Annotated in this window: 45 protein-coding genes and 4 pseudogenes; 6 read left to right on the top strand and 43 right to left on the bottom strand. The window is 41.1% G+C overall.

Annotated features, from left to right (window positions below; all coding sequences use genetic code 11):
• Positions 1-19: 19 nt before the first annotated feature.
• On the bottom strand, positions 20-760 hold the full coding sequence (locus QM911_RS02670; protein WP_414313034.1) for a MerR family transcriptional regulator: 741 nt from the start codon (positions 758-760) through the stop codon (positions 20-22).
• A 230-nt stretch (positions 761-990) separates the two neighbouring features.
• Here QM911_RS02670 and QM911_RS02665 point away from each other — a divergent pair, with 230 nt between their 5' ends.
• Positions 991-2,331 carry a sodium-dependent transporter gene (locus QM911_RS02665; RefSeq protein WP_414313033.1) on the top strand — a complete coding sequence of 447 codons (1,341 nt, stop codon included), beginning with the start codon at positions 991-993 and terminating at the stop codon, positions 2,329-2,331.
• Positions 2,332-2,373: 42 nt separating this feature from the next.
• Here the strand turns inward: QM911_RS02665 and manA are convergent, their stop codons facing one another.
• The 8 genes from manA to QM911_RS02625 all read right to left on the bottom strand — a co-directional run bounded on the left by manA (position 2,374) and on the right by QM911_RS02625 (position 11,335).
• Positions 2,374-3,318 (bottom strand): mannose-6-phosphate isomerase, class I, encoded by a 945-nt coding sequence (gene manA / locus QM911_RS02660; protein WP_414313032.1) that lies wholly within the window; start codon positions 3,316-3,318, stop codon positions 2,374-2,376.
• Between the two features lie 120 nt (positions 3,319-3,438).
• Complete coding sequence (locus QM911_RS02655; RefSeq protein ID WP_414313031.1) at positions 3,439-4,878, bottom strand: 6-phospho-beta-glucosidase; 1,440 nt, start codon at positions 4,876-4,878, stop codon at positions 3,439-3,441.
• 166 nt (positions 4,879-5,044) lie between these two features.
• The gene (locus QM911_RS02650) at positions 5,045-5,725 is read right to left on the bottom strand and encodes a DUF3592 domain-containing protein (protein ID WP_414313030.1); all 681 of its coding nucleotides are present in this window, start codon (positions 5,723-5,725) and stop codon (positions 5,045-5,047) included.
• Positions 5,726-5,769: 44 nt separating this feature from the next.
• Entirely contained in the window at positions 5,770-6,117 is a 348-nt protein-coding gene (locus tag QM911_RS02645; RefSeq protein WP_414313029.1) for a VOC family protein, read from the bottom strand.
• 109 nt (positions 6,118-6,226) lie between these two features.
• Complete coding sequence (gene spxB, locus QM911_RS02640; RefSeq protein ID WP_414313028.1) at positions 6,227-8,002, bottom strand: pyruvate oxidase; 1,776 nt, start codon at positions 8,000-8,002, stop codon at positions 6,227-6,229.
• 323 nt (positions 8,003-8,325) lie between these two features.
• Complete coding sequence (locus QM911_RS02635; protein ID WP_414313027.1) at positions 8,326-10,548, bottom strand: heavy metal translocating P-type ATPase; 2,223 nt, start codon at positions 10,546-10,548, stop codon at positions 8,326-8,328.
• 9 nt (positions 10,549-10,557) lie between these two features.
• Positions 10,558-10,929, bottom strand: coding sequence for a cupredoxin domain-containing protein (locus QM911_RS02630; protein ID WP_000933322.1), 372 nt, complete (start codon positions 10,927-10,929; stop codon positions 10,558-10,560).
• Positions 10,930-10,939: 10 nt separating this feature from the next.
• Positions 10,940-11,335 (bottom strand): CopY/TcrY family copper transport repressor, encoded by a 396-nt coding sequence (locus QM911_RS02625; RefSeq protein ID WP_045763230.1) that lies wholly within the window; start codon positions 11,333-11,335, stop codon positions 10,940-10,942.
• 206 nt (positions 11,336-11,541) lie between these two features.
• Between QM911_RS02625 and QM911_RS02620 the strand changes: the two genes are divergently transcribed.
• The 4 genes from QM911_RS02620 to QM911_RS02605 are packed head-to-tail and all read left to right on the top strand — an operon-like array spanning position 11,542 to position 14,503.
• Complete coding sequence (locus tag QM911_RS02620; RefSeq protein WP_414313026.1) at positions 11,542-12,222, top strand: amino acid ABC transporter permease; 681 nt, start codon at positions 11,542-11,544, stop codon at positions 12,220-12,222.
• Entirely contained in the window at positions 12,182-12,859 is a 678-nt protein-coding gene (locus QM911_RS02615; protein WP_045763229.1) for an amino acid ABC transporter permease, read from the top strand. The genes QM911_RS02620 and QM911_RS02615 overlap by 41 nt, the downstream gene beginning before the upstream one ends.
• Complete coding sequence (locus tag QM911_RS02610; RefSeq protein WP_414313025.1) at positions 12,860-13,618, top strand: amino acid ABC transporter ATP-binding protein; 759 nt, start codon at positions 12,860-12,862, stop codon at positions 13,616-13,618.
• Positions 13,619-13,636: 18 nt separating this feature from the next.
• The gene (locus QM911_RS02605; RefSeq protein ID WP_414313024.1) at positions 13,637-14,503 is read left to right on the top strand and encodes a cysteine ABC transporter substrate-binding protein; all 867 of its coding nucleotides are present in this window, start codon (positions 13,637-13,639) and stop codon (positions 14,501-14,503) included.
• Positions 14,504-14,566: 63 nt separating this feature from the next.
• Here the strand turns inward: QM911_RS02605 and pyrE are convergent, their stop codons facing one another.
• The 28 genes and pseudogenes from pyrE to miaA form a co-directional block, all read right to left on the bottom strand.
• Entirely contained in the window at positions 14,567-15,199 is a 633-nt protein-coding gene (gene pyrE / locus QM911_RS02600) for an orotate phosphoribosyltransferase (protein WP_045763222.1), read from the bottom strand.
• A 39-nt stretch (positions 15,200-15,238) separates the two neighbouring features.
• Positions 15,239-15,934 (bottom strand): orotidine-5'-phosphate decarboxylase, encoded by a 696-nt coding sequence (pyrF, locus tag QM911_RS02595; RefSeq protein WP_414313023.1) that lies wholly within the window; start codon positions 15,932-15,934, stop codon positions 15,239-15,241.
• A 240-nt stretch (positions 15,935-16,174) separates the two neighbouring features.
• The gene (locus tag QM911_RS02590; protein ID WP_414313022.1) at positions 16,175-17,473 is read right to left on the bottom strand and encodes an FtsQ-type POTRA domain-containing protein; all 1,299 of its coding nucleotides are present in this window, start codon (positions 17,471-17,473) and stop codon (positions 16,175-16,177) included.
• A 9-nt stretch (positions 17,474-17,482) separates the two neighbouring features.
• Complete coding sequence (locus tag QM911_RS02585; protein WP_414313021.1) at positions 17,483-18,541, bottom strand: UDP-N-acetylglucosamine--N-acetylmuramyl-(pentapeptide) pyrophosphoryl-undecaprenol N-acetylglucosamine transferase; 1,059 nt, start codon at positions 18,539-18,541, stop codon at positions 17,483-17,485.
• A 1-nt stretch (position 18,542) separates the two neighbouring features.
• Complete coding sequence (murD, locus tag QM911_RS02580; protein WP_414313020.1) at positions 18,543-19,895, bottom strand: UDP-N-acetylmuramoyl-L-alanine--D-glutamate ligase; 1,353 nt, start codon at positions 19,893-19,895, stop codon at positions 18,543-18,545.
• Between the two features lie 95 nt (positions 19,896-19,990).
• On the bottom strand, positions 19,991-22,696 hold the full coding sequence (locus QM911_RS02575) for an FtsX-like permease family protein (protein ID WP_414313019.1): 2,706 nt from the start codon (positions 22,694-22,696) through the stop codon (positions 19,991-19,993).
• 1 nt (position 22,697) lies between these two features.
• Positions 22,698-23,399: an ABC transporter ATP-binding protein gene (locus QM911_RS02570; RefSeq protein WP_414313018.1), complete on the bottom strand. Its 702-nt coding sequence runs from the start codon at positions 23,397-23,399 to the stop codon at positions 22,698-22,700.
• Positions 23,400-23,606: 207 nt separating this feature from the next.
• Positions 23,607-24,791: a hypothetical protein gene (locus QM911_RS02565; RefSeq protein ID WP_414313017.1), complete on the bottom strand. Its 1,185-nt coding sequence runs from the start codon at positions 24,789-24,791 to the stop codon at positions 23,607-23,609.
• A 3-nt stretch (positions 24,792-24,794) separates the two neighbouring features.
• Positions 24,795-25,382 (bottom strand): ATP-binding cassette domain-containing protein, encoded by a 588-nt coding sequence (locus QM911_RS02560; protein ID WP_414313016.1) that lies wholly within the window; start codon positions 25,380-25,382, stop codon positions 24,795-24,797.
• A 32-nt stretch (positions 25,383-25,414) separates the two neighbouring features.
• A pseudogene (locus QM911_RS02555) lies at positions 25,415-25,636 on the bottom strand (hypothetical protein).
• A 720-nt stretch (positions 25,637-26,356) separates the two neighbouring features.
• Positions 26,357-26,980: pseudogene (locus QM911_RS02550) on the bottom strand (SIALI-17 repeat-containing surface protein); the annotation flags it as partial.
• 32 nt (positions 26,981-27,012) lie between these two features.
• Positions 27,013-33,130, bottom strand: a pseudogene (bgaA, locus tag QM911_RS02545) (LPXTG-anchored adhesin/beta-galactosidase BgaA); the annotation flags it as partial.
• A 207-nt stretch (positions 33,131-33,337) separates the two neighbouring features.
• Positions 33,338-33,505 (bottom strand): annotated as a pseudogene (locus QM911_RS02540) (YSIRK-type signal peptide-containing protein); the annotation flags it as partial.
• Between the two features lie 513 nt (positions 33,506-34,018).
• On the bottom strand, positions 34,019-34,576 hold the full coding sequence (locus QM911_RS02535) for an SMI1/KNR4 family protein (RefSeq protein WP_414313015.1): 558 nt from the start codon (positions 34,574-34,576) through the stop codon (positions 34,019-34,021).
• Between the two features lie 14 nt (positions 34,577-34,590).
• A complete protein-coding gene (locus QM911_RS02530) occupies positions 34,591-36,339 on the bottom strand; it encodes a glycoside hydrolase family 13 protein (RefSeq protein WP_414313014.1) in 1,749 nt (582 codons plus the stop codon).
• Between the two features lie 240 nt (positions 36,340-36,579).
• Positions 36,580-36,774 (bottom strand): helix-turn-helix transcriptional regulator, encoded by a 195-nt coding sequence (locus QM911_RS02525; protein WP_033584559.1) that lies wholly within the window; start codon positions 36,772-36,774, stop codon positions 36,580-36,582.
• A 6-nt stretch (positions 36,775-36,780) separates the two neighbouring features.
• The gene (locus tag QM911_RS02520) at positions 36,781-37,110 is read right to left on the bottom strand and encodes a hypothetical protein (RefSeq protein WP_373093926.1); all 330 of its coding nucleotides are present in this window, start codon (positions 37,108-37,110) and stop codon (positions 36,781-36,783) included.
• 151 nt (positions 37,111-37,261) lie between these two features.
• Positions 37,262-38,143, bottom strand: coding sequence for a hypothetical protein (locus QM911_RS02515; RefSeq protein WP_414313013.1), 882 nt, complete (start codon positions 38,141-38,143; stop codon positions 37,262-37,264).
• Positions 38,144-38,236: 93 nt separating this feature from the next.
• Positions 38,237-38,986 (bottom strand): hypothetical protein, encoded by a 750-nt coding sequence (locus tag QM911_RS02510; RefSeq protein ID WP_414313012.1) that lies wholly within the window; start codon positions 38,984-38,986, stop codon positions 38,237-38,239.
• Positions 38,983-39,570 (bottom strand): SMI1/KNR4 family protein, encoded by a 588-nt coding sequence (locus QM911_RS02505; protein WP_414313011.1) that lies wholly within the window; start codon positions 39,568-39,570, stop codon positions 38,983-38,985. The genes QM911_RS02510 and QM911_RS02505 overlap by 4 nt, the downstream gene beginning before the upstream one ends.
• A 44-nt stretch (positions 39,571-39,614) precedes the next feature.
• Positions 39,615-40,679 carry an ankyrin repeat domain-containing protein gene (locus tag QM911_RS02500; RefSeq protein WP_414313010.1) on the bottom strand — a complete coding sequence of 355 codons (1,065 nt, stop codon included), beginning with the start codon at positions 40,677-40,679 and terminating at the stop codon, positions 39,615-39,617.
• A gap of 113 nt (positions 40,680-40,792) precedes the next feature.
• Entirely contained in the window at positions 40,793-41,119 is a 327-nt protein-coding gene (locus tag QM911_RS02495) for a hypothetical protein (protein ID WP_414313009.1), read from the bottom strand.
• 18 nt (positions 41,120-41,137) lie between these two features.
• Positions 41,138-41,707 (bottom strand): SMI1/KNR4 family protein, encoded by a 570-nt coding sequence (locus QM911_RS02490; protein WP_414313008.1) that lies wholly within the window; start codon positions 41,705-41,707, stop codon positions 41,138-41,140.
• Between the two features lie 308 nt (positions 41,708-42,015).
• Positions 42,016-42,771, bottom strand: a complete 756-nt coding sequence (locus QM911_RS02485) for an SDR family NAD(P)-dependent oxidoreductase (RefSeq protein ID WP_414313007.1) — start codon at positions 42,769-42,771, stop codon at positions 42,016-42,018.
• Between the two features lie 20 nt (positions 42,772-42,791).
• A complete protein-coding gene (gene rnz, locus QM911_RS02480) occupies positions 42,792-43,721 on the bottom strand; it encodes a ribonuclease Z (protein WP_414313006.1) in 930 nt (309 codons plus the stop codon).
• 14 nt (positions 43,722-43,735) lie between these two features.
• Entirely contained in the window at positions 43,736-44,359 is a 624-nt protein-coding gene (locus QM911_RS02475; RefSeq protein ID WP_414313005.1) for a cystathionine beta-lyase, read from the bottom strand.
• Positions 44,352-45,590, bottom strand: a complete 1,239-nt coding sequence (gene hflX / locus QM911_RS02470) for a GTPase HflX (protein ID WP_414313004.1) — start codon at positions 45,588-45,590, stop codon at positions 44,352-44,354. Before hflX ends, QM911_RS02475 begins: the two co-directional genes overlap by 8 nt.
• Positions 45,583-46,467: a tRNA (adenosine(37)-N6)-dimethylallyltransferase MiaA gene (miaA, locus tag QM911_RS02465; RefSeq protein WP_414313003.1), complete on the bottom strand. Its 885-nt coding sequence runs from the start codon at positions 46,465-46,467 to the stop codon at positions 45,583-45,585. Before miaA ends, hflX begins: the two co-directional genes overlap by 8 nt.
• A gap of 120 nt (positions 46,468-46,587) precedes the next feature.
• Here miaA and QM911_RS02460 point away from each other — a divergent pair, with 120 nt between their 5' ends.
• Entirely contained in the window at positions 46,588-46,758 is a 171-nt protein-coding gene (locus QM911_RS02460; RefSeq protein ID WP_001051776.1) for a DUF3042 family protein, read from the top strand.
• A gap of 111 nt (positions 46,759-46,869) precedes the next feature.
• Here QM911_RS02460 and QM911_RS02455 read toward each other — a convergent pair whose 3' ends face one another.
• The 6 genes from QM911_RS02455 to QM911_RS02430 all read right to left on the bottom strand — a co-directional run bounded on the left by QM911_RS02455 (position 46,870) and on the right by QM911_RS02430 (position 57,404).
• A complete protein-coding gene (locus QM911_RS02455; protein WP_414313002.1) occupies positions 46,870-47,709 on the bottom strand; it encodes a thymidylate synthase in 840 nt (279 codons plus the stop codon).
• Between the two features lie 101 nt (positions 47,710-47,810).
• Positions 47,811-48,770, bottom strand: a complete 960-nt coding sequence (locus QM911_RS02450; RefSeq protein ID WP_000078556.1) for an ROK family glucokinase — start codon at positions 48,768-48,770, stop codon at positions 47,811-47,813.
• Between the two features lie 103 nt (positions 48,771-48,873).
• On the bottom strand, positions 48,874-49,719 hold the full coding sequence (locus QM911_RS02445) for an excalibur calcium-binding domain-containing protein (RefSeq protein WP_414313001.1): 846 nt from the start codon (positions 49,717-49,719) through the stop codon (positions 48,874-48,876).
• A 43-nt stretch (positions 49,720-49,762) separates the two neighbouring features.
• Positions 49,763-50,386 (bottom strand): alpha/beta fold hydrolase, encoded by a 624-nt coding sequence (locus QM911_RS02440; protein ID WP_414313000.1) that lies wholly within the window; start codon positions 50,384-50,386, stop codon positions 49,763-49,765.
• Positions 50,387-52,108: an aminodeoxychorismate synthase component I gene (gene pabB / locus QM911_RS02435; protein WP_414312999.1), complete on the bottom strand. Its 1,722-nt coding sequence runs from the start codon at positions 52,106-52,108 to the stop codon at positions 50,387-50,389.
• 133 nt (positions 52,109-52,241) lie between these two features.
• Positions 52,242-57,404, bottom strand: a complete 5,163-nt coding sequence (locus tag QM911_RS02430; protein WP_414312998.1) for an SIALI-17 repeat-containing surface protein — start codon at positions 57,402-57,404, stop codon at positions 52,242-52,244.
• Positions 57,405-57,671: the final 267 nt, after the last annotated feature.

The raw sequence follows: 57,671 nt of genomic DNA, 5'->3' as shown, positions 1-57,671 counted from the left end.
CCAGCTTAGTCTTTGAGTTTTATCGAGTTTGTGTGCTTACATAGTGGGCAATGACATCTGATGTGTACTGGGCTGTTCCATGTCCAAACTTGTCAATGTTTTCCTTAAACTCTGGATTATAGACATAGCCTTTGCCGATATGAGCAAATACTTCAATAGAACAATCAAATCCATAAGTACGGATGGCTTGTAAGAGCTTGATTGCTTGCTCTTGGTTTTCAGTTGCTGTTGCAGGTAAACCAGTTTGAAGATTTTGTGCCAAGGTTCGAAAAACTTTGTTGAAGGCAGCCGTAGCTTCGTCTTCGTGACCTTTTTGGCGCTCGAGCGCTTGGTCCATCACTTCTTGTCCATATTTATCTACCGCCTCTTGGTGGTATTTTTGATGGTCTTGATAGCTAAATCCAGTGAATTTTTCCTCAATAGTCATTTTTATTTCTCCTTTTTGTTCTTGGATAGTTTTTTGTAAGGTTGAAATCAAAGTATCCAAATGTTGTCTTTCTCTAGTCAAATACTCCAACTGTCTAGTCAAGTGGGGCAATAAATCTATCCTTTCTTCCTTTAACAGCTCTGCTATTTTTTCTAAAGAAAAGCCTAGATATTTGTAATAGAGGATAACCTGTAGTCGTTCTAAATCCTCTTGACTGTAGGTTCGATAGCCATTTTCTGACTTTAATGGAACCAAAAGTCCAATCTTGTCATAATGGTAGAGGGTCTTGACGGAGACACCTGAAAGTTGCGCAGCTTCTTTGATATGGTACATGATTTCCTCCTCACATAAATAGTATATACCCTCCCCTTTGAGGAGAGTCAAGTATTTTATCGCATTTTTTATGAAAACATGAAAATCGCTTTCTTGACAGACTTGAAAAATCATGATAGGATAATCAAGTCTATCAATCAAATAAAAGCTCATAAAGAGCAATTGAGAGAAGGCTATTTGACAACTCAAGTAGCCTTTTCTTATTTAGAAAACTAGATTGGAGTTTAACAATGTCTGAAAAATCGCAATGGGGCTCAAAACTTGGCTTTATTCTAGCATCTGCTGGCTCAGCCATCGGGCTTGGTGCCGTTTGGAAGTTTCCCTACATGACTGCTGCCAACGGTGGGGGAGGCTTTTTACTGGTCTTTCTCATTTCTACCATTTTAATCGGTTTTCCGCTCCTGCTTGCTGAGTTTGCCCTTGGTCGTAGTGCTGGCGTTTCTGCTATCAAAACCTTTGGAAAACTTGGCAACAATAGCAAATACAATTTTATCGGTTGGATCGGTGCCTTTGCTCTTTTCATCCTCTTATCCTTTTACAGTGTTATTGGAGGATGGATTTTAGTTTATCTAGGCATTGAGTTTGGAAAATTGTTCCAACTTAGCGGAACAGGTGATTATGCTCAGTTATTTACTTCAATTATTTCAAATCCAGTCATTGCCCTAGGAGCTCAAGCAGCCTTTATCATATTGAATATCTTTATTGTATCACGTGGGGTTCAAAAAGGAATTGAAAGAGCTTCCAAGGTTATGATGCCTCTTCTCTTTATCATTTTTGTCGTCATCATCGGGCGCTCTCTCAGCTTGCCAAATGCCATGGAAGGTGTCGTTTACTTCCTCAAACCTGACTTTTCAAAATTGACAAGTACTGGGCTCCTCTACGCTCTAGGACAGTCATTCTTTGCCCTCTCACTAGGGGTTACAGCCATGCTGACCTATGCTTCTTACTTGGACAAGAAAACCAATCTGGTCCAGTCAGGGATTTCCATTGTAGCCATGAATATCTCAGTATCCATCATGGCAGGTCTAGCCATTTTCCCAGCCATGTCAGCATTTAATATCCAGTCTGAAGGGGGACCGAGCTTACTCTTTATCGTCTTGCCTCAACTCTTTGACAAGATGCCTTTTGGAACCATTTTCTACATCCTCTTCCTCTTGCTCTTCCTCTTTGCGACGGTCACTTCTTCTGTCGTGATGCTGGAAATCAATGTCGGCAATATCACTAATCAGGATAACAGCAAACGTGCCAAATGGAGTGTGATTTTAGGAATCTTGACCTTTGGCTTTGGCATTCCTTCAGCCCTGTCTTATGGTGTCATGGCAGATGTTCACATTTTTGGGAAGACCTTCTTTGACGCTATGGACTTCTTAGTTTCCAATCTTCTCATGCCATTTGGGGCTCTCTGTCTTTCTCTTTTTACAGGCTACATCTTCAAAAAAGCTCTTGCCATGGAGGAACTACACCTTGATGAAACACCGTGGAAACAAGGACTTTTCCAAGTCTGGTTCTTCCTTCTTCGTTTTATCATCCCAATTATTATCATCGTGGTCTTTATCGCCCAGTTTATGTAACTATAAAAATGGACTTGAGTAATGAACTCAGGTCCTTTCTTTTTACGGATGGCTAACAATCAATTCCAAATCTTGTCCTTCAAGTGTCCAAGATTCAACATCGCTTGGAAGGATAAAGTGGCTACCTTTTTGAATTGGATAATCTTTACTGTCCACAGTTAGTTTCCCTTGACCAGCTAAGACACTCATCAAGCTATAGTCAGCTGTTTTTTCAAAGTCAACTTTTCCAGTGATTTCCCACTTGTAAACTGCGAAGAATTCATTGGATACAAGGAGAGTTGAACGCAAATCGTCTGCTTTGACAGTTACAGGACAGCTGTTAGCAGGCTCACCAATATTTAGAACATCGATGGATTTTTCAAGATGAAGCTCGCGCAAGTTACCATTATCATCCTTGCGGTCAAAGTCATATACACGGTAGGTTGTATCACTAGACTGTTGCGTTTCAAGGATCAAGATACCTGCACCGATAGCGTGCATAGTTCCACTTGGAACATAGAAGAAATCCCCAGCTTTTACAGGAACTTTTGTCAACAAGGCATCCCAGTTTTTATCTTCGATCTGCTGGCGGAGTTCTTCTTTTGACTTAGCATTATGGCCATAGATAATCTCTGAACCTTCATCTGCAGCGATGATATACCAGCACTCTGTTTTTCCGAGTTCGCCTTCATGCTCTAATCCATAAGCATCATCTGGATGGACTTGAACACTGAGCCAGTCATTGGCATCGAGGATTTTAGTCAAGAGCGGAAATACTGGCTCTGGACGATTGCCAAATAACTCACGGTGTTCTGCATACAAAGTAGCGAGGTCAGTTCCCTCAAAGCGACCATTGGCTACCTTGGAAACACCATTTGGGTGAGCTGAGATTGCCCAATATTCACCAATCTTTTCGCTCGGGATGTCATAGCCAAACTCATCACGAAGTTTAGTCCCACCCCAAATTTTTTCTTGCATAACGGAATTTAAAAATAATGGTTCTGACATGTTTCATCTCCTGTCTGATTTTTCACCCTCATTATAGCAAAAAAAGAGTCCTAATTGAACTCTTTTTTCTATCTTATAAAGAAGGGAGAAGATTTTATAAAAATAGTGAATAAATGAGTTCTACTCAATGCTTGCACCATTACTAGCAATGACATCCTTATACCAGTAGAAGGATTTCTTCCTGCTACGTTTGAGACTTCCATGACCTTCATTATCACGATCCACATAGATAAAGCCATAGCGCTTGTTCATTTCGCCTGTTCCAGCTGAAACCAGATCGATACAGCCCCAAGTTGTATAACCTAGCAAGTCTACTCCATCTTGGTAAATGGCATCTCGCATAGCCTTGATGTGGGCCTCTAGATAAGCAATTCTATAGTCATCTGCTACATAACCATTCTCATCTGGTGTATCCATAGCACCGAGGCCATTTTCTACGATGAACATGGGCTTTTGGTAACGATCCCAGATGGCATTGAGGGTGATTCGAAGCCCAAGTGGGTCAATCTGCCATCCCCATTCTGAAGATTCAAGATAAGGATTTTTGAGAGAGGCAAAAACATTTCCAGCTGTTAATTCTTTAACATCTGGATCACCTGAGGCCACTCGACTTGCATAGTAAGAGAAGGAAACAAAGTCAACAGTGTAATTCTTCAACAAGTCCAAATCCTCTGCTGTCATTTCAATCTCAATTCCCTCACGTTCCCACTGCTTCTTGGCATAGTTTGGGTATTCCCCACGCGCTTGAACATCGATGAAGAAGTAACTCTTGCGGTCTTCCTCCATAGCAGCCCAGTAGTCTCTCGGATGGGCAGTGTTGGGATAGTATTGCCCTGCTGCCAACATACATCCCACCTTGTTTTCTGGATCAATTTCGTGGGCAAGCTTAGTCGCTAGAGCTGAAGCCACCAACTCATGGTGAGCTGCTTGGTATTTGACTTGTTCTTGATTTTCTCCTTCTTCAAAACAAATTCCTGCTCCTAAAAAGGGGGCATGCAGAATCATATTGATTTCGTTGAAGGTTAGCCAGTATTTGACCAAGCCCTTGTAACGGGTAAAAAGTGTACGACAGAGATTCTCATAGAAGTCCAACATACGACGATTGCGCCAACCACCATACTCAGTAATTAAGTGCATGGGGCAGTCAAAATGCGTGATGGTTACCAGAGGTTGGATCCCATACTTGTGGCACTCCTTAAACAAGTCTTCATAAAAGGCTAGACCAGCTTCATTTGGCTCTGCTTCATCTCCTTTGGGGAATATTCTTGTCCAAGCAATGGAAAGTCGATAAGTCTTAAAGCCCATTTCCGCAAAAAGGGCAATATCTTCCTTGTAATGATGGTACATATCAATGGCTTCTTTTGCTGGGTAAAAATAGCCCTCCTCAAACGAGAACATCTTTTTCTGACCTGTGATTATGGCTTCACGGTCAGGTCCAATCGGTACCACATCGACATTAGCCAGACCTCGACCATCTAGATTATAAGCTCCCTCACATTGATTAGCTGCCGTAGCACCACCCCAGAGGAAACCCTCTGGAAATTGTAGTATTTCTGTCATCACTTTACCTCACATGATTTAGTACTACTATTATACTATCAAACATTTAAAGAAAGCTGAAATAGCTCCAAAAAATGTTTTAAGAAAAGCATTTTCTTTACAAAAAAGCTTCTACGATGAACATAGAAGCCAAATAGGGTAGTTGAAATTTGTATACAAAACTGCTTTATTTCATAAGATTTGGAAGAATGAACATGATAAAGAAAGCTAGAGCAACCATAATAAAAACATTAAGATAGATAAAACATTTTGCCAACCATGCATATCGCCCAGGTCTTAGTGGTCTTTCTACATAGGAATGTTTTGGTTTTTTAGGATCATAATAAACAGCAACTTTTCCACCAATTGGAAAGCGTTCCTTAAGAGGAGATTTTGTAAAAGACAAAAAACTATTCCCCTTAACTTTGTATCTTAAAACTTGTGGAATTTCACCATTTTCAAAATTATCCGTTTTTACATCAGATACAATTGAACCTAAGGGAGTACTGATTGTATTTGAAATAGCAGATAGAAATTTAGGCCCTACGACCTTGTATAGGTTTCCGTCAACAGTGTACTCAACCACTGGAAGGCTAATCCCGTTATAAAGAGCATAGGAATATCGGATAATAACTCCTTCCGTTCTTTCGGTACATCTCTTGGCATTACTATAATTACTAAATATAAAATAGGAAAACATAAAATAGGTGAAGGCAGCAAAGCCTAACATCATTAAGCCAAATAATGGAAAGAAAGTTGTTGGCATCTTTTTCTCCTTAAAATATCCTAATGAATCTATTTTAACAGAAAAGATATAAAAGAAAAAGACCGGATTGCTCCGATCTTTCAATAGTTCATATTCGCACATTTTTTTTAAGAATCATTATGGTTAACTTCAAATGACTAAGCGTCCTATTTCATACGATAAAAATCAATCACTAGACCAGCAGGGCCACTTACTAGCAGGGATTCGGTTCCCCAATCAGTTACAACTGGCCCATGTAAAATCTCAATCCCTAATTCTTTCACACGCTTTTGATTCTGTTCCAAATCTTCAACTTCAATGTGTAGAATGATTCCTGACTGAAAATTTTCCAAAGGTATCAAATGATTTTGGGATAACATGAGGCAGTGACTGCCAATCGTGAACTGAGCAAAACTGTTATCAACATAGTCCGCTTTTTTATCCAAAATACGCTCCAAGCTAGCACAGACTTGGGGAACATCTGAAACGATAATATCTAGTTGATTTAAATTCATTTACTATCCTCCACAAAAAGACCGGATTGCTCCGATCTTTTAAGTTTCTCTCTAAGAAAATCAATGCATAAAATCTACAATGTTTACTTTTGATTTTCGACGAGAGGAATTATTTAATTGCGCGTGATTGCAATCCTTCTTCTTCCAAGAAGAGGCGGAATGGTACAAGCTCTTCAGCTTCGTATTTTTCCTTGAAGGCTTTAATAGCTTCTTCTGAGTGTTGTTTTGGATCCAACTCAAGTACTTCTACTGGAAGTGGACGATGTGGAGTGATGCGAGCATCGATCACGACTGTCTTACCTTCTTTGTTCAATTTAACAGCTTCTGCAACGACTGCGTCGATGTCTTCGATACGGTCAACTGTAAATCCAATAGCTCCTTGAGCTTCAGCGATTTTCGCATAGTCAGCATTAGGGAAGTCACAACCAAACAAGTGTTTGTTTGTGTCTTCGTATTTGTCCTTGATGAAGGCATATTTACCATTTGAGAAGACAACGTTGATAACTGGAAGGTCGTATTGAACGTTTGTGATAACGTCTGGGTAGCACATGTTGAATGCACCGTCACCCATGATGTTCCATACTTGGCGATCTGGATTGTCTTTCTTAGCAGCGATACCACCAGGAAGGGCAATACCCATTGTCGCAAAGAGTGGAGATGTACGCCACATGTTCTTAGGTGTCATGTGAAGGTGACGAGTAGATGTTTGAGTAGTGTCACCTACGTCGATTGAATAGATCGCATCTTGATCAGCATGTTTGTTGATTGCATTGTAAACTTGATACAATTGCAATTCACCCTCAGTTTTACCTTCGAGTTTGTTCATGTAATCACGCCAGTTTTGGTTGTTCTTCACGTTTGCACGCCACCATGGAGTAGATTCAACTGGATTCACTTTGTCAAGGATTGCTTTGGCTGCTTGACCTGCATCCCCAAGGATTGAAGCGTCTAGGGCATGACGTTTCCCAAGTTTGTAAGGGTCGATATCGACTTGGATGAATTTTTCAGTATTCTTGAATGCTTCGTAAACTTCAGCAAATGGGAAGTTTGAACCAAGGAAAAGAACAGTGTCTGCTTCAAAGACTACTTCATTGGCTGGTTTCCAACCAACACGGTAAGCAGAACCTGTCAAACCTTCGTAGTTCCATTCAAAAGCTTCAAAGTTTTTACCAGTTGTGATGATTGGTGCTTTGATTTTACGTGACAATTCAGTAATCACTTCACCTGCTTTAACACCACCGTAACCAGCATAGATAACTGGACGTTCAGCATTGTTCAAGATTTCAACTGCTTTGTCAATTTCAACTTCGTTCAAAGCAGGAGCGATGAATGAACGTTCGTATGAACCTGAACCGTAGTATGAGTTTTCGTCGATTTCTTGGAAACCAAAGTTTACTGGAATTTCAACAACGGCTGGACCTTTTTTAGAAACGGCAGCACGGCAAGCTTCGTCGATTACTTTTGGTAATTGCTCTGCGTAAGCTACACGTTTGTTGTAAACAGCGATACCGTTGTACATTGGGTTTTGGTTCAATTCTTGGAAGGCATCCATGTTTAATTCGTTAACTGGACGTGATCCAAGGATAGCAAGGAATGGAGTGTTATCCATAGCTGCATCGTAAACACCGTTGATCAAGTGAGTCGCACCTGGACCACCTGAACCAACTGCAACACCAATAGATCCGCCAAATTTAGCCTGCATAACCGCTGCAAGAGCACCTGTTTCCTCGTGGCGAACTTGCAAGAAACGGATATCTTTGTCTTCAGCCAAAGCGTCCATTAGTGAGCTAAGTGTTCCTGATGGGATACCGTAGATTGTGTCTACGCCCCATGTTTTCAATACGTTAAGCATTGCTGCAGATGCAGTAATTTTCCCTTGAGTCATAATGATAACTCTCCTTAAAAGTTAATTTGATGAATAATAAAAGCGCTTTTATATGTTTTTTGAAAACGATTCAGTAAATTTACACTCCTAATTTATCACATTTACTTATAGTTTCATAAGAATGTGCTCAGAAAACTTCATTCTCTATTACAGTACAGATTGAAAACGTTTTGAAAATCTGTTTTAGAATAGCAAAAAAGCGGTTAAAACCGCCTTTTTATACTCAATGAAAATCAAAGAGCAAACTAGGAAGCTAGCCACAGGCTGTACTTGAGTACGGCAAGGTGAAGCTGACGTGGTTTGAATTTGATTTTCGAAGAGTATTAATCGACTTTAGTAAAATTAAGCATAAGAGAGCTGATTAAAACAGAGACTGAACTAAAGGCCATGGCCAATCCTGCAAGTTCTGGATTGAGCACCAAACCAAGACTTGAAAAGACTCCTGCTGCAATCGGAATACCAATGAGGTTATAGATAGAAGCCCAGAAAAGATTGAGTAGAATACGATTAAAGGTCTTCTTACTCATATCAAAAGCACGTGCCAATCCTAGTAAATTGTTGGTTGTGAGGACAAGATCTGCTGATTCAATGGCAATATCTGTCCCAGAGCCCATAGCAATTCCGACATCCGCTACACTGAGGGCTGGCGCATCATTGATACCATCTCCAACAAAGGCCAATTTGCCATTCTTTTGAAGCTTGTGAATTTCATGTGCCTTTTCCTCTGGCAAGACATTTGCGATTACTTCTTCGATTCCAATTTGCTCTGCAATCGCATGGGCTACTCCAGCATTATCTCCAGTAAGCATGACCGTTCTAAGGCCACGTTTTTTCAATTTAGCAATAGCTTCTCGAGCATTTTCCTTAGGGACATCCTGCAAGGCAATTAAGCCTTTTAACTGACCATCCACGGATAGGAAGACAACTGTTTTTGCTTCTTTCTCAAGCAAATCAAATCGTTCTTGATAATCATGTGGAATAGCAAGATCATCTAAAAGTTTAGCATTCCCAAGCAAGACTTGTTTACCATTAATAATCCCAGTCACACCTTTTCCATGCAAGGCTTGGAAGTTTTCCACTGGGTAAAGGCTAATTCCTAGTTCAGATGCACGATTAACAATAGCTTGAGCTAGCGGGTGTTGAGATACATCTTCCAATGAAGCTGCCAAACTTAGCACTTCTCTTTCATCACCAATAACATCTGTCACTACTGGCTTCCCTTCGGTCAAGGTTCCTGTCTTATCAAAAACAACCGTTTGGACTTTTTGGATTTCCTGTAAAACTGTACCATTTTTGAGAAGAATTCCCATCTTGGCACTTCGTCCTGTTCCAACCATGAGTGCTGTTGGTGTCGCAAGTCCCAGAGCACAAGGACAGGCAATTATCAAAACAGCAACTCCGTAGAGAAGTGACGTCACAAAGCTTTCTCCTAGGAAAACAAACCAGATCCAAAAAGTAAGAAGTCCTAAAATGACAACTGCTGGTACAAAAATCCCAGAAATCTTGTCTGTCAAATCTTGAATAGGAGCACGACTCGTTTGAGCTTTCTTCACAAAATCCACAATCTGAGCCAGCATAGTCTCAGAACCAACTTTTTCAGCTCTAAAGATGATCGTACCACTATTATTGATGGTTGAACCAATGACAGCATCTCCAACTGATTTATCGACTGGAATACTTTCCCCAGTCACCATTGACTCATCAATACTCGTTTCACCTTCTAACACAGTCCCATCAACGGCAATTTTTTCACCTGGTCGAACGCGAATGAGATTCCCAACTTTGACTTGTTCTAGAGGGATTTGAACATAAACATCATCACGTAAAACTTCTGCAGTTTTAGCTTGCAAATCTAGTAATTTCTCTACAGCTTGGGAAGTATTTTTTCGCATTTTTTCCTCAAAAACTGCTCCCAAAAGAATGAAGAAGAGGATAAATGCAGCACTTTCAAAGTAAACGGGCAGACCAGTGAAGAGGGCAACTAAGCTATAGAAATAGGCCACTAGGGTTCCCAGAGCAACCAAGGTATCCATGTTGGAATTGTGCTTTTTAAAACTAGCCCAGGCGCTTCTGATATATGGAACTCCAGCTACCAGCATAATGGGTGTTGTGGCTAAAAAGGTGCCCCAACGCATGACTTGGTGACTAATTCCTCCTGTAGACATCCCAATCATGAGAATCACAAGAGGCACAGTAAAGATACTAGTAATCCAAAAACGCTGTAAAAGGCTTAGAGATTTTTTAGTTTTTTCAACAACGGTATAGGTTCCCTTTTGCATCTTCATGCCACAAGAAAACTCGTGCTCACCCAGGTCTTGAGGAGTAAAACGAATGAGTTTTTCCTCATCTTGAGCGATTGGTTCTAGAATCCCTTCTTCTTCGAAGAGAATCTCTTTATAACAGTTTGAAGGTGTCACACGATGAAAGGTAATCTCAGCAGGAATCCCTTTTTGCAGTTTAATGTGGGCTGGATGGTAGCCTTTGTCTGCCGTGATACGAATTTTTTGCACACCATTTTCAAGGCTTGCTTTTACAATTTCAGTCATATTCTTCTCCTATTCTACAATCATCTTACCGTGCATCATATTCATGCCACAAGAGAAACCATACTCACCTGCTTCTTCAGGAGTGATTTCAACCACATATTGGTCTCCCATAGGCAGATCTGCATGCACTCCAAAGTCTGGAAAAACGATTTGATCCAAGCAAGGTGAAGGATCTTTTCGATCAAAAATAATGCGAGCAGGTTGCGATTTTTTGAGGATAATGGTTTCTGGAGTATATCCTCCCATGACCTCCACTCGAATCTCCTGATAGCCATTTTTTTGCTGGGCTCTCTTGGCATCTTCTTGCGGTTTTTTGAAAAACCAAAAGAGGATAAAAGCAATCATTCCTAAAACAACAATAGATACAAATAGATTTAACATAGCGTCTCCTTTACATACAATTACATCTTACTTCTGTTACAGCACTTGCTTTTTTCTTTGAAATCACTTCTTCCAAACCTTCCAAGTCAGCTAGGGTAAAGTCACATTCTTCAATCAAATCAGCTAGCAAGAGCTTTATTCTTCGAGAACAAAGCTTGTCTTTGATATCCTGAACCATTAAGCCCCTACTATCATCTAGCGTTAAAAGGGCCGAATAGACAAAGGACTTGCCCTGTTTTTCCCGAGTCAAACATTCTTTCTCCACCAAACGGGCCAAGAGTGTCTGGATCGTGGATTTGGACCAACTGAACCTTTTCTCTAATACTTTTATGAGATCAGTACTAGTCTGTTCTCCCTGCATCCAGATAATCTTCATGACCTGCCATTCTGCATCCGAAATCTGCATTGTTATTCCTCCTAAATCTACATTTGTCAATTACAATTATTACTATACACCTATAATCTACATTTGTCAACCAAAGAAATCACATTTTTAAATTTTATCGCCGCTATAAATATTTTTTATCACCACAATAAAAAATACATATTATCCAAAGCTCTCTTTTAATGCTACAATAACTGTATCATTTTCCTAGATGGGAGGTTCTACTTTTGGATTGGTCCATTGTTGAACAATATCTACCACTCTATCAAAAGGCATTCTTTCTGACCTTGCATATTGCAGTTTGGGGAATTCTAGGTTCTTTTTTGCTGGGACTCATCGTCAGCGTCATCCGGCATTACCGCCTTCCTGTTTTCTCACAGTTAGCAACAGCCTATATAGAATTGTCACGAAATACACCCCTTTTGATACAACTTTTCTTTCTCTACTTCGGTCTACCGCGAATAGGGATTGTTCTTTCTTCAGAAGTCTGTGCAACAGTCGGGCTCATCTTCTTAGGTGGTTCCTACATGGCAGAATCCTTCCGAAGCGGGCTAGAAGCTGTCAGTCAAACCCAGCATGAAATTGGTTTAGCCATTGGCCTCACACCATTTCAGGTCTTTCTCTACGTGGTTCTTCCACAAGCGACAGCGGTTGCGCTACCATCCTTTAGTGCCAATGTTATTTTCCTCATCAAGGAAACTTCTGTCTTTTCAGCAGTTGCCCTTGCTGACCTTATGTACGTTGCTAAGGACTTGATTGGCCTCTACTATGAAACAGATATCGCACTAGCCATGTTGGTAGTTTCTTACCTTATCATGCTTCTACCTATTTCACTAGTCTTTAGCTGGATAGAAAGGAGGCTCCGTCATGCAGGATTCGGGAATGCAAGTACTCTTTCAGGGAAATAATCTCCTAAGGATCTTACAGGGATTGGGCGTCACGATTGGGATTTCTATCCTGTCTGTCCTCTTATCCATGATTTTTGGAACAGTTATGGGAATTATCATGACCTCTCATTCTAGAGTGATTCGCTTCTTAACACGCTTCTATCTAGAATTTATCCGGATCATGCCTCAGCTGGTGCTCCTTTTCATCGTTTACTTTGGTTTAGCTCGAAACTTTAATATCAATATTTCTGGTGAGACTTCTGCTATTATCGTTTTCACCCTCTGGGGAACAGCTGAGATGGGTGACTTAGTTCGTGGAGCTATCACTTCCCTGCCTAAACATCAATTTGAGAGTGGACAAGCACTTGGCTTAACTAAATTTCAACTCTACTACTACATCATCATCCCTCAGGTCTTAAGAAGATTGCTCCCACAAGCCATCAACCTTGTCACTCGGATGATTAAAACGACTTCCTTGGTTGTTTTGATTGGGGTTGTTGAAGTTACCAAAGTTGGACAACAAATTATAGATAGCAATCGTTTGACTATCCCAACCGCTTCCTTTTGGATTTATGGAACCATCCTAGTCTTGTATTTCGCGGTTTGCTTCCCTATTTCCAAACTATCTACTCACTTAGAAAAACATTGGAGGAACTAAATGTCTGAAACTATTTTAGAAATCAAGGAACTAAAAAAATCCTTCGGAGACAATCCTATCCTCCAAGGACTTTCCCTAGATGTTAAAAAGGGGGAAGTGGTCGTCATCCTAGGGCCGTCTGGTTGTGGGAAAAGTACCCTACTTCGTTGCCTCAATGGTTTAGAAAGTATTCAAGGAGGAGATATCCTGCTGGATGGCCAGTCCATCGTTGAAAATAAAAAAGATTTTCACTTGGTTCGCCAAAAAATCGGTATGGTCTTTCAAAGTTATGAACTCTTTCCTCATCTAGATGTCCTTCAAAACCTCATCCTAGGTCCTATCAAGGCTCAAGGGAGAGATAAAAAAGAAGTCACTGAAGAAGCTCTGCAACTACTAGAACGTGTCGGACTTCTAGATAAACAACACAGCTTTGCTCGCCAATTATCTGGTGGACAAAAGCAACGGGTAGCCATCGTTCGTGCCCTTCTCATGCATCCAGAAATTATCCTCTTTGACGAGGTAACGGCTTCACTGGACCCAGAAATGGTGCGTGAGGTCCTCGAACTTATCAATGACTTGGCTCAAGAAGGGCGTACCATGATTCTGGTAACCCATGAAATGCAGTTTGCCCAAGCCATTGCGGACCGCATCATCTTCCTTGACCAAGGGAAGATTGCTGAAGAAGGAACTGCTCAAGAATTCTTCACAAATCCAAAAACGAAACGAGCACAAGAATTTTTAAACGTCTTTGACTTTAGCCAGTTTGGCTCATATCTATAATCAATAAAGGAGATTATTATGAAACTACTTAAACCAATTCTAACTGTTTTTGCGCTAGCATTTGCGCTTATCTTCGTCACAGCTTGTAGTTCAGGCGGAAGCTCTGATGCTTCATCTACTAAGGCAACTGCCAAAGCTCGTACCATTGATGAAATTAAGAAAAGTGGCGAACTTCGAATCGCGGTATTTGGAGATAAAAAACCATTTGGTTATGTTGACAACGACGGTTCTTACCAAGGTTACGATATCGAACTGGGTAACCAATTAGCACAAGACCTTGGTGTGAAGGTTAAATACGTTTCTGTTGATGCTGCCAACCGTACTGAATACTTGATTTCAAACAAGGTTGATATCACCCTTGCCAACTTCACAGTTACTGACGAACGTAAAAAACAAGTTGACTTTGCCCTTCCTTACATGAAAGTTTCTCTCGGTGTTGTGTCACCAAAAGATAAAGTTATCAAAGACGTTAAAGAACTTGAAGGCAAAACCTTGATCGTTACAAAAGGAACTACTGCTGAAACTTACTTTGAGAAAAATCACCCAGAAGTGAAACTTCAAAAATATGACCAATATAGCGATGCCTACCAAGCCCTTCTTGATGGACGTGGAGATGCCTTCTCTACTGATAATACTGAAGTTCTAGCTTGGGCCCTTGAAAACAAAGGATATGAGGTAGGAATTTCTTCTCTAGGCGATCCAGATACTATTGCGCCAGCAGTCCAAAAAGGAAACCAAGAACTACTCGACTACATCAACCAAGAAATCGAAAAATTAGGTAAAGAAAACTTCTTCCACAAGGCCTATGAAAAAACACTTCACCCAACTTACGGTGACGCTGCTAAAGCAGATGACCTAGTTGTTGAAGGTGGAAAAGTAGACTAATACTCAATGAAATCACAAAAAAGAAATCAGGTAATCCTAGTGACTACCTGATTTTTATATATCTTAAGCATTTTGCCAATTTTCTTGGTCTTCTTTAAAACGTTTTAGGAGGTCAAGTCCTTCTGGTGTGATGTAGCCTTCTTCTTGAGCCAAATGAATCAGTTCGCTGTAGTTTGAAAGGGTTACTAGTTTGACACCAGCATCCGCAAAGTTCTTATCTGCTTTTGGCAATTGATAGCTGAAGATAGCCACAACTCCAAGAACATCAGCTCCTTCACGTTTGGCTGCTGCAACGGCTTCGAGAACAGAACCACCTGTTGAAATAAGGTCTTCGACAACGACCATCTTTTGCCCCTGAGCCACACGGCCTTCGATTTGGTTTCCTGCACCATGGTCTTTTGGTTTGCTACGAATATAGGCAAATGGCAGGTTCATCTTGTCAGCGATGATGGCACCATGAGGAATACCTGCAGTCGCTGTCCCTGCAATCACTTCTACTTCTGGGAATTCTGCCTTAATAGCTTCCACAAAACCATTTTCAATCAAGCTACGAGTATCTGGATAAGCAAGCGTCACACGGTTGTCCGTATAAATCGGTGACTTGATACCTGATGCCCAAGTAAAAGGTTCTTCTGGTTTGAGGTAAACGGCTTGAATTTTCAATAGATGGCTGGCAATGTCTTTAGCAAGTGTCATGGTCTACTCCTTTTGTTTTTATAATCTATTTCTTTAATTTCAGTCTTGGTTCCACTCATCCTTGATTGCATGATAAGCTGCTACTGGATCAGTGGCTTGAGTGATTGGGCGTCCAACTACGATATAGTCACTACCAATCTGATAAGCATCAGCAGGTGTCATGACTCGTTTTTGGTCTCCAACTGCAGCGCCTGCTGGTCGAATACCTGGTGTCAGGCAGATAAAGTCTTGGTTGGTAGCTTCTTTGATGAGTTTCACTTCCTGAGCCGAACAAACCACACCATCTAAACCGGCTTCAGCAGTTTTCTTGGCATAATGAATGACCGATTCTTGAAGACTGGTTTGGATATTTTGAAAGTCTCTCATTTGTTCTTCAGAAGTTGAAGTCAACTGGGTAACAGCAATCAATTTTGCTTCTTTCCCAAGACCTTCTCGCGCAGCCTTCATCATCTCTACACCACCTGCCGCATGAACATTGGTCATGTCAACACCCAGATTAGACAAAACCTTCATGGCTGACTTAACCGTATTGGGAATATCATGAAGTTTGAGATCCAGAAAGACACTGTGACCTAAGTCTTTCAAATAAGAAACAATCTCCGGACCTGTAGCATAATAGAGCTCCATACCTACCTTTAGATAGAGACTCTCTTCCGCTGGAAAAAGAGCTAAAAATTGCTTGACTGCCTCAAAACTTGGAAAATCAAGAGCAATAACTGGACGAGATTCGCGCATACTTTTCTCCTTTTACCTTTGTTAGCTAGAGAGCATGAAAAAAGGAACCTGCCTACAGCAAGGTTCCACGAAAAATGGGTAGAATTCACCCTTTCACCGTCTAACCTTAGCTGCCTCTCTGGACTGCTTTAAAGGTTTTTTACTATTCTATTATTTAAAGCGGTAGTTGTCAAGTAAAAACCAGCGATTGAACTTGTAGAAAACAGGACTCATCATCAAGTCAATAGAGGCATCTCAAACTTAACGACTCTGTGATTGTTGGGTTGTTTGATTTTGAGTTTGTGTTTGATTCTGAGTTTGATTCCCTTGCTCTTCTTGTTTTTTCTTTTCTTCTTCCTGCTTCTTCTTTTCCTCTTCTTTAGCTTTGATTCTTGCTTCTTCTAAAGCCTTATCCGTCAAGCTATAACTATAGATCCCAACTTCCATATCAATACCGCTTGGAACTGTTAATTGAGGTTTAATCTTGCTATAGTAAGGCAATTTTTTACCTAGTTCTGATAAAGGAACCAAAACCTCATCCGTATCATACATGGTAATTTTGAGCAGATCACTGGTTACACTGCTTGGAGCCAACTCAATCGTTTTGATAGCTTGCTTAATCTCTGGGCTGACTTCAGCCAGTTGTTCAATCAAGGTTTTGACTTGCTGCTCATCGTTAAAGAGTACGGACATATAGGTTTCTGGAAGATCAACAAGGCTAACTGGACTGGTTTCCACCGTCCCACTAGAAAGAATCGGATGATGATCCTCTCCAGAAACATAATAGGCTACAATCCCGTATTCCTTGACCTGGATGGTAAAATTGGTCGGGAATTGATAGTGAATGCTGGCAGATTCAATCCAGTGATTGGACTTAATCATCTCAGCATGCTTGTCTTTATTGAGGAGCAGATCAAAGGTATAATCACTATCACGAATCCCTGAAGCCTCTTTGATTTGGTCTGCATTGGTCTCTACCGTACCAGTGACTTCTATGTTTTTCAGAGTTGAGTATGGCGTCAAAAGATAGATGGAAAAGATCAAGACAGGCAAACTTGGGATTAGAATCGTAACAGCACGCCAGATATGAACACTTGGAATAGAAGGCTTGGCCATCTTTTTCTTAGACTTAGATCTCTTTTCTTCTACTTTCGTTTCTTCAGATGTTTCGTCCTCTTCTTCTACTTGTTCTGTCTCAGTAGTTTCCTCCTCATTCTCAGGAGAGGACTGGTCTTCTGCACTCTCCTTCTGCTCTTCAGGATTAGAATCTGAGGCCTCTTCTACCTCAGTATCTTCAGATAAGTCTGACTCTTGTTCTTCCTTGGTCTCTTCTTCAGCCTTTTTGCGCAGATATTCACGGTTCTGCTTCTGCCACTCTGATAAAGTGGTTTCTTCTTCCAAAGTTTTTGCAACTTCTTTTTTATTGGCTTCTGCTTGGGCCTTTTCTTTGGCTAGTTGGGCCTCTTCTTCAGCTTTTTTTTGAAGATATTCTTGATTTCGTTTTTGCCACTCTGACAATTCCTTGCCTTGAGTTGGCTCTTGTTTCTTATCCTTTGACATCGATTTTCCTTATGATAGATCTTTTTTTAGTAGCGCATAAAAATCCGCCACAGATTTTAATTCATGAGAATTTTTCATCGTGCTCTGGTAGTCTTCTTTGTGGGTCAAAAGCTTGCTCACCTTTTCTTCTAAAGTAGACAAGGTCAAATCGCTCTCTTGCAACTCCTCTGCATAGCCTTTTTTCACAAAGTAAGCTGCATTTTCAATCTGGTCTCCACGGCTAGCTTCACGACCTAGTGGCACAATGACATGCAATTTAGCCATAGCAAGGAGTTCAAAGATAGTATTGGCACCACCACGAGTAATGACCACATCAGCCAGATTCATGAGTGGTTGATAAAGCTCAGTCACGTAGTCAACACGATAGAGGTTTGAACTGAGTTCATTTAAACTAGCATCCCCTGTCAGGTTTATAATATTGTAGCGACTAGTCAACTCTTCCTTGTGGTCTGTAACTAATTGGTTAAAGACACGCGCACCAGCAGAACCTCCAACAAAGAGAAGAGTTGGTAGTTTGCTATCAAAATAAGTTCGGATGTCCACCATTTCTTCAGGTTCTTCCATGATTGGGCCAGAAACCTTGGTCACAGCTCCTACATGCTCTACCTTAGTGAGACTAGACGCTTGTTCAAAAGTAGAGTACATCTTAGTCGCAAACTTATAGGCGATTTTATTGGCCAAGCCCATAGAGAGGTCAGACTCGTGGATAAAGACTGGTACTCTACATACTCGCGCTGCAATAACAGGAGGAACGGACACAAATCCCCCCTTAGAAAAGAGGGCTTGTGGACGAAGTCGAAGCATGATAAAGAGCGATTGAAGGATTCCAAACGCAACCTTAAAGACGTCAACCATATTTTGCCATGAGAAATATCGGCGCAATTTCCCAGTTGCAATAGAATGGAAGGTGACATCTAAACCAGACTTGAGAATTTCATGATGCTCAATCCCGTTTTTATCACCAATATAGTGGACTTCCCAGCCATCTTCGATGAACTTAGGCATTAACAAAAGGTTGAGGGTAACGTGTCCAACCGTTCCCCCACCAGTAAATACTATTTTTTTCATATTATCTCTTTAACTCCGCTACAGTGTCGATGAAAAGATCTCCACGTACTTCAAAGTTGGCATACATATCCCAGCTAGCATTAGCAGGACTGAGGAGAACCACATCTCCTTCTTCCGCAAGTTCATAAGCCTTTCGAGTTGCGTCAGCAATATCTGTTGCATCCACATAAGCCACACCAGCCTTATCCGCTGCACGCTTGACACGTTCTGCAGACTGACCGAGAATGACCATTTTCTTAAGACCAGTGATGTCTGGAACTAATTCGTCAAACTCGTTACCACGGTCCAAACCACCAGCTATCAAGATAACCTTGCTATTGTCAAATCCTGACAAGGCTTTTTGAGTTGCCAAGATATTGGTTGATTTACTATCGTTGTAGAATTTCACCCCATTGATTTGGTCTACAAATTGGAGACGGTGCTTGACTCCACCAAAGGCTGACAAGGTTTCCTTGATGGTTTCATTGTCAACACCACGAAGTTTAGCAACAGCAATGGTTGCAAGAGCATTTTCCACATTGTGGCTACCTGGAACACCGATTTCATCAGCTGCCATGACTTTTTCACCACGGAAGTAAAGAAGACCATCTTCAAGATAAGCTCCATCAACCTTTTCAAGTGTTGAGAATGGTACTACAGTTGCATTTGTTTTTTTCGCAAGTTCTTTAGACAATTCCTGGTTGAAGTTCAATACTAGGTAATCAGCAGCTGTCATATTGCTTTGAATATTCCACTTGGCTTCGACGTAGGCTTCAAAAGAACCGTGATAGTCAATATGGGTTGGCATCAGGTTAGTGATAACAGCAATTTCAGGATGGAATTCCTGGATTCCCATTAGTTGGAAAGAGGATAGCTCCATGACAAGAGTGTCCTTATCTGTCGCAGTTTGAGCCACCTGACTAGCAGGATATCCGATGTTCCCTGATAAAAGTCCATTTTGCCCTGCAGCAGTCAGAACTTCTCCAATCATAGTGGTGGTCGTTGTCTTACCATTTGAACCAGTAATACCGACGATTGGTGCTTCTGAGATCAGGTAGGCTAATTCAACCTCAGTCAAGACTGGAATGCCTTTTTCTAGAGCTTTTTCAATCATCGGATTGCTATAAGGAATTCCTGGATTTTTTACCATAAGCGCAAAATCTTCATCCAATAATTCCAAAGGATGTCCACCAGTGACAACCTTGATACCCTCTTCTAAAAGGCTCTGAGCTGCTGGATTTTCCTCAAAAGGCTTGCCATCATTCACTGTCACAATGGCACCTAGCTTGTCCAAAAGACGAGCTGCAGATTCACCAGATTTAGCCAATCCTAGGACTAATACTTTCTTATTTTCAAATTGATCAATTCGTTTCATATCTAGAACTCCATTTCTACTCTTACTATTTTACCATTTTTATGAAAATAAAAAAGCCACAAAGGGCTTTCTTATTAGTTTTTGTCCTCGATCAATTATTCTACAGACTTGAGGGCTTCTAACATATCCACCTTTCGGAGATAATGATTGACAAAAACTCCTAGGATGGTCAAAATGACACTGACGGCTAGAACTGGGATGAGATAAACTTCCCAGCCGACCTTGGGTTGAAAACGGAAGGTACCGGGTGCGATCATCTGAATGAGAAATTGATGGAGATAATAGCCTGATAGCAAGCCTACAATCATTCCAACCAGTGACAGTATGATGGTCTCCCGATAGATATAAAGGGTCACTTCTTTGTTATGAAAACCAAGAACCTTGATGGTTGAAAGTTCCCTAATCCGTTCAGCAACATTGATATTGGTCAAATTATAGAGAATCACAATAGCTAGTAGCACCGATACCAGCACCAAAATCGCCATGGTATGATTCAGAGAATTGGCAAAACTTTCAAATAGCTGAATGGTGGAAGCATTTTGAACGAGGCCACTGACAGCCGCCTGGTCCATAAATTCTCCTGCGACTCTTTCGGTATTGACTTCACTTTTATCCTTGAGTTGGACCAGATAGGTATTCATCTTGGGTGCTTGACCGTATATCTCCTGATAGGTAGCCTGATTCATATAGACAAAATGACCTACGTAGTGCTCGGTAATAGCACCTACTTTAAAGGTTTTCCCATCTATTGTAAAATTGTCACCAACAGAAACTCCTGCCAACTGGGCCAATTTTTCTGTCAAGACAACTCCATTAGATAAGCTCAGTTTTTCCCCATTTTTTTCCAAGAGGACAAAGGGAGCCAGGTCATCTTGATCCGTTACCATCATCGTCACGGTTTGAACACCTGCCTTGCCAGCATAGTCTTCCTCAATCTGTTTGGAAGAAATTAAACGATAGTTTTCAACTTCATCACTCTGCAATTTTTCTTCTAGCTTGGCCTTGTCAGAATCTGAAGCTCGAGAATTGACAGAGAGAATCATTTGATATTGTTGCAGGTCCTTAAACTGCCTGTCTGCTACTCCAACCACAGAGGATTGAATGCCAAGCCCTGCAAAGAGGAGGGCTACTGAACCAGCAACTCCAAAAATGGTCATCAGCATGCGTTGTTTGTAACGGAAAATGTTGCGGGCTGTTACCTTCTGAGTAAAACTCAAGCGTGACCAGATAAAGGTTATCCGCTCCAAGAGAATCTTTGAACCCTTGACTGGTGGCTTGGGTAGTAATAATTGCGCTGCTTCTTCATGCAATTCTCTGCGAGATACAAGGTAGGCAGGTAGGACACTAGCTACTAAGCTTAGTCCCAAAGCCAAGCAACTATAGGTCCAATAGAAATACTGCTGACTCTCACCAACAATCATTCGCTCAGTAATGATATGCGAAATAGTAGGTGCCAAGATGTAATGTCCAATCAGAATTCCTAGAAGGGTTCCAAGAGTCCCAGCAACCAGGCCATAAATCACAAACTTAGCAATGATATCCTTGCTATGGTAGCCTAGTGCTTTGAAAATCCCTGTATTGGTCCTTTCCTCGTCTACAAATCGTGTCATGGTGGTAAAGGTAACCATGGCTGCTACGGCATAGAGAACAACTGGAAAGATATTCCCTACGGAACGAATACTCATGGCCGAGTTACTATACATGAGATAACCTTGACCAGTAGGAGAACTCTTTCGATTGTAGACATGATAGCTTGGCTCTGTCAGAGCATTGACTTCATCCTGACTAGTCTGCCATTTAGCCTTTTCGCTCGCTAGATTCGTTTCAGCTTGGCTCAGCTTTTCCTGTTCCTGCTTCAATTGCTTTTTTGCTTCTTCTAACTGACTAGAGACTTGACTTTTTTGTTGTTCTGGAAGTTGGTTTACTTGGTTTTCTTGATCTTGTAGACGCGTTTCGATTTCCTGTAGGCGTTTCTTGCCAGCTGTCAAGTTGGTCTCTGCTTCATCCAGTTGTTTCTTGCCCTCATCAAGGGACTCTTGGGCATCCTTCTTCATTTTCTCTAGCCGCGCTTGTCCATTATCAGCAACTAGTTCCTTTAGAGTCTCTTCTTCTTCCTCTAGCTTCTTTTCGTAATCACTAGAGAAAGGATTGACATCTGTTAGGCTAGCAAAGCGCAGGCGGGCAATCGTGTAAACAGAGCTCTTAAAATTTTCTTCAGTTACGACAGCGTAAGCTGCTAGATTCCCATTACCACTGGCTGAACTCCCCATATCTGATTTTGAAAAAATATCTGGAGAGTGAACAAAACCTGTAATGGTATAACTATCTCGCTTTAATTGAGAATTACTGCCATTCTTTTGACTCAAATGAATGACTTGACCAATCTGATAACGATCTTTCCAAAAATCAGCTAGAGCCAATTCATCTTCTTTTTCAGGCAAAAGCCCTTCCGTTACTTGAAATTTTGAAATCTTTTCAGTATTTGAAAAGATCCGTATGGCATCTTCACTGTTTGCCAGAGTCAAATCTGTCGTATAACCAAATTCGACATCTGCTCCTGATAGTGTTTGCAATTCTTCCTGGTCTGCCTGATCTAGACCGTAATCTGCTATGACAGTCATATCTGCGGCATTAGTTTCTTTCAGATAAGCCCCAGCTGTTCGCTCCATATTGGGACTGGCTACTTTGAGACCAACCACGGCTAAAGAACCTAACATCATTAGAGTTAGGATGGATAAAAACCGTCCCTTTGAACCTGTGAAAGACTGGAGCAGGTCTTTCCAATATGTCTTTCTTTTCATCTTAGTACTCCAAATCATCAATATCCTGTGGTTGAGGATTGAGGACAACACTCTTGACACTGGCATCATGCATCTGAATCACCCGATCAGCTATTGGAGCTAGGGAGGCATTATGGGTCACGATGATAACGGTGGCCCCCTTCTTACGTGACATATCTTGAAGAATCTTTAGAACCTGCTTACCCGTCTGGTAATCCAAAGCTCCCGTTGGTTCATCACAAAGGAGAATTTTAGGATTTTTAGCCACGGCTCGAGCAATGGATACCCGTTGTTGCTCACCACCTGACAACTGAGCTGGAAAGTTATTTAGACGGTGCCCTAAGCCTACATCCTTGAGAACCTGCTCAGGATCCAAGGCATCAGCAACAATTTCTGAAGCTAGCTCAACATTTTCCTTAGCAGTCAAGTTAGAAACCAAATTGTAAAACTGAAAGACAAAGCCAACGTCATCTCTACGATAGTTAGTTCTCTGATGAGAAGTGAAACTCGAGATATTGGTCCCATCAATCCAGACTTGCCCTTCATCGTTTGTATCCATACCGCCTAGAATATTTAAAACTGTTGACTTCCCTGCACCAGATGCCCCAAGGATAATGACTAGTTCTCCCTTTTCAATCTCGAAGTTGACATCTCGATTGGCTACGATTTCCGTATCTCCAGTATGATACCTTTTATAGCTGTTTTTCATTTCAATATAAGCCATCCTATCTCCTCCTCTTCTCCTATTTCCATCTTTATTATAACTCTTTTAATAGCAAAAAAGCCATCTAATGATGACTTTTTTTAGCGGGCTCATATTTTGAGAGTCTCCTGATATTCGTTTTCCCTCGTTTTTTATAGCTAACAATAATTCGGATGTTCTTTCATATTCTTGATTGCATGAAGTAGTTATCAAGTGGAAATAGGAAAACTAACACCTATTTAACATACTCTTTTTCTGTGAACTTCCCCATCTTTCAATAAATAGAATCCCCACTAACAAAAGGATAATCAGGCAAGGAAGTAAGACCATCCCCATGCTCCAATTCAGATTGACATTATCAATCTGCTTAGGTAATCTACCAGACAAAATCTCCACTGAACGCAAGTAAGTAAAGGGAATCAGATGTGCAATCCTTTGAAGAGGCTGAATTGTTTGGATGCCAAACAATAAGCCAACAATCCCAATGAGTGAAAGAAAGAGGACAGGCATTTTTTGCTTGAAAAAGTAAGCAATCAAGTACACTACTTCCACAATGACGATAAAGGCTAAGAAAGCTAAGAACAAGCCAGGAAATAACACATCTTGTATCTTCCCAATAGTTACTTCTTGATTGGTTAAGTTATAAATCGGGTAGGGGTAATCTAACTGTCCAAAACCGCTTATCAGACTTCCCACTAGAAAAGAAAATCCACAGATTCCGATAAACAGCACTGTTACATAGCTCACCCCAACTCCAAGAGAGGACATTGCAAATGAAACTTTTGAAAAAGGATATAACTGAGCTGTGTCAAGATGATTTTGATATCTTTCTGCAAAAAGTTGTGTTAGCATAAAAATAATAGCAACCACAAACAAGCTTGGGATGATAAGCTCTAAAATCCAGACAATCTGATCAATCCCGTGGGTCGGATAAACTAAATTGTGGGCTTTTATGTTCAAGGGATATAGGGCTTGGTAAGTCTTTCGTTCGCGGTCAACCGCCATTTTAAAGTCAGAGCTAGAAGTCGGTTGCTTCGATACAATTTCATAACTCTTTTCCTCAGCTTGCCACTGCAAATAGTAGGCTTCTTTCCAGCGTCCTTCTTTTAACAAAGCCAGAATTTCTTTCTTTTGCGTCAAAAGATTTTTTTGCAATTCTAAATTACTTTCAGCAATCTGGTATTCCTCCGAGTTGGTGTCAGATATTTGGGAGAGTTTCTCTTCATATCCATTGATGACTCTCTCACGGTCTACAAGACTAGTTTCCAACTCTCTCTCCAAGCTGACGGAGTTTGCAGTCTGACTATTAAAATAAAAAGTAACACCGAGTCCAGATACAAATAAAGCTAAGATAATCCAGTTTAAGCGACTTTTGAAAACTTTTTTCAATAAAAATAGACCAATATCTTTCATAAACTAAACCTCTTCTATCTGACCCTGATGAATGGTTACTACTCTATCGCAGACATCAACCAACTCTTCCTTATAGTGGGAACTTAAAAGAACCAGCTGCTCTTGTCTATCGATTTGTGCCAGTCTATCAAAAAATTTCTGTCGATAATACTCATCTAAACCATTTGTAATCTCATCCATGAGCCAGCATTTCGCCTGACTGAGGAAATACATGGCAATCACCAAGCGTTGCTTCATACCTAAGGAATACTTGCGAATGGGAAGGCTGATATAATCAGACATTTCCCAATAGGCAATTTCATCCCTTAGGTTCAGGTCTGATTTCCAGATGTTCTTTATGAGACGAAGGTAGTCCATCCCACTTAAGTTTCCATCCAGCCATTCAATACTCTCATAATAAAATAAAGAAGGAGGGGCTGCAATATTTCCACTACTTATAGGAATTAAATTGCTAATGGCGCGGAACAGTGTCGTCTTTCCAGATCCATTGATAGCAAGAACTCCATAAATCCTGCCTTTTTTAAAGGTGAAATCTACATCTTGTAAGATGACTTGTCGCGTTTTTAAGGTAACATGAGTAAGCCTTAACATATCAAACCCTCCTTTTTCTCACTCTTTAACGATTAAAAGTCTCCGCTGTAGTAGTTTATGACCTCATAACGATAGAAATTCCAGCCAGAACCTACTTTATACTCTGAATAGCTGTCATAACGAGACCACGACTAGATGTTAATATAGCTATGTCTGTGGTAATTCATACTAGACTTATAGTAGGTATTCCAATCATATCGATAACTTTTAGTGACTGTCACAACAGATACACTGGATTGAAAAGACCAATTCATAACAAACTAGCTAATAACACGACTTTGACTGACTTTTCATATTTTTCATTGCATTTATATCATTAGCGTTGAAAACACTTTCATTATATCGTTTTTCTCATTTTTATGCAACAGTTCCTCATTGGTTTTAATAATATATAACACTTAGAAGTTATATGAAAGTTCTAAATTGAAGTTAGCTAGTCATACTTTCTAAAAATAAGATTTGTTTAACTAGCATCGAGAAAATATGGGATGTGATTTCATTTGATAAAATGGCTTAGGCTAAGACTAGCCTTGATTTAGCTGACTAAATATTTTCAAGGGAACATGTTGTCTATTGAAAGACAATTTAGGAATAAGAAACCAGCTCTGTCTTATACTCAATGAAAAATCAAAGAGCAAACTAGAAAACTAGCCGCAGGCTGTACTTGAGTACGGTAAGGCGGCGTTGACGCGGTTTGAGGAGATTTTCGAAGAGTATAGTGGATTGAAATAAGATGTGAACAAAGAGATTAGGAAAGTCAAATTAATTTCTAAAAACGTTTTAGAATCCTTAGCGTACTATTCTAGATTCAATCAACTATATTATACTTTCTTGTTGTTCACTACAGTTGATAAAGAGACAAAAAAGCGGACAAGACCAGCCTCTGTAAATCAGAAAACTAGTTTTGTCCGCTTTTTATTGTCGAGATTAGTCTCTTGGTCCAATCTCTATGACTTAGATGCTTTTACATCATCTTATTCGTCTTCTTTTTTCTTTCCCATTGCAAAGAGACCAAGTAGTGCTCCTACAACACCTGCTGTTGCAAGGGTTGCATTTTCCTTAGTACCTGTTTCAGGGAGGATATTTTGATGACTTGCAGGCGCTTGGTAGGTCTTGTCTTGTGACATAGCAAGAGCTACTTGTGACTGCTCATCTCTGTATGCTGGAGTTTCAACTGTAGTTGGGGCTGAACCATTCACACGTCCAGTAAATTCTGGAACTTGGTGGGTAGTTCCTTCTCCACCAGGAACGCCACCTTCAAAGTGTGGAACTTGATGGGTAGCTCCTTCTGATCCATTTACATGACCAGTGAACTCAGGTACTTCATGAACAGCTGCTTCTGCGCCATTCACACCACCTGTAAATTCTGGAACCTCTACTACTGGTGCTGGCTCATCACCTGCTGTGCCAATGACTCCTGGGTACTCTGGGACTTCATGAACAGCAGCTTCTGCCCCATTGACACCGCCTGTAAATTCTGGAACCTCTACTACTGGTGCTGGCTCATCACCTGCTGTGCCAATGACTCCTGGGTACTCTGGGACTTCATGAACAGCGGCTTCTGCTCCATTGACACCGCCTGTAAATTCTGGAACTTCATGGATAGCTGGATCTGTTTTACCAGATACTTCTTTCTTAGTTCCGACTAAGACAATCTCATCTTGCGGTGCTTCAATAGTTTCGCGAAGTTTTTCAGTACGGCTTCCATCTAGTGCTACTTCAGTCAGGATACGTTCTTTACCTTCACGACCTGCTTGAGTTACACGAGTTTCACCTTCTGCTAGAGTTGGATCTTCTTTCTTCACTGTCTTGAAGCTGAGAGCTTCTTCTACCACTTCTAGGCTAGGAAGCTCTTCCTGAACAGCTGGGGCAACTTTTCCAGTTTCAACCTTTTCTTTGGTCAATTGGATACGGTATTCCTTGGCGTGTTTACCACTTTCTGAAACGAGACGTACCAAGACTGGAAGTTTATCGTCACCACTATCGACAACTGTTGCCGCTACGTTTTCACCAGCTTCAACGGTCACTTTAGGACGGTTTCCACTATAGGTTACTTGGTAATCCACACGAGCTTCAGAGAAGTCAGCAAGCTCTTTACCATCTACTAGAAGTTTAGAAGCTGTATTGTCTTTAGGAGCTTCACTTGGAGCGATAAAGGCCATTTCAGTGATAGCCACACCCTTCTTGTCTGCTTTTCTGTCCATGCGCCATCTCATAGCTTTAGCTTTGACCGGTGCAAAGGTTACATGGATGTCAGTTCCTGCTTGAACTTCTTGATCCGCACGGTATTCAACTTTCTCCCAGTTAGAAGGAGTATTGAATGGATGTTCTGGATCGTATGGTTGGTAGTTAGAGTAATATTCTGGTGAATCAAATTCTGGTCCAACATAGCGTTCTAGAACGAGTTTAGAAGGTGCATCTGTTCCACCATCTGCAAAGAAGCGAATGCTTCCTTCAGCTACTGTACGTTCAACAATTTTACCATTTTCTCTGAAGATAACCCCTACTGAAACTTCTGGATTTTCAGATGGAGTTGGAGACCAGTTGGTCCAACGACGGGTTTCATCATCTGAACCATCGTTAACATAATCTACACGGTCATGAGAGTTTGGATCAATATCGTTAGTTGCTGAGGCAAATGAACGGTTGCTATCATCATCGAAGTCTGGGTTGTCTGAAAGATTTTCTCCGAGTTTGTCTGTTACACGAACAGCCACTTCAGCAGTTAAATCAGTACCCAAAACGCGACCATGAACTGTAAATTCACCTGCTTTTGTTAGATTCTCTGCTGGGACTGCTTCCCAGTCAACAGCCAAGTCTTTGACTTCATAGTCAGATTTTCCTGTGAAGTAAACAGGAACTTTTGCTGGTAGCTCAAGAGTTTGTCCTTTAGCAACCAAGCGAGATGATTTGGCAACAGCAACAGGTTTACTTGCGAGCAAATCTTTATCATTTGTGAAGTGTAGGCGGTATTCACCTAGGATATCTCCGTTTTCAGCCTTGACAACAACACGAACTGGATCTCCTTCACCTACGCTTGGTACAACTGTTGCAATACCATTTTCAGTGACACTTGCTGTAACAGCTGGAGCTTTTCCTTGGCTTGCTTCTAGATAGTAGTCAGTCAAGCCTGGGTTAAAGTTTGGCAAATCTTTTCCATCTACTTGGATTTTTGCTTGAGCATTCTTAGCTGCAGCTACTTGTTTAGAGAAGATTTGCATTTCTGTAATAGAAGTACCCCATTTACCATCTGGTCTAACCATGCGGATACGAACTGCGTAAGTGTTGACTTTATCAAAGCTAAAGTGGGTCATTTCTCCAGCTCTGACTTGATCTGGAGCCTTGAGATTTGTTACTTCTTTCCAGTTTTTATCGTCATTAAAGACATGGTCTTCGCGTGCTACGAAGCTTGGATTCTTAGGAACTGTTGGAGTTGCTGAACCGACATAGTATTCGATGACATAGGATTTAGGTGCACCAACACCGTGGTCTTCGTGGAAGGCTACATTGAGGTTATCCACTGAACGTTTAGACATGATACCAGAGTCACCAAAGAGAATTCCCACGGATGCTTCACTTGTACGGTTCCAGTTTGTCCAGCGGTTTGCTGGTTGATTGTTATAAGAAATCAATTTGTCATTGACATTGGCTACTGAGTCACTTGGATTTGAGTCTGATGCAAAGGCAAGTGGCAATTCTGAACCAGTCCACTGGTCAGAAATATTAGCACCAGTTTCTGTCTGAGCAGACACACGAACATGAAGTTTAGTTGGTAGTTGAGTACCTTCGACATGTCCTGTCACAGTAAACTTGCCTTCTTGCGCGTATTGGCTTGGTTCAATTGCGTCCCAAGTTACTTTAGCTGAAGAGACTTGGCCATTTGAGTGGTAAGTACGAACGCTCTCTGGTAGTTGAGGAGCTTCTGCAACTGGAGTAGTTACGCTCACTTCTTCGACAGCAATGATACCTTCGACAGATACCTTAGCATGTGCTTCTTTCTCAATTCCTTCAACTTTACCTAAGACATCAAAACTATGGTATTTAGCAAGGTCTTCCTTAGCAACTGCTTGCCAAGTCACCTTGTGAACCTTCGGAAATCCTTTGTCATACTCTACAGTTACAGTAGCAGGTAGACTTGGTTCTTGGTTCAAACCTGTCACGACACTAACTGGACGGATGGCTTGGACGACTTTATCTTCAGTATTTGCTTGAATGTTCAAGTCAATCTGGCCTTCTGCTCCTTCAAATTGAGCTTTCAGAGTTACTTGACCAGGTTTGTGCAATTCAAGCATACCTTTACGAACGGCTACATCTCCTTCACCTGTAGTTGAGAAGCTAACCTTGTCAGCCTTCAAGACTGCTTGAGTACCATCTTGATAGTGAGCCAAGACCTTGATACCGACTGTTTGGTCCTCTTTCAAAGTAGCTGCATTTTCAACTTCTAGGCTCAAACGTTCAATTTGTGGAGCTTCTTGTAGGAATTGGATAGCATAAGTTTGTAGTGGGCCACCATCGTTTGGTTGAACATGGATGCTTGCACGCATACCATTTGCTTCATTAGCTTGAATAACTGTCACTTGAGCATTTTCAGCTGTAGCTTTGACCTCTGGCAAGGCTACTCCATAAGCAAGCTTGTGATATTTTACAGGTTGGTCAGTTGAAAGACCTTCAACCGCTTGATCTGCTACAGTTACACTTGGAACTACTGGATTAGCAGCTTCCCCTTCTGCAACTACCAAGGTCGCAGCGATTTCTTCATCTTCTAAAATACCTTTTGCTTGGATGCGAGAGCCTGGGATTGCTAGTTTAGCTTGATCTTCAGCTGCAATTTCCCACTTATCAACATCATAGCTTGCTACAGTACCATCTGATAATACGTAAGAAACAGATTTGTCAACTGAATTTAGGTCTGTATTTGGAGCGATTCTCTTGACTACAGGCAATTCTGCTTCGAGAGCCAAGACTTCAACACGCGCTTCGACGTCTCGTCCGTCTGCCACACCTTTAACAGTCACAATTCCTGGTTCATTGACATCAACTGCTGACCATTCGACTGGAAGTTTGGCACGACTGCCATCACTGTAGATAAAGGCTACTTTCTTAGGCATTTTTGGTGCTTGACCGATAACGGTACGGACTTTAGCAACTTCTGTACCCAAAACTGTTTTTTCTGCTTGGTCTTTCTTACCTGTGAAGATAGTAGTTTGATCAGATTTCAAGAGATCAGAGTGGGCAGTCAAGGTAAATTTACCAGCTTGCTCAGTTGATTTGACAATGACAACACCCTTACCATTGAAGGCCTTACGGATCCATGAACCGTCTGCTTGTTCTTTGTAACGCTCACGGCTAGCTTGTTCACCGTTATCCACACCGACAATTTGACCTTGACCATGCAACTGGAAGCGCACAAGGTTATTAGCAGTAGGAACTACATTGCCAGCGCTATCAACGATTTCGTAGTAGATATAAGTGAGGTCTTTCCCGTCTGCTGCGATAGCATTTTCTTCTTTGACTAAGCGAACACCTGCAGGCTCACCAGCAGTCGTAACCTTATCACGAGCAATTTCATTACCTGCCTCATCACGGGCTACTGCTTCCAAGGTTCCAGGTTGATAAGCAACCTTCCACTCAAGGTATAGTTCTTTGGGATTGGCACCTTCTTGATAAGTACGGCCATCACTTGTTTGTTTCTTGTTAAAGGTTTTCTTACCTAGGGACTCACCATTCAAGAACAATTCCACACTTGCAGCGTTTGAAAATGCACGAACAGGAATCTTACCATCTGCGTCCGCTACATTTGCTTTCAGAGTAGGATTTTCCCAGTTCCAGTGAGGAAGGAGGTGAACCATTGGTTTCTTCTGAGCAGAAACCCATTGGCTTTGGTACAAGTAGTAGTCATTCTTAGGAATGCCAGCTGTATCTACGATACCAAAGTAAGAACTCTTAACTGGTGTGTTGTTTTGGTTGTGCCATGGAGTAGGCTCACCGATATAGTCGGTACCTGTCCAGATAAACTGACCAGCATAACCAGCATTGTCTCGGTCAAAAGTCCAAGATGCAGTGGCTGTTTTACCCCAACCAACACGGTCATTACCGTAGTCTGATTGCTCATAATGACGGTAAGCTTGGTTGCTATGAACTAGCTCACTTTCTGGACGGAAATAGCTACCACGAGTACGAGTTGCTGAAGAAGTTTCTGAACCGTAAATCAACCAATTTGGATGCTTCGCACGAAGCTTCTTATAGTTGTCTTCTGAATAGTTAAATCCAACCGCATCAAGTTCGTTGGCAATCTTTTCATGATCACCACTACCATCACCAAAACGGAACTTGTCTGCTCCCATAGTAACATAGCGTGTCTTATCAACAGCCTTGATCACTTGCACCAAGCGTTTAACCGTTGCTAGAGAACGAGCTTTACCGTCTGCCTCACCGATTTCATTACCGATAGACCACATGAAGATAGCAGGGTTGTTCTTGCCTCTTTCGACCATTGTACGTAGGTCAAAATCAGACCATTTTTCACCTTTTTTAGCATCTGGGTGAGTGGCGTCTTTGTCAAAGAAACGTCCGTAGTCATACTGTTTCTTCCCACCGTACCAAGTATCGAAGGCTTCTTCTTGCACCAACAAACCTAGTTCTGCAGCGATCTGCAACGTTTGCTCACTAGCTGGATTGTGGGTTGTACGGATAGAGTTCACACCCATATCCTTCATCTGTTTCAGACGACGGTATTCTGCCTTATAGTTTTCTTCAGCCCCTAGAGCTCCGTGGTCGTGGTGAAGAGAAACTCCATGGAATTTAATGCGTTCACCATTCAAAGAGAATCCTTCATTTGGTGTCCAGTTATAGTAACGGTAACCAAACAAGTCCTTCTTAGCATCAACCAATTGGCCGTCACGATAAACACGAGTCACTAATTCATAAAGAGCTGGTTTATCGTTAAGAACTGTCCAGAGTTTTGGTTTCTCAACTTGCAAAATAGCATTCAAGCTAGTTGATTGATGAGCTTTCAAGACTTGGCTATCTGTACGAACTACGTCCGTTACAACCTGACCATTTCGTTCAATAATTTGGTATTCAGCAACAATTTCATGATCTTTGTCATCTGTATTGACGATCTTACTTGTTACATGAGTATCAACCTTACCATTTTGTTGTTTTTCAAGGTCTGGTGTTAAGATAGTTGTTCCATTTTTCTCAGCATGAACCTTATCTGTGACTTGAAGGGTAACATCGCGGTAAATACCACTTCCTGAGTACCAACGGCTACTTGGTTGTTTATTAACCGCATGTACAGCCACGACATTTTCACGACCGTCTTTATTGAGATAATCAGTGATGTCATAAGAGAATTGGTTGTAACCATTTGGATAGTGACCAACTAGCTGACCGTTTACGTAGACTTGCGAATCCATATAAACTCCATCAAAGACCATGCGAACATTCTTATTAAGGTCTTTTTCATCAAGTTTAAAGGTCTTACGATACCAAGCATCACCACCATTGAGTTGTCCACCCTCATTTTGGGCAGGAGAATCATGATCGAAGTCATTGTAGATACTCCAGTCATGAGGAAGGTCTAATTTCTTCCAGCTTGATACATCTGCATCTGGTTTGATAGCGTCTTTGGAATTAGCATTGAGTTTAAAATGCCAGTTTTGGTTAAATTCTACTTTACGGTCCTCAACCAATTGATTTACCTCCTCACTGGTAGCCGGTTTTAGATCCGGTTTTTCCGTTTGAGAAGATTGATCTTGAGTAATTGCTTGAGGTTTCTTATCTAAGATGGAATCCTCTTTTTTATCAGAATCTGCTTGTACAGTTTGATCGTCCTGTGCCTTTTCAACTTCATGAGCTGATGTAGCAACTTCACTTGCAACTGATTCAGTTGATGCTGGTTGTTCTAGACTTCTTGTTTCACCAAGTTCCTCTTTATGAGAATCATCCTCTACTTTTTCTGCAGCAACTGCAATTGGAGTTTCATCAGCTGAAACTTGGTTTGCACCAGCTACACTTGCTCCAAATAAGACTGAGCAAGTGCCGATAACTACAGAGCAAGTTCCAACGGTAAATTTTCGGATACTGTACACTCTTTTTCGATTCCAATGATCTTTTCTCATAAGATCCTCCTTATATTCGTAACCGCTTCCAATTTTATGTAAGCGCTCTACTTTTCAGTAGTATTTTGCTTCTATTTTATAAAATAATATAAGAAAATTCAATAGAAGTCCTGTAAAAATCATACTTTTGATTCTTTTTCCTATAATTTGTAGAAAACTTTAAAAATCTGAATGTACATTTAGTGAATGATTTTACTAAAAAAGGCGGTGGGACAGAAATCGATAGACAAAGTCTCGATTTCGTAGTCCCATCCCCGCGAGGATGATTAGGAGCTTTTTGGAGTCTAATACTCAATGAAAATCAAAGAGCAAACTAAGAAGCTAGCCGCAGGCTGTACTTGAGTACGGCAAGGCGACGCTGACGTGGTTTGAAGAGATTTCCGAAGAGTATAAAAGACGAACAAAAAGTTCAATCAGCTACCGCGTCGAAGTTTGATTGCTAATAAAAAGTGAGGTCGGGATCTTTTGTCCCAACCTCTTTTACGGACTATCACACTGATATTTCCTATTAGATTATTGACTAGATTTCCCCTTTTCCAAAAGCTTGACCATCTCATCTTTACGTTCTTCTAACTCTGCAATTTGCTGCAGCAAAAGCTCTGAAAAATCACAATTAAGCTCTTCAGTTTCACCACTATTATAGCAATCCAAAGCTACTATGTGATTGTCCTTATCAAAGCAGAAAATCACATCTCCATCCCCGATGATAGATAGAAATGGAATATAGTCAACAAATCCTAAATCATGTAATTCCTTAGTTTTTATTCGAATGTCTAGGAAGTCTGGGATGCCATTTGCAATTCCCAAGACCTTGATACCTCGGCAGAAGGTCCAAAAAGGGGCTACATCGTAAGCCTTGGCTCTTGGCCATAGCTCTTCCCTGACTTCCATAAAGAGATCTCCCAGAGCTGACATGGTGAATTCCCTGAAATCTTCTGGCAGACGAATGCCGTATTGATTTTCAAAATCCTGAACATCTTCTTCCGATGGTTCATTGCCCATGCAGGCGACAACTTGATAAGTTTCCTTATCATAGTGACGAAAATAATCATAAACTTCCTTGAGTGCCATTATTTTAATCCTTTTTACTCAGAAACAGTAACTACAAATCCATCAGGTAAGATGACTTGATGTCCATCTTCAAGCTGGCAATGACTAGCTAAATCAACTGAATCTCTATCTAAAACAAAACTCTCAGAAGACTGGTTAAAGATGGCTTGAACTTCTTTCCCTTCATAGTTCCATTTCAAAGCTAGAACATCTGGTTTCACTTCTTGCAAGCTATAGGAACCATGCTGGATCATGCTTGAAATTTCCTTACGGACCTGAATCAATTGCTTCATGAAATTCAGCATATCATTGTCCTCAGACACACGGTCCCAAGGCATGACACGACGGCAGTCGGGATCTGGTCCACCTATTAATGCAAGCTCTGTTCCGTAATAGATACAAGGAGTCCCTTTTTGAAGGTAGAGGAAGGTTAAAGCAGCCTTGACATGTTGCACATTGCCTTTGGCAGTTGTGAGGATACGCTCTGTATCGTGAGAATCCAGAAGGTTAAACATCACCTCTGAGATTTGTTGCTTGTAGTACATAGACTGGCTGTTGATTTCTGAAATAAACTGCTCTGTCTTTTTATGCTGACGCAAGAAATAATCCTTGATACTTTCAGAGAGTGGGTAGTTCATGACCGCATGGAACTCATCCCCTTGTAGCCAAGGCTGAGACGTATGCCAGATTTCACCTAAAATATACAAATCAGGCTTTTTAGCTAGAACTGCCTTTCTAAAATCTTTCCAGAACTGATGGTCAATTTCATTTGCAACATCCAAACGCCAAGCATCGATATCAAAATTTTCAATCCAGTAGGTCGCAACACTTAAAAGATAGTCCCTAACCTCCGGATTAGCTGTATTCAACTTAGGCATATAGCTAGCAAAGGCAAAAGTATGATAAGGGAGTTGTCTTGGATTCTGAAGTTTATCCTCAGTAACTGGGAATTCTTGTATATGAAACCAATCTTTATAAACTGAGTTTTCTCCATTTTTTAGAACATCCTGCCATTGGACTGACTGGTTGCCAATATGATTAAATACCGCATCTAGCATAATCTTGATACCACGTTTGTGGGCTTCCTCGACTAGATTACGAAAGACTTCCTTGTCTCCAAAGTGACGGTCAATTTCAAAATAATCCGTCGTATCGTACTTGTGATTGGTCGTTGCTTCAAAAATTGGACATAGGTAAAGTCCAGTGATTCCCAAATCTTTAAGATAGTCTAAATGGTCAATAATCCCTTGTAAATCTCCACCAAAAAAATCATCCATGTTAGGTGCAATGACAGCATCCCACTCTCGAGCTCCATCTGGAGTCAAATAAGGATTTCCATTAGCAAAGCGTTCTGGAAAAATCTGATACCAAACGGTATTTGAAACCCAGTCAGGAACCTGGCAACCGTCAATTTCGTGAATATAAGGAAGCTTGAAACCATTTCCTTCAGCATCCAAGTTTTCTTGAGTATGTTCTACACAACCCTTATCTCCATAAAAGACACCTTGACCTTCTTTATCAAGGAGCTCAAAGAGATACTGAATCCGTGCAAAATCAACAGAGACCGTAACCTGCCAATAATCAAATAAAGCATCCGAGGTTACTTTAGTCATTTCTTTCTTGGCTTCATACTTATCCTCGATGAAGATAAAGGGATCTCCATAATGTAAAATGACCTGCTGGACATCATCTTTCTTGGTTCTGATTCGGATATGTAGCTGACCTTCTTTGTAAAGATAAGCATACTCTGATTCTGGTCTATGATAAATGGCTGTTAATTCCATATTTTGTCTCCTAAATAATCATCATCAACAAAAACAAAAACGTTTTCATAACTAACAGAACTAGTATACTATTTTAAGATTCGATTTGCAATTTTTATACCAGTTTTACGATAGATATATAGATGGACAAGGGTAAAATTGAGTAGACTCTTTATGAGCTTTAAAAAGAGAGTTTCCATGAACCGGAAAACTCTCCATCATTACGAATCAGATGATTAGAATAAATGCTATCTGATATCTTTAATCTTCTAAAATGAAAATCTCTTCAACATGTAGTTGTAGCAACCTTGCAATTTTCATTGCTAGTTCAAGTGTAGGATTGTACTTGTCATTCTCGATAGCAATAATGGTTTGTCGACTAACGCCTAATATTTTTGCCATATCTTCCTGACGTAGTCCTTCAGACTTTCTTAGCTGTTTGATATTATTTTTCATACAGCATTAGTCTTTCTGAAAACAATAAATGCCAATTGCCAAAACTACGATAAGGATAACAACCATCAAAAATATTCCTTGAACAAGTTTATTAGGTTCTTTAAAATCTTCATCACCATCAATCATTTTCTGTTTTATGGCAGTTTGTGCAAATCCTTGAACAGAAATAGATAAACATAAAATCAGACATGGTAACATTTCAAGTTCAATGCCTTTTGTAATAGATTGATAAATATTAAATACTGTCCACCCACATAAGCCAAATAGAGCCGTTTTATAACCCCATTCCTCAGAACGTAGCTGAATCGCTCTGTCCATTTCATCCATTTTTCTCATAGTCCTGTTCCTCCAATCTGTCAAAACAATGTCAAGAGCTCTTTACATTTTTTATTATACTCTAAATCGATAAAATGTCAAGATGTTTTAACATTTTTAGGCTTTTTTGTTTTCTTCTGTTCTAAGAATATTTCTAACTCCGATTTACAGCCTAGTCAATCCGACAAAGGGCAAGTTCTTTTAATCCTCTGTCGTAAAGGAAGGTTAAACAAAAGTTGTCTGTCATATTTTGAAGCTTGTGTTTACTCATTCCTCTAGGCAAGGCTATAGCGCACCATTCTCTTGTTGCCAGAGAAAATAGCTTTTGCTTGCCCTTCCAATCATCATTCTTAAATAGGGGGCTCAGGATCAGATAAGGCGAATCCGTAAAAATTCCATTGACACCAGCTTTTTTACCTAAAGCCTTTAAATGTTCAGATTCTAATAACTTTTCGATAATACGACCATCACTAGAGATTTTAACAAGAGCATAATAGTCCATGCCCCATTTATTGACGGAGGTTTGGCTTTCTCCAGAGCTAAAGGCATAGAGGTCTTGCTGCCAACATTTCATACTATCGATTTTAGGACTAGCGTCCGAGCCCCTGTCGTGGTGGTTTAAACCTTTTTTATCAATATGCGAATAAGTGGTCCACTTCGCCTGCTTTTTCTCTCTATCAAATTCTAAAAGGGCAAAGTTTCTTGCCTGATTGGTATAAACTTGATCTTCAAAACACACAGGGATCTGGGTGCTATCTGATACTATTTGAAAATATCTCTCTTGTGCTTTTTTAGGAAGTATACTTTGCGGATCCTGTATGGCAATGATTTCTGGATGAGAAAAATCACCAGTATAATAGACTATTTCCTTACCAGCCTTGATGATGCCAATATTTTGTCCATCTGTAAAGAGTAGAGGCTCTTCCTCCCAAACATGGTCACAATCCCAAGCATCTATCTCCTTCACACCTAAAGGTGATACTTCAATCAGACAGTAGCGATTGAAAGTTTCCTTCTCACTGGTTAAGACAAAGGCTCTACCATCCTGTAACATGACAGAATTGAGAACACTATTGTAGTCCTTGTCTAGTTCCCATTTATTCAATAGACTTAACTTTAACTTCCCCATTTTCTCTCTCCTAATCCATCACCACTCGTTGATGGCAAATAGAATGGCTGATCTAATATTTCTTAGCAATTGATCTGAAAGTTCATCGTATTGTTGACCAAGTCCCTTATCTTGTGCCAGCCATCCAGGTTCATCATTCCAGGAGCCCATTCCTCCAAAGACATCCGCTGCACTTGCGGCTCTAAATATATTTTGATTTTGTGGCGGAATTTGAGGCTCCTCTAGCACCTTAGTAGCATCAAGGTCAAGGAGATGGTTTCTAGCAGAGTGAAAGACTTTTGCAAAGTTGTCACATTCAATTTTAATTGCTAGATTTTCTATACGAGTCAATATGTCCTTAAATTCTTCCAGATTATTTTCATAGTGAGGAATGTCTTGAGAAGACCTTTCCCATTCATACTCGGTGTAGGTAACATCCCAGCCTCTGCCTGGAGAAGCAGATTCCCAATTTGGTAGGAAATAGCTTGCCTTCCCATCTTTATAAAAACAGAGAATTGCACTCTGTGTTGTATTGGAAAATCCTAAAATACCTCTGTTTTCAACTGAAATAGGACAAAATAATTTTAAGTCCTTCAAACCTTTTTCCTTAAGGTTTTCAAACCAATCAGATACAGAAAGTTCTGTAGCTTCCCCATTTTCTGACGGCAAAATTTGAAAGCTCAACTTATTTGTATATTTTTCAGGCTTATAGCATATTTCTTTATCATTTTTTAAAGCCTTCCTAGCTGCTGCCACGATACAGGCTATCTGATACATTTGTCCGTTCATATGATCTCATCCACTATCCCTTTAATCAACTCCGTAAGACTTTCTGCTACATAGATAATTTCATCAGGGTCATGGATGTAGCAAATAATCTGCCCTTCCTGCCCCTCCTGATCTGGATCAAAATCCAGCATAAGATAACAAGAGTCACAATACTGGGCAAAAGGAAGCCATTTTTTATTAAAAAGATAGGGCTTTATTCTACTATCACGCATATTTTCCAGGTCTTGTCTAGAAAAATAGTCGGGAAATTCGGTTAACCGAGCATCTCTATTTTGAAAGTACTTTTTACAAGTCTCAATTTCCTGTAGACTCATGAGAGAAAAAGTCAAATCTCTCTGGTCAATTACACAAGGTAAAATAGAAAGGTATTTACTCCCATTTTTGTAGCTATAAAGCTCTTTGAAGTCACTAGGTAGACGAACGCCTAATATTTCCTCAAAGACTTGAAGCTCTTCCTCGGAAGCACCAGAAATGTCCTGATAGTCTTCCAGATATCCTTCCCCTACAGGATCATCCAAATCCCAGTCTTCAAAACACTCACAAATATAAGTTTCTATTTTTTTAACTTGGTCAATTAGTTGCATAATCCCACCATGATTTCTTTATTTTATCTGTCTTCCAATACTTTTTAGCGCTTATAACTTGTTTTTTCTAGGAGAAGGGGGTCAGGATTTTGCTTAATCCAAGCAATAGCTAACTGACACAGGCGGTCTAGGCGAGGCTCGTCATCAAAATCTTTCCCATGAACTTGAGCAATAAGCTCTTTAGTCTCTTCCAATTCTTGATCTGAAAGAGGGATTCCTAGAGACAAGTATTGAGGCATAGCCTGAAGCATTTTTCTATAGTCCCTGTCCCAGTTGACCCCACCATTGCGATCCAGCTCATCTCGGACTCGACCTGGTATACGGATAACTTCTCCCTGAACAGTTTTGGCTGCTCCACTCGAAGGGATCAAGAAAGACCATAGTTCCTCATATTGCTCCTCCCAGCTACCTTCTTTTACGAGAATCGGAGAAACTCCATCGTGGGTTATTCGTTTGGCTACCGGCTTGACATCAAACAAAGCATAAAGTTTTTCTAGACCCTGATCTGCTGCTTCTAGATAGTCGGGATTGATCCCTTCTCTATGAAATTCAAAATCCTTACCGATATTTTCAACCTTTTCTTTCATAGCAGATGTTTTCTTAGCACCTGCATCCAGCAGCATAGAGGCAATTTCAGCTGTTTGGGAAATATAGATTCCCCGACAGACAGTGAGAACGGAATCTAGTGGAGTCTGTCCTCTATCATTCTTAGGGTTAACATTTGCTCCCTTTTCTATGAGAAGTGCAACGGTCTTAGGATGAAAAAACTGAGCTGCCATATGCAAGGGTGTATTGCCATAAGTATTGGTTTTTTCAATGTCTGCACCCAATTCGAGCAATAGTTTTACAGTCTCTCTTCCCATGGTTGCCTGACGGTACAAAGGAGTCGCTCCATAATAATCTGGGACATTAATATCTAAGCCTTTTTCCACCAGCCAGATAACCAATTTATCTGGGACTTCTCCCATATGCAGAGGTGTACATAAGCTAAATCTTCCATCATGAGCGCTTAATTCACAACGATCATAGACTGCTTTAAGGGCTTCAATATTTCCTTCATCCATTAAATCCTTAAACTCTTTTGGTAATGTAACTCTTTTCTTTGCCATTTTTAGTACCTTTCTTCTGATTCAGCATCTAGGGCAAGCCATTGAAGATTGTCAACAGTTTTCAAAGTCAGGACTTGTCCATCATAATCATTTTTCAACTCAAGACCGTTTTGCTAAATAGATATATGATTGTACCAGTGGTCTAGGCTGGCGTATTCCCCCGTATGAATGTTGATGAGCATACTGGTTATCGGATTCCACGTTCCTTTCTTAACAGTTTCAGCTAAAAGGTAGTAAGCGTCTAAGAATATGAGATTTCTCCCATAGATCCAAAAGGGCAGATCAAGCCCCAACAAAGGCAACTTGGCAGAAAAAATCGCATCACCGTGTGGTGGCACGGTTTCATAATGAAATTCTATCTCACTGCCATAATAGGCAATCAAGGCTCCCTGACATCCGATATTTTGAGGAATTCCTTCCTCGGCTACTAGAAATTCCATGACTTGCTCCTTCTATTTTCAATCATAAAATCCGACCAGACTCTGCCAGAATATCAAACTAGACTCATGGCCTTTTCTAGTCATCAAGTGGATAAAGTCACTTTCACAACCCTTCCAAACTGCAGATTGAGCCGTTCCCATGGCTCTAACAAATGCTAGAAAATCTGGTGACAGCCATATTTTTTCATCATAGGTCATCTCTGCATCAACAGCATAGACAGTCCCAATTTTACAATCCAGCAAAATAGTGTAGGGATCTCCATTTGCAATGATGATCAAGCCTCTTTCTTGTAGAGTCGAGTAATCGTGGTATTCCAAATTGCGATTGATCAGCCAAGTCAGGCTAGTGTCGTCCCCATATCCAAACTGGTAACTTAAAAAACCGATCTGCCCCCAGTTATAGGCCAGAATATATTTCCTAAAAATCGGATCCAAATCTTGGATTTGAAGTTTGCTTTTCAAACGATCAAATTCGGACACTGGCAAATCTGTTTTATTCAGGACAATCCCTTCTCTTATCTCAGAGTCCAGCCCTTTTGTTTCTTCTTGGGTAAGGAAAATGATTTGGTCAATTGTCAATAATTCCATTGTCGACCTCGGACTATACATAGAGCATTATCTGGGGTAATACTCAATGAAAATCAAAGAGCAAACTAGGAAACTAGCCAAAGGCTGTACTTGAGTACGGCAAGGCGACGTTGACGCGGTTTGAATTTGATTTTCGAAGAGTATAAGCTAGCTGGTTTGTGACTTCATTTATCTAATGACCTTTCTTATCTCAATTATACTCCAAAACTATCCAATAGAGATAAACTACCAGTATTTTCAGGGATTATTTTTGATGTACAACTCCTCCTAATTAAAGTAAAAAGCCATTCCTCAAGGGAACAGCTTCATCACTTAAAATTAAAGGTTTCCCCAGCTAACTTATCTGCCAACTTGGGAAAGAAGGTGTAAAACTTATGGGCTAGATTGAGCAGGATTGGAAGATTGAGTTCCCGCTTGTTTTTTCCTATGGTTTTGACAATCTTTCTAGCTACTGCATCTGGCTCGAGTAGGAAACGGTCAACCGATTTTAGATAACTGCCATCTGGGTCAGCTTGGTCAAAAAATCCTGTACGAATCGGACCTGGATTGACCGTTGTCACATAGACTCCATAGTGCATGAGTTCGAGACGCAAAGCGTTTGAAAAACCAATAGCAGCAAACTTGGTCGCTGAGTAAAGACTGGACTTGCCAGTAGCTATCAAACCTGCCATGCTGACGATATTGATGATATGCCCTTTTCGCATTTCCTTCATACGAGAAGCAACTAAACGAGATAGGTTCATGAGAGCAAAGGTGTTAACCTCAAACATCTGATGAATATCTTGATCAGAAATCTTATCAAAATCCTCAAAAATCCCGTATCCTGCGTTATTAATCAAAACATCAATCTTACCATAACGGAGATAGAGGTCAGCTACCAGTCCTTCTAAGGCTTGACTATCGGTAATATCGATTTCGACCAATTCTGCATGTGGATGATTTCCGTAGAGTTTACTGAGTTTTTCCTTGTTTCTACCCAGCAAAATCAATTGATCATTGGGCAAAAGTTTGACCATTTCTTGGGCTAGACCTCCGCTAGCTCCTGTTATGAGAACAGTACGCATACTTTTCCTTTCTCGAGATTCTAGATTTCCACTTCTTCTAGGTCTTTAACCACATGGACGTTTTCAAAAATTGTTGCCGCATCTCTTTTGAGCTGGCTAATGTCTTTTGAAAGGAAGCGTGCACTGATATGGTTGAGCAAGAGTCGTTTGGCTCCTGCTTCTACTGCAACCTGAGCAGCCTGCATGTTGGTTGAGTGTCCGTGATTGCGGGCAATCTTTTCGTCTCCCTTGCCATAAGTCGACTCATGGACAAGAACATCTGCATTGACACCGAGACGCACACTGGCATCTGTTTTTCGAGTATCTCCCAAAATGGTAATAATCTTACCAGGTCGTGGTGCTGAAATATAATCTACTGCCTTGATCTCTGTGCCGTCTTCAAGGACGACATCCTGACCGTTTTTGATTTTTCCAAAAAGAGGGCCGAATGGGACACCAGCAGCCTTAAGTTTCTCAGCATCCAAGGTCCCTTCTAGATCCTTTTGCATGACACGATAACCCACACAGAAAATAGTGTGATCCAACTCTTCCGCATACACCGTGAATTTATCTGTTTCAAGGATTTTCCCAAGAGAATCTTGGTCAAATTCATGGAAATGAATCTTATATGGCAAACGTGATCCAGACACACGTAGACTAGTCAAAACAAAAGACTTGATACCTTGGGGACCATAGATTTCCAAATCTGTCTGCTCTTCATTAGCCTGAAAAGCACGACTAGAGAGAAAACCTGGCAAACCAAAGATATGGTCTCCGTGTAAGTGGGTAATAAAGATTTTGCTGACCTTACGTGGTCGAATCGTGGTTTCCAGAATGCGATTTTGCGTTCCTTCGCCACAGTCAAAAAGCCAGACTTCGTTAATCTCATCCAAGAGTTTCAGGGCGAGACTTGAAACGTTGCGGGCTTTAGAGGGCTGACCAGCCCCCGTTCCTAAAAATTGAATATCCATTCGATACTTTCTAATTAATCAAAATATAACATAGCGGTGCGGTTTTCTGAGCGATAATAAAACTTACCAGTATAGGCTTTAGCTTCTTGTAGCAAATCCTCTTGACTATAACCTTTGAGACGCTTGCGACCATCTGCCAAACTTTCCAGATCTGTCAAAGCTGTGAGATTTTCTACACTAACAACTTCCTCGTCTCCGACAGCCTTCATGTAAATCTTTCCAGACTCCTCAAAGACCAGCTGGTGAGGAAAAATTTGCGCAATCTCAAAAAGTAAGTCATCCGTAATTGCTTCCTCAGCTTCTGAGAAAATCCTACCCAGACCTTCTTTCTCATAGCAAAATCCAAAGGATTTACCTGATAGATTGAGACGGATAAAGGGTTTGCTTTCTTCAGTAAAACTTGGTTCAGTATTGTAGAGGTTCAGTTCCTGGCTGACTTCCGCAAAATAATCTGTCGCAGCTTGAGGACTTTTTTTCTGGTAAAGTTCTGCAAAGTAGGCATTCACTACGCTGGGTGGAGGGGTGATGAGAGCTAGTTGCTCCTCTTCAGACCTACCAGCTAGAAGCTGGTCCAAATATACCTTGTCTAGACTTGTATAGCCACCATACTTGAGGGCCAACGATTTGATATCAGTCATAAAATTCTTCTAATCTCCATTTATTTTTCTCAGCAATGTACCCTGTGATGACCTCGCCATCATCTTGGTAGTCACGCTCTTCTAGGATAGCAACACTCTCTAAATCATGAATCTTGTAGGATTTAGAAAAAGGCACGCGCAAAGTAAAGGGTTCAAAAATTTCTTTGATCTTATCTAGCAATAAAGCCTGCAACTGTTCTCGACTATCTTTAGACTTTGCCGAAATCAATGCATAAGGCGTTTGAGTAGGCGTGAAATCCTCCACCAAATCCGCTTTATTATAAAGGGTCAAGCGAGGAATATCCTCCATGTCCAAGTCTTTCATGATGGAAAGAACTGTTTTTTCATGTTCCTCATGGTAAGGATTGCTGGCATCGATAACATGAACCAAGAGGTCTACATGCTTACTTTCTTCCAAGGTAGATTTGAAACTTGACACCAACTCTGTCGGCAAGTCTTGGATAAATCCAACCGTATCAGTTAAAGTCACCTGAAGATTGCCCCCCAGATGAATACTTTTAGTCGTCGCATCCAGAGTCGCAAAGAGCTCATCTGCCTCATACTGGGTCTTGCTAGTCAAGGTGTTCATGATAGTTGACTTTCCAGCATTGGTGTAGCCAATCAAACCAATCTTAAAGGTACTTGACTCCAAACGTTTTTCTCGAACTGTCGCTCGATTTTTCTCAACGACTTTGAGCTGACGCTCGATATCTGTAATTTGGCTGCGAACGCTTCGACGGTTAAGCTCCAGCTGACTTTCACCTGGACCACGGGAACCAATGCCCCCTGCCTGACGGCTAAGCATAATCCCCTGACCAACCAAGCGAGGTAAGAGATACTTGAGTTGCGCAAGATGAACTTGAAGCTTTCCTTCATGACTTCGAGCTCTCATGGCAAAGATATCCAAAATCAACTGCATACGGTCAATAACCTTGACCCCGAGAACTTCTTCTAAATTGACATTTTGACGTGGTGTCAGACGGTTGTTGACGATGACAGTCGTGATTTCCTCTGCGTCCACCATTTGAGCTATTTCTTCTAACTTACCAGAACCGACGAAGGTCTTGGAGTCGTATTTTTCACGTTTTTGTCTGTAACTATCGACTACAACCGCACCAGCCGTCTTAGCCAGACTAGCCAGTTCTTCCATGGAGAGGTCAAAATTATCCATGCCCTGGAGTTCAACACCAATCAGCAGGACTCGCTCCTCTTTTTTCTCCGTTTCAATCATTTAAAAACTCCTCAATCTGGTTTAAAATACGGTCTTTTACACCAGATTCTCCTATCTGATAAAAGGTCACCTGCATACGATTACGGAACCAGGTTAGCTGGCGCTTGGCAAAACGACGGGTCGCCTGTTTAAGACTCTCACTAGCTTCCTCCAGGCTCTGCTCTCCACGAAAATAAGGAAAGAGTTCCTTATAGCCAATTCCTTTAGCAGCTTGAACATCTGGATAATGGTCAAACAGCCACTTGGCTTCATCCAATAATCCAGCTTCAAACATCAAATCCACACGGTGGTTAATCCGTTCATAAAGCTGACTACGCTCATCATCCAAGCAAATAATCAGAGGTTCATACAAGGTCTCTTGATTTTCCAAGTCTTGACCAAAATGGGCAATTTCCAAGGCACGCATGGCACGACGACGATTAAACTGGGGAATTTCCAGGCCTGCTTGATCCACCAGATGGGCTAACTCCTCATCCGAAAAAGGATCTAGACTAGCACGATAAGCTAAAATGTCCTCATGAGGTGTCGCCCCACCTAAATGATATCCTTCTAGCAGACTCTGGATATAAAGTCCTGTCCCACCAGCAATAATAGCGAGCTTACCTCGATTTTGAATATCCTCAATGGCTGCCTTAGCTTCTGAAACAAAATCAAAAGCCGAGTAAGACTCGGTTACCTCTCTCACATCAATCAAGTGATGAGGAACACTTGCCTGCTCCTCTGGACTAGCCTTGGCTGTCCCAATATCTAGTCCTCGATAGACTTGTTGGCTATCACCACTAATTACTTCACCATTAAAACGCTTAGCAACTTCAATGGCTAGAGCTGTTTTTCCAACTGCAGTCGGTCCAACAATCACAATTATTTTTGTTTTCATCTTTTTTCCTTGAAAAATTCCCATTTTTTCGTTACTATTATTATATCACAAAAAGGTCAGTCAGAAAAATGCGACCTCTTGAGGTAGCTGGCTGATTTATAAGTTAAAGGAGGAATACTCATGGCTAAAGGATTCGCTAAAGGTCTTGTAACAGGTATTGCAGGAACTGTCGCTGCAGTTGCAGGTGCAGTATACGCAGTTAAAAAGAAAGTGATCGAACCAGAAGAACAAAAAGCAGCTTTCATCGAAGAGAATCGTAAGAAAGCAGCGCGTCGTCGCGTATCACACTAAGCAACAAAAGAAGTTGGAAATTCCAACTTCTTTTTCTATTCTTTTATACTCAATAAAAACCAAATAGGAAACCATGAATCTAGCCTGGTTTGAAGAGGTTTTCAGAGAGTATTAAATTGCCAAGTCAAACTTCAACTGCGGTTTCACTGGATCGTAGTCAACCAGCTCAAAATCCTCTGCTTTAATATCAAAGAAGTTGGTTTTGTCTGGTACATTCAAGACCAGACGTGGTTGGCAGTTTGAAGGTTCACGACGAAGCAATTCCTGAGCTTGTTCAAATTGATTGTCATAGATGTGAAGGTTATTGATAAAGTAGAAGAATTTCCCAACCTTCCATCCAAAATGTTTAGCAATCATCATCTGAAGCGCCACATACTGCATGGCATTGATGTGGTGAGCTACCAGCATATCATTAGAACGCTGGGTCAAGGTGGCATCCAGATAGATGTCCCCATCTACTCGACGGACATCAAACATGGTCTGAAAGGCGCATGGTAGAAGGCCATCTGTCTCCTCAAAAGCTTGATAATCCCAAAGTGAGATGATATTGCGACGGTTCCAAGGATTGGCTTCCAACTGTTTGAGAATCTTGTTAATGATGTCATGCTTCTTAACAACAGCCCCATAACGTTCCCCAATAGTCCCTGTATCTCCAACTTCCCAGTCATTCCAGTAGTGAACATTGTACTTGTCATTGAGAACTTCCAAACTATTGGTCTGGTCTTGGTAGATCCAAAGTACTTCCTTGATGGCTGATTTGATTGCGATGGGGCGCAAGGTTGTGATGGGAAATTCCCCCTTAGACAAATCGTACTCCGCAAAAGCTCCAGTTACATACTTAGAGTTAGCCACTGTTCCATCCTTATACTTGGGACGTGCTTGCTCGGAAAACACACCCTCATTCAAGATTCGCTCGATATTTTCTTTAAAAATCGTATCTGCTTTTGTCATTTGCTATCACCTCATTCATTGTCTTAACTAGTATAGCATAAAAAAAGAAAGGAGGAAAATCACTCGCTTACGGAAAGCAATTTTCTCCTTTTTATGTTTATTTATTGCAAGACAAGTGATGCTGCTCCGATAACTCCAGCGTCATTTCCTAGAGTGGCAAGAGCTAGCTTAGTTGTTGTGCGAACTTGTGGGAAGGTATTTTCATCATAAACCTTTTGTACACCTTGGAGAAGGAATTCTCCCGCAGCTGATACACCACCACCGATAACGATTGTTGATGGGTTTAGGATTGAACCGATGTTGGCACATGCAATACCCAAGTAACGTGAGAAGTTACGGTAAACGATCAAGGCAAGGTCGTCTCCTTCTTTTGCCAAATCAAAGACAGTTTTAGCTGTTACTTCTTCTCCGTCATCAATCAAGCGTTTCAACTCTGCATCGCCTTCGTATTCATCTGCGTAACGACGAGTCAAGTTAACGATACCTGTCGCTGAAGCTACTGTCTCAAGACAGCCTTTTTTACCACAAGTACATGCGATTGGTTGATCAAAGTCAACTGTGATGTGTCCAAGTTCACCAGCAGCACCTGCAACACCGTGAAGCAATTTACCTTCTGCTACGATACCGCCACCAACACCTGTACCAAGTGTCATAAAGACAACATCTGGTTGGTTGTCACCAGCACCCATCCAACGCTCACCAAGAGCTGCAACGTTGGCGTCATTGTCAATGAAGAATGGAATACCCAAGGCTTTTTCCATTTTTTCTTTGATTGGTTGAAGAGTTTTCCAGTTGAGGTTATAGGCACCGATAACAGTCCCTTTTTCACGGTCAACCACACCAGGTGATCCCATACCAATTCCACGGAAATCTTCAGCAGACAATCCAAGCAAGCCCAAACGGTGTTGAATAGTTTCAATCATATCGTCTACGATATGGCTTCCTTCATCCAAAATGTTAGTCTTGATAGACCATTTTTCTTGGATTTCTCCCTCTTGCGTTAAAATAGCGAACTTGATAGAAGTTCCACCAAGGTCAATCCCAATAATCTTTTGACTCATCGTCTTCTCCTTATCCTTAATTGAAAATGCTTACAGTACTAGTATAACAAAATCTGCCATTCAGTGCAAAGGTTTGCATTACTTTTCCAAACTTTTTTCTATTCTATGGTTTCCACAAACCAGAAGCATCTACATAATAGCGTCCGCCATCCACTCGCTCATTTTTTGCCATTTTACCATCCGATTTCAAATAGTAATTTCCTTGCCATGCATTGCGAGCATAAGATCCATCTGATTTTAAGTAGTACCAAGATTGGTAAGAAGAATCATAGACCCACTCACTCTGAGCCATTTTACCATTTGACTTGAGGTAGTATGCACCTTGCCAAGTATTATGCGCATAAGATCCATCTGATTTCAGATAATACCAGGCTTTGTAGTAAGAATCATAAATCCATTCACCCTGAGCCATTTTACCATCTGATTTGAGATAGTAACTTCCTTGCCAAGTATTGCGGGCATAAGATCCATCTGATTTGAGGTAATACCAGGCTTGGTAATAGTTATCGTATACCCACTCATTCTCAGCCATTCTTCCATCTGACTTGAGATAGTAAGCACCCTGCCAAGTATTTGTTACTGGTTTCCCATTTTCAGAAAAATAGTACCAAGATCCATTCTGACGAACCCAGCCACTTACAGCTGCTGCACTAGGAGCAGGTACTGCACTATCAGGTTCTACATTGTTGTTAGCTTGAGATGCACTCGTCTTTTTCTCTTTTAAAACACCCTGAGGCGCATTCTTCGATTCACAAGCGATTCCATCATGATCCTTATCCAGAGTGGCAGAATAACCTGGTTCTCCCTTATGAATATCTGCATATCCATTCTCCCAAGCTTCCTTACAGCTTGAAAAATGGATACTTTCATCTGCCACAACAGGTTGTAAAAACAAAGCTAGGGCAGGTAAAGAAGCTAAGCCTAGTTTTAATAAATGACGTTTGTTCATGATTTTCTCCTAAAATTATAATGTCAATCTCAATATTATTTTATCAAACTTGTTTCAGCAATTCAAGAAAACTTCTGGTTAATTCTGCAAACTCTTTTGGTTTTGCCTTATTCAAGACATGAGGGCCGTCAGGGATGATCTCAAACTGAGAATCTGGCATCAGTTCATGAATACTTTTCATTGAACTGAGATTAGGCTTATCCTGACTACCACAGATCAACAAGCTTGGATAGGGACAATTCCGTGCAGTCTCTCTTAAATCAAGTGTTTTTAATTCCTCGGATACTCCAACTAAAAGCGATTTGTCTGCTCCCTGCTTCTTAAATATCCTTTTTGGGAGTAGTTTAAATATCAGCAACTGAATGTAAAAAGGAATGTTACCTGCTAGTTTCAGTGGGCAACCTGACAAAACCAAGGCCTGAAGGTTTGGTATATCATAACTTGAAAGCTCCAATGCAAGGGCAGCCCCTAAGGACAAACCGATTAGGACAAAAGGTTCTGTTTCCACTGTTAAGCGCTGATAAATGCGCTCCTTAGCTTCTTGGTAGGTAGCAACTCCGGAAGGAAATAAGTCTAGGGCTTCAGAGGGATAATCTGCAAGCAACTCTTGCACTTCTTTCCAACTCTCCGCTGACTGACCTAGGCCATGTAAAAATATTAATTTCATTTAGTTCTCCCTTACTGACAACTCATATAAGCCCCTTACTGCATTACAAGCATAAATGACTTCTGCCTGTTTCAAATCTTCTACGGTCAAGATTTTCTCTTCTATCCGCTCACTCTCAAGCAAATGATTTCGATAAATCCCTGGTAAAAGACCTAGCTGACTAGGAGGTGTATAGAGCTTGCCATCCATTTTTAAGACCAGATTTCCAATAGAGGTTTCTAGCAGTTTTCCATCAGCAGTGTGATAGATGATTTCCTGCTCTCCCACTGTCAAATGCGGTCGGTGTGTCGTCTTAAAGTAGGTAAAGGCCTGCTGCAAATCAGCTTCTTGCAGACAAAGTTTAGCCTGACAGAAGCTAGAACTAAGTGGTGTCAATACTTGTCGATCAATTTCTATTTCTCCAGACTTGCTGAGACTGATTCGCAAACGGTAGTCTTGATGGAGGTCACAAGCTTGGCACTCTTCCTCTATCTTTTGTCTCAAGTCTTCTGCATCAAAAGGAAAGGCAAAATAACGACTAGCCTTTTGTAGTCTTTCTAGATGTTGATTTTCAAAGAGAAAGGTTTTCTGGCTGATTTTCCCTGTCGTTATCAGTTGAAAGCGAGGCTGTTTTCGGTAAAGAACAGCAGCCTTTTGCTGGACTTCACGGTATTCTGACTTCCAAGTACTATCCCAAGTGATGCCACCACCAACTCCATAGATGGCTTGCCCTCGATGCAGTTGAATGGTACGAATAGCCACATTGAAAATCCGTCTTCCATTTGGAAGTAGGAGACCAACAGTTCCACAGTAAACTCCACGCGCTTGTGGTTCCAAGTTCTTGATAATTTCCATGGTTGCTATCTTGGGAGCTCCTGTGATGGAGCCACATGGAAAGAGCGATCGGAAAATTTCAACTAGGTCAATATCCGGTCGTAACTGACTCTTGATGGTCGAAGTCATTTGCCAAACTGTAGAATACTGCTCTACTTGACACAGACGCTCCACATGCTCACTTCCGACTTCAGAAATACGGTTCATATCATTGCGCAAGAGGTCCACTATCATCATATTCTCTGAGCGATTTTTGGAATCTTGCTCCAACCAAGCGGCCTCTTTCAAGTCGTCATTGTCGTTCAGACCCCGTTTAGTCGTCCCCTTCATAGGGCGAGTCGTTAATTCACGGCCATTTTGCTCAAAAAAGAGTTCTGGACTCATGGAAATCACTGCCATGTCGTCATGCTCTACGTAAGCATTGTAACCAGCTTCCTGCTCGACAACCATACGATTGTAGATAGCAAAAGGATTGGCAGACAACTCCTGCTTGAGTTGAACCGTATAGTTGACCTGATAGGTATCTCCTTGTCGTAAATGATGATGAATCTGAGCAATTGCCTTTTCATAGTCCTCAGCAGATGTTACTTCCTGCCAGTTTGATGGCAAATCCACCTCCTCATAAGTCAGAGGTATACTTGATTTTTCTACACTTTCATGAACGGTGAAATAGAGGAGATACTCTCCTAACAAGGGACCTGAGTGTACTACTAATTTTTTCTCAAAAGCAGGTGCAGCCTCGTAGCTGACATAACCAACTACATAATAGCCATTCTCTTGGTAGCTTTCCACCTGTGCTAGCAAGTCTGCTACTTCTGCTAAATCTCTCGTTTTTAACTCTTTGATAGGCTTAGTAAAGGTGTATCGCTCACCCAAAGCCCTAAAATCAATTACTGTTTTTCTATGCATATCCTAAGTATACCATAAAAGCCAGACCCCAACAGGAGATCTGGCAATTTTAGTCTTTGAGAATGATAAAGTAGATGTCACTTTCTAAGAAAATCTGAACATAGCATCCTCTTTTATCACACCGACTTTTTATCTATCCTTTAGGAAAGAGTTCAGATGAAAATGCATCTGTCACCTGCAATAGTTTTTGGAAGACTTTTTTCTTCAGAGCTACTGTATAATTGGCAACTGAGCCTCCATACTTGAAGTTTCGGTAATCCGTTTCTACTGCTTGGTCAAACAAGTCTTGCAATTTCTCGTAAGAATCAATTTGCTGACCATCAATTTCAAAACTATGGATTCCTCGTTTTGCCTTAGCAATAATAGCGTCAAACCAGACCTTCTTCCATTCTTCCAAGTTCTGGAACTTGCCTTTCGAAACCTTCTGGATAATGAAATCATCCCCCAGGGTATCACGTCCCTCGCTCAGCGCCTCATCCTTGTATTTATTAGAAGCATAGCCTAGGAAACCATTTTCGTAGCCATAATAACCCCACATACGGAAGGCATTATGCTTGAAGGAGATGGCTCCTGGAGCTCCCTGACTTGTATTACCACCATAGATAGCATCTACCATCTTGACATTGACATAAGCTGTCTTGAGTTCTTCTGGTCGGTAAGTTCCCTGATAATGCCTATTGGTGATGATGTTATGTTTGATGAGGTCATCTACAGAATTTAGCTGAGTCTTGGCTTCCTCATCTGTCAATGGACGGACATAGTCCCACTGGTTTGGAGCAAGGAGTTTATTATCTTGGTCCTGATAGCGCATTTGCTTGGTCATCTTGCTGAACCAAGCCTTCTTCAAAGCCAGATCATTCTTAGCGAGGACTCGTTCTCCTTCCAGATAATCTAGAAGCATCAAGGCCTCATTATAACCTTTCATGTAGTGGTCAATCTGCTGGCGTGTTTGCAACTTGGTCGGATCAGGATTGTACCATTGGTCCCCATCATTTGGTCGCATATAAGCCATATTGAGCCCGAGAGCGCCATATTCACCCTGATGACCTTCCTCAGCCGGTGACTGGAGCATACCCTGAGCATAGGCTTCTACATAGGTTCCTTCACGATGTTTGTATCCCCCCAGATAGACAATACGATCGTTGACGTGCGTTGTCTCATGGGTGTAGACAGACAAGCCATACTCACTCATCATGTCAATTTCTACAAAGTGAACAGCATCTCTGGCATTTATCTTTGGATAGATAGAGGCATAGGCTCCTAGCTTATTGTCCTTATAGTAGCGACCTGCTGGTCCAAATACTTCACGAATCGGTGCGTAGTCTGCCATACCACTAGTATGTCCATAACGCTCTACCCAGCCACGTCCATCAACGCGATAGCCTTCCCAAACTGGTGTAGCTACATTAAAGTCACTCTTAACCATACGGTCTTTGACATCATCAGCGGCAAGTCGATACCAGAAATCCAAGTAAGTCAACTGACGATCCGCGACTAGATCAATGTCAGCCTTCATCTGGTCTATGGTTTTGCCAGATTTATCAGCTGATCCGAAGGTAATGGTATTGTAGTTGGAAATCAGGAACATCTGTGCCTTCTTCACATTCAACAAAGGCAGAATCATATTGCGATGCAACCAGTTATTCAGATTGTCATAAGCCCGATGCTTCCGATTTGCAATTTCTTGATTCTTAGAAGCTCTCTCTACTATGTACACATGGCCCTTGGTAGCATTCACAAACCAGTCATTCATATCCTTGTCAGTCGTCAACAACTGTCTGTTGTAATCTAAGAAGTCATGTAAATCTTCAGTTTTTGTACCCTTGGCTAAGACTCTGGCAAAAGTTTCATGAGTCTGGTCGCCTTTTAGGTTACTTTCTCTTGAACCGAGTTCAATCAACCGATCTAAGATATCCACATTTTGGCCATAAAAATCTGGTTTAAAGAGCATGAGTTCTTTCAGATTGTAATCGGCAAATCGGATACCATAATAGCGATTGAGATAAGCAAGTCCCAGCATGATAGCAGACTGGTGATCCTGAACTTTTTGCTTCAAGGAAGCCATGCTAGCGGGTGAATCATTCCACTGGTAATCCAGATTGGTGAGTAACTTATCAACCAGAGTTCCCAGCTGCGCTTTGACTTCTGCAAAGCTTTCTTCTAGATACCAATTCTGCACGGCCTCAACCTTCTTATCAAGGCTAGTGGTTTGATCATCTAGAATGCGATAAACCCCATCAGACTGTAAGTCCACTGTTTTCAGGATAGATGTTAGCTCTTTGGCTAGGGTCGAACGGTCCTTAACTAGCATATCTGGAGTATACAGCACATCCAAGTCAGCAATCTTGTATTCCTTGATGGCAGTCAAGCCAGAATTTTGTGAGGTGATTGCAAATACATCCTTGGTCTGATCTGCATAATGAACCATGATATGGTCTGCCGCTGACAGGTCCGTCACAAAGTCTTGTCCCTTCATGGCAATAACAGAGACTACCCTTTTCTTGGCTAGATTGTGATCAAGATCAAGCTTGTTCCCTTGATTAACGATCCATTCTTTATTGTAGAAAGGTTGCAATTTTTCAAGGTTGCGATAGGCTTGATCATGGTGACTATCATAATCTTGGATATCCTGATAAGCGTATTCTTTTACATTAGCAACAGTAGCTGAATCAGTTCTTGACTTAGCCAAGTAGTAGCTATAGCCTGCTTCAAAGGTTTTCTGAGCATTACGTTGAATCAAGTCAGTTGCCTCAGCAGTCACCTTGTAATACTCTTTTCCGTTTATTCTCTCAGTTTGAATAGACTTGATGGCTAAACGGCTGGTCTTATGATCTTTAGAGCTGACCTTGAGGTAGTAGCTTTCCAAATCACTTGGTGCTTCCGACAATTGTTGAATCTCAGTCTCTCTGCCATTGTCAACCTTGATAAGGCTTGTTTCCTTGATATCTTTTATTTCCAGCTTTTTAAGCTCTAGACGGAGATTTTTGTCTTCAAGCAGAGTGCTCTCCTCACCCTTACCACGATTAAAGACCATCTTTGTAGATATTGTGTAATCCGTATAAAGTTTTAGATTCTCAACTGTTGCTTCCAGCTGATCACTCGTCAAGTCAAGAGTCCGATCCTCTAACCCCTTGGCTTTGATAGTGGCACTAATTTTTGAGACGGTAACGCCATCAGCCTTATTCAGATTATAACTTAAGCGTGCTGAACGGCCCATAGAATTTCCAGTAATAGTAGAAAGAGTTAGGACTGGTACAGGTTTGATCTCTACCTTTTTCTTACTACCACGGACAATGATCTGATCTTTAGCTTCTCTTAAAATTCGTGTTGTTTCTTTGAGTTCTGAGATACGTTTCCCATCTTTTTCCTCATAGCTGGTAACAATCTCTTTCTCACCATCTTGACCGACTTGCTCGATTCTTGTTTCACCGACAAGCATGTCTGGATCAATCTTTTCCCTAGTTTGTTTAGGAATCAACTCTTTTCGGACTTCAATATGTAAAGTCGGGTTTGTATCTTGAACGAGCGCTTCAGTAGCATTCACACCACCACTATAGCTAGGGATTTCCTGTTTCAGAGTATCAACGGGAACTGCACCACCTTCATAGTCTTGTAAGGTTTCAGCTACTGCTCCTTGGCCATTAACACCACCCTCAAATGTTGGTTTTGTTGGCTCGACTAAGGAGTCACCTGATACGCCACCTGTAAACTCTGGGATTTCCTGTTTCAGAGTATCAACGGGAACTGCGCCTCCTTCATAACCTGGCAAGGCTTCAGCTACTACACCTTGACCATTGACTCCACCTTCAAATGTTGGTTTAGACGGCTCAACCAAGGATTCGCCCGATACACCGCCTGTAAAGTCTGGTTTGTCGTGGACTTCTGGGATGCCACTTTGACTGCTAAATTCTGGTTTATACTCAGGCAAAGCTTCAGCTACTGCTCCTTGGCCATTAACACCACCTTCAAATGTTGGTTTAGACGGTTCAACCAAGGATTCGCCAGATACACCACCTGCGAACTCAGGGAGCTCCTGTTTCAAAGTATCAACGGGAACTGCACCACCTTCATAATCTGGTAAGACTTCAACTACTGTACTTGGACCATTGACTCCACCTTCAAATGTTGGTTTAGGTAGCTCGACTAAGGATTCGTCGGATACGCCACCTATAAAGTCGGGTTTGTCATGGACTTCTGGCACGCCACTTTGACTGCTAAATTCTGGGGTATACTCTGGCAAGGATTCAGCTACTGCTCCTTGACCATTGACGCCACCTTCAAATGCTGGTTTAGACGGTTCAACCAAGGAGTCGCCAGATACACCACCTGTAAAGTCTGATTTGTCATGGACTTCTGGGACGCCACTTTGACTACTCAATTCTGGGGTATACTCTGGTAAAGCTTCAGCTACTGTACCTGGGCCATTGACTCCACCTTTAAATGTTGGTTTTGACGGCTCAACCAAGTATTCGCCTGATACTCCGCCTGTATAGTCTGGTTTGTCGTGGACTTCTGGGATGCCACTTTGACTACTCAATTCTGGGGTATACTCTGGCAAGGCTTCGGATACTGTACCTTGGCCATTGACTCCACCTTCAAATGTTGGTTTTGACGGCTCAACCAAGGAGTCGCCTGATACGCCACCTATGAATTCAGGAATTTCATGAATAGCTGCTTGATTTACTGGTTTTGCAGGAATTTCTGGATTTTCACTAGATGTTAGATCTTGCCCTGCTCCTCTTAAATCTGACTCTAATAAATAGCCAATATAGTCATAGCCTTTAATGTCAATAATCCCTTGAGAGAAACCATCTGCAGACACAAGGGTTTTAGTCTGATCATAAGCTAGCAAGTTCTTGTGTTCAAAAGCAAATACTTGATAAGGTAGTAATAAACTCTTACCTACAGAAGCAATCAATAACACTCCAACTATCTTAGAAGGTTTTTTCTTTGAAAATAGGAAAACCACTAAACTAGCAGTCAAAAGACCAAGACCAGCCAAGGGGAAGCTGATAGATCCAGTTTGAGGTAAGACGGCTTGTCCCTGCTTGCGATAAACTAGATAATAGTTATCTTGGCTCAAATCTTGTGGCAATTCATGATGAATGAGTTCACGTTCAGCAGCTGTCAACTCCGATTCTGCTAAATAGTGAAAGGAAACTTGCTTGGTTTCATCAGCCTGAACCAGTTTCGGTTCAAGTGTTCCTCCAATAAAGGCAAGTCCAATCAATACCGAGCTCACTCCCATGCTCAGTTTACGAATGGCAAATTTTTGTAGCTTTTTTCTATCTTCCATGTCAGCTTTGTTCTTGTCCTTAAAGACATCTCCTTTATTCCGTTTTCATAATCTTATTATAATATTTTGTTGTTTTTTTTACAAAATATTTTCGAGATAAATCGAACATTTTTTGAATAAAAAAAGGTTCAGCTTATGCTCAATGTCATTAAGTTAAGAAATTCAAATACAATTCTGTATTTGGGTTTCTTTTTTTATGTGCTAAACTGATAGTTAAGGAGGTACTTCCCATGATAAAACAGATAAAAGCCCACTTGAATAAGAGTA

It is taken from the genome of Streptococcus infantis (assembly GCF_047460825.1).
In the GTDB taxonomy this organism is placed as follows: Bacteria; Bacillota; Bacilli; order Lactobacillales; family Streptococcaceae; genus Streptococcus; species Streptococcus infantis_V.
The sequence above is the reverse complement of the archived record's forward strand: the minus strand, read 5'-3'. Positions and strand labels throughout refer to the sequence as shown.

Bases quoted from the DNA above. Each gene is read 5' to 3' on its own strand.
- QM911_RS02650 (WP_414313030.1), bottom strand. From the start codon at position 5,725: ATGTGCGAATATGAACTATTGAAAGATCGGAGCAATCCGGTCTTTTTC.
- QM911_RS02430 (WP_414312998.1), bottom strand. From the start codon at position 57,404: ATGGAAGATAGAAAAAAGCTACAAAAATTTGCCATTCGTAAACTGAGC.
- QM911_RS02605 (WP_414313024.1), top strand. From the start codon at position 13,637: ATGAAACTACTTAAACCAATTCTAACTGTTTTTGCGCTAGCATTTGCG.
- rnz (WP_414313006.1), bottom strand. From the start codon at position 43,721: ATGGATATTCAATTTTTAGGAACGGGGGCTGGTCAGCCCTCTAAAGCC.
- manA (WP_414313032.1), bottom strand. From the start codon at position 3,318: ATGTCAGAACCATTATTTTTAAATTCCGTTATGCAAGAAAAAATTTGG.
- pyrF (WP_414313023.1), bottom strand. From the start codon at position 15,934: ATGCGCGAATCTCGTCCAGTTATTGCTCTTGATTTTCCAAGTTTTGAG.
- QM911_RS02485 (WP_414313007.1), bottom strand. From the start codon at position 42,771: ATGCGTACTGTTCTCATAACAGGAGCTAGCGGAGGTCTAGCCCAAGAA.
- QM911_RS02570 (WP_414313018.1), bottom strand. From the start codon at position 23,399: ATGGCTTATATTGAAATGAAAAACAGCTATAAAAGGTATCATACTGGA.
- murD (WP_414313020.1), bottom strand. From the start codon at position 19,895: ATGAAACGAATTGATCAATTTGAAAATAAGAAAGTATTAGTCCTAGGA.
- QM911_RS02450 (WP_000078556.1), bottom strand. From the start codon at position 48,770: ATGAGTCAAAAGATTATTGGGATTGACCTTGGTGGAACTTCTATCAAG.
- QM911_RS02445 (WP_414313001.1), bottom strand. From the start codon at position 49,719: ATGAACAAACGTCATTTATTAAAACTAGGCTTAGCTTCTTTACCTGCC.
- spxB (WP_414313028.1), bottom strand. From the start codon at position 8,002: ATGACTCAAGGGAAAATTACTGCATCTGCAGCAATGCTTAACGTATTG.
- QM911_RS02630 (WP_000933322.1), bottom strand. From the start codon at position 10,929: ATGTTAAATCTATTTGTATCTATTGTTGTTTTAGGAATGATTGCTTTT.
- QM911_RS02495 (WP_414313009.1), bottom strand. From the start codon at position 41,119: ATGGAATTTCTAGTAGCCGAGGAAGGAATTCCTCAAAATATCGGATGT.
- QM911_RS02645 (WP_414313029.1), bottom strand. From the start codon at position 6,117: ATGAATTTAAATCAACTAGATATTATCGTTTCAGATGTTCCCCAAGTC.
- QM911_RS02625 (WP_045763230.1), bottom strand. From the start codon at position 11,335: ATGCAGATTTCGGATGCAGAATGGCAGGTCATGAAGATTATCTGGATG.
- QM911_RS02510 (WP_414313012.1), bottom strand. From the start codon at position 38,986: ATGAACGGACAAATGTATCAGATAGCCTGTATCGTGGCAGCAGCTAGG.
- QM911_RS02490 (WP_414313008.1), bottom strand. From the start codon at position 41,707: ATGGAATTATTGACAATTGACCAAATCATTTTCCTTACCCAAGAAGAA.
- QM911_RS02440 (WP_414313000.1), bottom strand. From the start codon at position 50,386: ATGAAATTAATATTTTTACATGGCCTAGGTCAGTCAGCGGAGAGTTGG.
- QM911_RS02525 (WP_033584559.1), bottom strand. From the start codon at position 36,774: ATGAAAAATAATATCAAACAGCTAAGAAAGTCTGAAGGACTACGTCAG.
- miaA (WP_414313003.1), bottom strand. From the start codon at position 46,467: ATGAAAACAAAAATAATTGTGATTGTTGGACCGACTGCAGTTGGAAAA.
- QM911_RS02585 (WP_414313021.1), bottom strand. From the start codon at position 18,541: ATGAAAAAAATAGTATTTACTGGTGGGGGAACGGTTGGACACGTTACC.
- QM911_RS02460 (WP_001051776.1), top strand. From the start codon at position 46,588: ATGGCTAAAGGATTCGCTAAAGGTCTTGTAACAGGTATTGCAGGAACT.
- QM911_RS02610 (WP_414313025.1), top strand. From the start codon at position 12,860: ATGTCTGAAACTATTTTAGAAATCAAGGAACTAAAAAAATCCTTCGGA.
- QM911_RS02500 (WP_414313010.1), bottom strand. From the start codon at position 40,679: ATGGCAAAGAAAAGAGTTACATTACCAAAAGAGTTTAAGGATTTAATG.
- QM911_RS02535 (WP_414313015.1), bottom strand. From the start codon at position 34,576: ATGGCACTCAAGGAAGTTTATGATTATTTTCGTCACTATGATAAGGAA.
- pabB (WP_414312999.1), bottom strand. From the start codon at position 52,108: ATGCATAGAAAAACAGTAATTGATTTTAGGGCTTTGGGTGAGCGATAC.
- QM911_RS02655 (WP_414313031.1), bottom strand. From the start codon at position 4,878: ATGACAGAAATACTACAATTTCCAGAGGGTTTCCTCTGGGGTGGTGCT.
- QM911_RS02590 (WP_414313022.1), bottom strand. From the start codon at position 17,473: ATGTCAAAGGATAAGAAACAAGAGCCAACTCAAGGCAAGGAATTGTCA.
- QM911_RS02455 (WP_414313002.1), bottom strand. From the start codon at position 47,709: ATGACAAAAGCAGATACGATTTTTAAAGAAAATATCGAGCGAATCTTG.
- QM911_RS02615 (WP_045763229.1), top strand. From the start codon at position 12,182: ATGCAGGATTCGGGAATGCAAGTACTCTTTCAGGGAAATAATCTCCTA.
- QM911_RS02670 (WP_414313034.1), bottom strand. From the start codon at position 760: ATGTACCATATCAAAGAAGCTGCGCAACTTTCAGGTGTCTCCGTCAAG.
- QM911_RS02635 (WP_414313027.1), bottom strand. From the start codon at position 10,548: ATGACTGAAATTGTAAAAGCAAGCCTTGAAAATGGTGTGCAAAAAATT.
- QM911_RS02520 (WP_373093926.1), bottom strand. From the start codon at position 37,110: ATGAGAAAAATGGATGAAATGGACAGAGCGATTCAGCTACGTTCTGAG.
- pyrE (WP_045763222.1), bottom strand. From the start codon at position 15,199: ATGACACTTGCTAAAGACATTGCCAGCCATCTATTGAAAATTCAAGCC.
- QM911_RS02515 (WP_414313013.1), bottom strand. From the start codon at position 38,143: ATGTTACAGGATGGTAGAGCCTTTGTCTTAACCAGTGAGAAGGAAACT.
- QM911_RS02475 (WP_414313005.1), bottom strand. From the start codon at position 44,359: ATGACTGATATCAAATCGTTGGCCCTCAAGTATGGTGGCTATACAAGT.
- QM911_RS02575 (WP_414313019.1), bottom strand. From the start codon at position 22,696: ATGAAAAGAAAGACATATTGGAAAGACCTGCTCCAGTCTTTCACAGGT.
- QM911_RS02530 (WP_414313014.1), bottom strand. From the start codon at position 36,339: ATGGAATTAACAGCCATTTATCATAGACCAGAATCAGAGTATGCTTAT.
- QM911_RS02505 (WP_414313011.1), bottom strand. From the start codon at position 39,570: ATGCAACTAATTGACCAAGTTAAAAAAATAGAAACTTATATTTGTGAG.
- hflX (WP_414313004.1), bottom strand. From the start codon at position 45,590: ATGATTGAAACGGAGAAAAAAGAGGAGCGAGTCCTGCTGATTGGTGTT.
- QM911_RS02560 (WP_414313016.1), bottom strand. From the start codon at position 25,382: ATGTTAAGGCTTACTCATGTTACCTTAAAAACGCGACAAGTCATCTTA.
- QM911_RS02665 (WP_414313033.1), top strand. From the start codon at position 991: ATGTCTGAAAAATCGCAATGGGGCTCAAAACTTGGCTTTATTCTAGCA.
- QM911_RS02565 (WP_414313017.1), bottom strand. From the start codon at position 24,791: ATGAAAGATATTGGTCTATTTTTATTGAAAAAAGTTTTCAAAAGTCGC.